This window comes from Bacillus sp. NEB1478 (genome assembly GCF_031582965.1).
In the GTDB taxonomy this organism is placed as follows: Bacteria; Bacillota; Bacilli; order Bacillales; family Fictibacillaceae; genus Fictibacillus.
The window spans coordinates 1,498,316-1,555,986 of the sequence record NZ_CP134049.1 but is presented as its reverse complement, the minus strand read 5'-3'; the positions used below and the strand labels follow the sequence as shown (position 1 = coordinate 1,555,986).

Annotated in this window: 57 protein-coding genes and 1 riboswitch (2 of these 58 running past the window's edge); of the genes, 7 read left to right on the top strand and 50 right to left on the bottom strand. The window is 37.4% G+C overall.

The window, feature by feature from the left end; all coding sequences use genetic code 11:
• Window positions 1-187, bottom strand: partial view of an HAD family hydrolase gene (locus tag RGB74_RS07515; protein ID WP_310762367.1) — the 5' end (the start) only. Its footprint begins 461 nt before the window's first position; only the first 187 of its 648 coding nucleotides appear in the window; it begins with the start codon at window positions 185-187; the stop codon falls past the left edge of the window.
• Window positions 188-685: 498 nt separating this feature from the next.
• Here RGB74_RS07515 and RGB74_RS07510 point away from each other — a divergent pair, with 498 nt between their 5' ends.
• Together RGB74_RS07510 and RGB74_RS07505 are read left to right on the top strand one after the other, a co-directional pair.
• Window positions 686-1,945, top strand: a complete 1,260-nt coding sequence (locus RGB74_RS07510) for an NCS2 family permease (protein WP_310762366.1) — start codon at window positions 686-688, stop codon at window positions 1,943-1,945.
• Between the two features lie 101 nt (window positions 1,946-2,046).
• Window positions 2,047-2,307, top strand: coding sequence for a DUF2624 family protein (locus tag RGB74_RS07505; protein ID WP_310762365.1), 261 nt, complete (start codon window positions 2,047-2,049; stop codon window positions 2,305-2,307).
• Between the two features lie 97 nt (window positions 2,308-2,404).
• Here the strand turns inward: RGB74_RS07505 and RGB74_RS07500 are convergent, their stop codons facing one another.
• On the bottom strand, window positions 2,405-3,295 hold the full coding sequence (locus tag RGB74_RS07500; protein ID WP_310762364.1) for a deoxyribonuclease IV: 891 nt from the start codon (window positions 3,293-3,295) through the stop codon (window positions 2,405-2,407).
• A gap of 25 nt (window positions 3,296-3,320) precedes the next feature.
• Window positions 3,321-4,601 (bottom strand): DEAD/DEAH box helicase, encoded by a 1,281-nt coding sequence (locus tag RGB74_RS07495; protein WP_310762363.1) that lies wholly within the window; start codon window positions 4,599-4,601, stop codon window positions 3,321-3,323.
• A 177-nt stretch (window positions 4,602-4,778) separates the two neighbouring features.
• Between RGB74_RS07495 and vrrA the strand changes: the two genes are divergently transcribed.
• On the top strand, window positions 4,779-5,402 hold the full coding sequence (vrrA, locus tag RGB74_RS07490; protein WP_310762362.1) for a VrrA/YqfQ family protein: 624 nt from the start codon (window positions 4,779-4,781) through the stop codon (window positions 5,400-5,402).
• A gap of 112 nt (window positions 5,403-5,514) precedes the next feature.
• A complete protein-coding gene (locus tag RGB74_RS07485) occupies window positions 5,515-6,459 on the top strand; it encodes a 4-hydroxy-3-methylbut-2-enyl diphosphate reductase (RefSeq protein WP_310762361.1) in 945 nt (314 codons plus the stop codon).
• Window positions 6,460-6,495: 36 nt separating this feature from the next.
• Here RGB74_RS07485 and RGB74_RS07480 read toward each other — a convergent pair whose 3' ends face one another.
• From RGB74_RS07480 to gpr, 37 genes are all read right to left on the bottom strand, one after another.
• Window positions 6,496-7,617, bottom strand: coding sequence for a Nif3-like dinuclear metal center hexameric protein (locus tag RGB74_RS07480; protein ID WP_310762360.1), 1,122 nt, complete (start codon window positions 7,615-7,617; stop codon window positions 6,496-6,498).
• On the bottom strand, window positions 7,614-8,315 hold the full coding sequence (locus RGB74_RS07475) for a tRNA (adenine(22)-N(1))-methyltransferase (RefSeq protein WP_310762359.1): 702 nt from the start codon (window positions 8,313-8,315) through the stop codon (window positions 7,614-7,616). Before RGB74_RS07475 ends, RGB74_RS07480 begins: the two co-directional genes overlap by 4 nt.
• Before the next feature lie 115 nt (window positions 8,316-8,430).
• A complete protein-coding gene (cccA, locus tag RGB74_RS07470) occupies window positions 8,431-8,775 on the bottom strand; it encodes a cytochrome c550 (protein ID WP_310762358.1) in 345 nt (114 codons plus the stop codon).
• Window positions 8,776-8,999: 224 nt separating this feature from the next.
• Entirely contained in the window at window positions 9,000-10,616 is a 1,617-nt protein-coding gene (locus RGB74_RS07465) for an AMP-binding protein (RefSeq protein ID WP_310762357.1), read from the bottom strand.
• 29 nt (window positions 10,617-10,645) lie between these two features.
• Window positions 10,646-11,785 (bottom strand): acyl-CoA dehydrogenase family protein, encoded by a 1,140-nt coding sequence (locus tag RGB74_RS07460; protein WP_310762356.1) that lies wholly within the window; start codon window positions 11,783-11,785, stop codon window positions 10,646-10,648.
• Window positions 11,786-12,043: 258 nt separating this feature from the next.
• Window positions 12,044-13,174 carry an RNA polymerase sigma factor RpoD gene (gene rpoD, locus RGB74_RS07455; RefSeq protein ID WP_310762355.1) on the bottom strand — a complete coding sequence of 377 codons (1,131 nt, stop codon included), beginning with the start codon at window positions 13,172-13,174 and terminating at the stop codon, window positions 12,044-12,046.
• Window positions 13,175-13,216: 42 nt separating this feature from the next.
• The gene (gene dnaG, locus RGB74_RS07450; protein ID WP_310762354.1) at window positions 13,217-15,025 is read right to left on the bottom strand and encodes a DNA primase; all 1,809 of its coding nucleotides are present in this window, start codon (window positions 15,023-15,025) and stop codon (window positions 13,217-13,219) included.
• A 60-nt stretch (window positions 15,026-15,085) separates the two neighbouring features.
• Window positions 15,086-15,574, bottom strand: coding sequence for a YaiI/YqxD family protein (locus RGB74_RS07445; protein ID WP_310762353.1), 489 nt, complete (start codon window positions 15,572-15,574; stop codon window positions 15,086-15,088).
• 379 nt (window positions 15,575-15,953) lie between these two features.
• Window positions 15,954-16,769: a pyruvate, water dikinase regulatory protein gene (locus tag RGB74_RS07440; protein ID WP_310762352.1), complete on the bottom strand. Its 816-nt coding sequence runs from the start codon at window positions 16,767-16,769 to the stop codon at window positions 15,954-15,956.
• A gap of 17 nt (window positions 16,770-16,786) precedes the next feature.
• Complete coding sequence (locus RGB74_RS07435; protein ID WP_396136055.1) at window positions 16,787-17,431, bottom strand: transcriptional regulator CcpN; 645 nt, start codon at window positions 17,429-17,431, stop codon at window positions 16,787-16,789.
• A 98-nt stretch (window positions 17,432-17,529) separates the two neighbouring features.
• Window positions 17,530-18,279 (bottom strand): DNA repair protein RecO, encoded by a 750-nt coding sequence (gene recO / locus RGB74_RS07430; RefSeq protein WP_310762350.1) that lies wholly within the window; start codon window positions 18,277-18,279, stop codon window positions 17,530-17,532.
• 40 nt (window positions 18,280-18,319) lie between these two features.
• On the bottom strand, window positions 18,320-18,463 hold the full coding sequence (locus RGB74_RS07425) for a YqzL family protein (protein WP_310762349.1): 144 nt from the start codon (window positions 18,461-18,463) through the stop codon (window positions 18,320-18,322).
• A gap of 98 nt (window positions 18,464-18,561) precedes the next feature.
• Window positions 18,562-19,470, bottom strand: coding sequence for a GTPase Era (gene era, locus RGB74_RS07420; RefSeq protein ID WP_310762348.1), 909 nt, complete (start codon window positions 19,468-19,470; stop codon window positions 18,562-18,564).
• The gene (locus RGB74_RS07415) at window positions 19,463-19,861 is read right to left on the bottom strand and encodes a cytidine deaminase (RefSeq protein WP_310762347.1); all 399 of its coding nucleotides are present in this window, start codon (window positions 19,859-19,861) and stop codon (window positions 19,463-19,465) included. The genes era and RGB74_RS07415 overlap by 8 nt, the downstream gene beginning before the upstream one ends.
• A 32-nt stretch (window positions 19,862-19,893) precedes the next feature.
• Window positions 19,894-20,262, bottom strand: coding sequence for a diacylglycerol kinase family protein (locus RGB74_RS07410; protein WP_396136029.1), 369 nt, complete (start codon window positions 20,260-20,262; stop codon window positions 19,894-19,896).
• Window positions 20,259-20,696, bottom strand: coding sequence for an rRNA maturation RNase YbeY (gene ybeY / locus RGB74_RS07405; RefSeq protein WP_396136054.1), 438 nt, complete (start codon window positions 20,694-20,696; stop codon window positions 20,259-20,261). The genes RGB74_RS07410 and ybeY overlap by 4 nt, the downstream gene beginning before the upstream one ends.
• Window positions 20,697-20,725: 29 nt before the next feature.
• Window positions 20,726-22,846 carry an HD family phosphohydrolase gene (locus RGB74_RS07400; RefSeq protein ID WP_310762345.1) on the bottom strand — a complete coding sequence of 707 codons (2,121 nt, stop codon included), beginning with the start codon at window positions 22,844-22,846 and terminating at the stop codon, window positions 20,726-20,728.
• Between the two features lie 104 nt (window positions 22,847-22,950).
• Window positions 22,951-23,913: a PhoH family protein gene (locus RGB74_RS07395; RefSeq protein WP_310762344.1), complete on the bottom strand. Its 963-nt coding sequence runs from the start codon at window positions 23,911-23,913 to the stop codon at window positions 22,951-22,953.
• Between the two features lie 5 nt (window positions 23,914-23,918).
• Window positions 23,919-25,112, bottom strand: a complete 1,194-nt coding sequence (gene yqfD, locus RGB74_RS07390) for a sporulation protein YqfD (protein WP_310762343.1) — start codon at window positions 25,110-25,112, stop codon at window positions 23,919-23,921.
• A gap of 27 nt (window positions 25,113-25,139) precedes the next feature.
• Window positions 25,140-25,421, bottom strand: coding sequence for a sporulation protein YqfC (yqfC, locus tag RGB74_RS07385; protein ID WP_310762342.1), 282 nt, complete (start codon window positions 25,419-25,421; stop codon window positions 25,140-25,142).
• A gap of 76 nt (window positions 25,422-25,497) precedes the next feature.
• A complete protein-coding gene (locus tag RGB74_RS07380) occupies window positions 25,498-25,917 on the bottom strand; it encodes a hypothetical protein (protein WP_310762341.1) in 420 nt (139 codons plus the stop codon).
• Between the two features lie 2 nt (window positions 25,918-25,919).
• Entirely contained in the window at window positions 25,920-26,930 is a 1,011-nt protein-coding gene (floA, locus tag RGB74_RS07375; RefSeq protein ID WP_396136028.1) for a flotillin-like protein FloA, read from the bottom strand.
• A gap of 18 nt (window positions 26,931-26,948) precedes the next feature.
• Window positions 26,949-28,274: an NfeD family protein gene (locus tag RGB74_RS07370; RefSeq protein WP_310762340.1), complete on the bottom strand. Its 1,326-nt coding sequence runs from the start codon at window positions 28,272-28,274 to the stop codon at window positions 26,949-26,951.
• A gap of 102 nt (window positions 28,275-28,376) precedes the next feature.
• Entirely contained in the window at window positions 28,377-28,820 is a 444-nt protein-coding gene (locus RGB74_RS07365) for a GatB/YqeY domain-containing protein (RefSeq protein WP_310762339.1), read from the bottom strand.
• Window positions 28,821-28,834: 14 nt separating this feature from the next.
• A complete protein-coding gene (gene rpsU, locus RGB74_RS07360; RefSeq protein WP_066237650.1) occupies window positions 28,835-29,008 on the bottom strand; it encodes a 30S ribosomal protein S21 in 174 nt (57 codons plus the stop codon).
• A 150-nt stretch (window positions 29,009-29,158) separates the two neighbouring features.
• A complete protein-coding gene (deoC, locus tag RGB74_RS07355; protein WP_310762338.1) occupies window positions 29,159-29,833 on the bottom strand; it encodes a deoxyribose-phosphate aldolase in 675 nt (224 codons plus the stop codon).
• Window positions 29,834-30,021: 188 nt separating this feature from the next.
• Window positions 30,022-31,374, bottom strand: a complete 1,353-nt coding sequence (mtaB, locus tag RGB74_RS07350; protein ID WP_310762337.1) for a tRNA (N(6)-L-threonylcarbamoyladenosine(37)-C(2))-methylthiotransferase MtaB — start codon at window positions 31,372-31,374, stop codon at window positions 30,022-30,024.
• 4 nt (window positions 31,375-31,378) lie between these two features.
• Window positions 31,379-32,131 carry a 16S rRNA (uracil(1498)-N(3))-methyltransferase gene (locus RGB74_RS07345; RefSeq protein WP_310762336.1) on the bottom strand — a complete coding sequence of 251 codons (753 nt, stop codon included), beginning with the start codon at window positions 32,129-32,131 and terminating at the stop codon, window positions 31,379-31,381.
• 23 nt (window positions 32,132-32,154) lie between these two features.
• The gene (prmA, locus tag RGB74_RS07340) at window positions 32,155-33,096 is read right to left on the bottom strand and encodes a 50S ribosomal protein L11 methyltransferase (protein ID WP_310762335.1); all 942 of its coding nucleotides are present in this window, start codon (window positions 33,094-33,096) and stop codon (window positions 32,155-32,157) included.
• Between the two features lie 37 nt (window positions 33,097-33,133).
• Entirely contained in the window at window positions 33,134-34,246 is a 1,113-nt protein-coding gene (gene dnaJ / locus RGB74_RS07335; protein ID WP_310762334.1) for a molecular chaperone DnaJ, read from the bottom strand.
• 172 nt (window positions 34,247-34,418) lie between these two features.
• The gene (gene dnaK / locus RGB74_RS07330; protein WP_310762333.1) at window positions 34,419-36,251 is read right to left on the bottom strand and encodes a molecular chaperone DnaK; all 1,833 of its coding nucleotides are present in this window, start codon (window positions 36,249-36,251) and stop codon (window positions 34,419-34,421) included.
• A 30-nt stretch (window positions 36,252-36,281) separates the two neighbouring features.
• Complete coding sequence (grpE, locus tag RGB74_RS07325) at window positions 36,282-36,845, bottom strand: nucleotide exchange factor GrpE (protein ID WP_310762332.1); 564 nt, start codon at window positions 36,843-36,845, stop codon at window positions 36,282-36,284.
• Between the two features lie 22 nt (window positions 36,846-36,867).
• Entirely contained in the window at window positions 36,868-37,893 is a 1,026-nt protein-coding gene (hrcA, locus tag RGB74_RS07320) for a heat-inducible transcriptional repressor HrcA (RefSeq protein WP_310762331.1), read from the bottom strand.
• Window positions 37,894-37,973: 80 nt separating this feature from the next.
• Window positions 37,974-39,119, bottom strand: a complete 1,146-nt coding sequence (gene hemW / locus RGB74_RS07315; protein WP_310762330.1) for a radical SAM family heme chaperone HemW — start codon at window positions 39,117-39,119, stop codon at window positions 37,974-37,976.
• Between the two features lie 70 nt (window positions 39,120-39,189).
• On the bottom strand, window positions 39,190-41,019 hold the full coding sequence (gene lepA / locus RGB74_RS07310) for a translation elongation factor 4 (RefSeq protein ID WP_310762329.1): 1,830 nt from the start codon (window positions 41,017-41,019) through the stop codon (window positions 39,190-39,192).
• 118 nt (window positions 41,020-41,137) lie between these two features.
• On the bottom strand, window positions 41,138-41,488 hold the full coding sequence (locus RGB74_RS07305; protein WP_310762328.1) for a DUF3679 domain-containing protein: 351 nt from the start codon (window positions 41,486-41,488) through the stop codon (window positions 41,138-41,140).
• A gap of 76 nt (window positions 41,489-41,564) precedes the next feature.
• On the bottom strand, window positions 41,565-42,674 hold the full coding sequence (gene gpr / locus RGB74_RS07300; protein ID WP_310762327.1) for a GPR endopeptidase: 1,110 nt from the start codon (window positions 42,672-42,674) through the stop codon (window positions 41,565-41,567).
• A 157-nt stretch (window positions 42,675-42,831) separates the two neighbouring features.
• Between gpr and rpsT the strand changes: the two genes are divergently transcribed.
• A complete protein-coding gene (rpsT, locus tag RGB74_RS07295) occupies window positions 42,832-43,098 on the top strand; it encodes a 30S ribosomal protein S20 (protein ID WP_310258097.1) in 267 nt (88 codons plus the stop codon).
• A 544-nt stretch (window positions 43,099-43,642) separates the two neighbouring features.
• On the opposite strand, the gene holA is transcribed toward rpsT, so the two are convergent.
• Window positions 43,643-44,686, bottom strand: coding sequence for a DNA polymerase III subunit delta (gene holA / locus RGB74_RS07290; RefSeq protein ID WP_310762326.1), 1,044 nt, complete (start codon window positions 44,684-44,686; stop codon window positions 43,643-43,645).
• Between the two features lie 285 nt (window positions 44,687-44,971).
• Here holA and RGB74_RS07285 point away from each other — a divergent pair, with 285 nt between their 5' ends.
• Entirely contained in the window at window positions 44,972-45,103 is a 132-nt protein-coding gene (locus RGB74_RS07285) for a YqzM family protein (protein ID WP_310258100.1), read from the top strand.
• Between the two features lie 44 nt (window positions 45,104-45,147).
• Here the strand turns inward: RGB74_RS07285 and RGB74_RS07280 are convergent, their stop codons facing one another.
• From RGB74_RS07280 to RGB74_RS07270, 3 genes are all read right to left on the bottom strand, one after another.
• Window positions 45,148-47,433, bottom strand: a complete 2,286-nt coding sequence (locus RGB74_RS07280; protein ID WP_310762325.1) for a DNA internalization-related competence protein ComEC/Rec2 — start codon at window positions 47,431-47,433, stop codon at window positions 45,148-45,150.
• Complete coding sequence (locus RGB74_RS07275) at window positions 47,430-47,891, bottom strand: ComE operon protein 2 (protein WP_310762814.1); 462 nt, start codon at window positions 47,889-47,891, stop codon at window positions 47,430-47,432. The genes RGB74_RS07280 and RGB74_RS07275 overlap by 4 nt, the downstream gene beginning before the upstream one ends.
• Window positions 47,892-47,958: 67 nt before the next feature.
• Window positions 47,959-48,570 carry a helix-hairpin-helix domain-containing protein gene (locus RGB74_RS07270; RefSeq protein WP_310762324.1) on the bottom strand — a complete coding sequence of 204 codons (612 nt, stop codon included), beginning with the start codon at window positions 48,568-48,570 and terminating at the stop codon, window positions 47,959-47,961.
• Window positions 48,571-48,664: 94 nt separating this feature from the next.
• Between RGB74_RS07270 and comER the strand changes: the two genes are divergently transcribed.
• On the top strand, window positions 48,665-49,501 hold the full coding sequence (gene comER, locus RGB74_RS07265) for a late competence protein ComER (RefSeq protein WP_310762323.1): 837 nt from the start codon (window positions 48,665-48,667) through the stop codon (window positions 49,499-49,501).
• A gap of 58 nt (window positions 49,502-49,559) precedes the next feature.
• Here the strand turns inward: comER and RGB74_RS07260 are convergent, their stop codons facing one another.
• From RGB74_RS07260 to RGB74_RS07235, 6 genes are all read right to left on the bottom strand, one after another.
• On the bottom strand, window positions 49,560-50,612 hold the full coding sequence (locus tag RGB74_RS07260; RefSeq protein ID WP_310762322.1) for a ribonucleotide-diphosphate reductase subunit beta: 1,053 nt from the start codon (window positions 50,610-50,612) through the stop codon (window positions 49,560-49,562).
• A complete protein-coding gene (locus tag RGB74_RS07255; protein WP_310762321.1) occupies window positions 50,602-52,830 on the bottom strand; it encodes a ribonucleoside-diphosphate reductase subunit alpha in 2,229 nt (742 codons plus the stop codon). The genes RGB74_RS07260 and RGB74_RS07255 overlap by 11 nt, the downstream gene beginning before the upstream one ends.
• A 301-nt stretch (window positions 52,831-53,131) precedes the next feature.
• Window positions 53,132-53,336: riboswitch (cobalamin riboswitch) on the bottom strand.
• 67 nt (window positions 53,337-53,403) lie between these two features.
• Window positions 53,404-54,195 (bottom strand): 3-hydroxybutyrate dehydrogenase, encoded by a 792-nt coding sequence (locus RGB74_RS07250; protein WP_310762320.1) that lies wholly within the window; start codon window positions 54,193-54,195, stop codon window positions 53,404-53,406.
• A gap of 22 nt (window positions 54,196-54,217) precedes the next feature.
• Window positions 54,218-55,612 carry a GntP family permease gene (locus tag RGB74_RS07245; RefSeq protein WP_310762319.1) on the bottom strand — a complete coding sequence of 465 codons (1,395 nt, stop codon included), beginning with the start codon at window positions 55,610-55,612 and terminating at the stop codon, window positions 54,218-54,220.
• Window positions 55,613-55,945: 333 nt separating this feature from the next.
• A complete protein-coding gene (locus tag RGB74_RS07240) occupies window positions 55,946-57,313 on the bottom strand; it encodes a sigma-54 interaction domain-containing protein (RefSeq protein ID WP_310762318.1) in 1,368 nt (455 codons plus the stop codon).
• Between the two features lie 300 nt (window positions 57,314-57,613).
• Window positions 57,614-57,671, bottom strand: the end of a protein-coding gene (locus RGB74_RS07235; RefSeq protein ID WP_310762317.1) for a class I SAM-dependent DNA methyltransferase. Its footprint extends 686 nt past the window's final position; the window shows 58 of its 744 coding nt (coding positions 687-744); its start codon lies off the right edge, out of view; its stop codon occupies window positions 57,614-57,616.

Below are 57,671 nucleotides of genomic sequence, written 5' to 3'. Positions count from 1 at the left end.
TTACTTCAAAAGTATCAAAAATATCTTGAATCGTTTGTTTTCCAGGCATTCCTTCTCTCAGATAAAACTCTATTTCTTCATGATGGAATCCTTTTTCTTTAAATGAATGGAGCCATGCTTCTACATGATGAGGCATTGTATCGACTAGAACTCCATCCATATCAAAGCATACTGCTTTAATTTTCATTTCTATTACCTTCCTTTATTGACATGGGTTTTCTTTTCAAATAAGTCTGTTTGCGTAACCATTACTGCTGTTATAAGTGGTTGATTTCCGCTCTAGGATGCCCACTTTCCGCTGCCCGGGCGGTGAGCCACGGTAGATGAAGATCCATATTGAGGAAGCATGTGTGCACCTGCGTCTGCAAGCAAATCAACATCGAAAGGCTCCTCGTCGCATGCCTTGCCAGAAGGATCCTCAGGGGAAAAGGCACGCTGTTCCTAGTCTGAGCCTCGTACTTTACGCTCCAATCATCTTGACAATGAAGTCTATTAGAAAATAATTTAAAAGCAACAATTTTTAGAAAAAAAGCTTAATATATAAAGTAAAAAAACAAATCACTTTAATTGCTTTATTTGTTTATAAAAACATTTCCTAGCCTTGTTGCCTCTTTTCATATATAATCATTTCTGGCAGGTTTCTGCTGGGTGGGAGAGGGTTTTTTTAGATTTTAGAGAGGAACACATGAAACAAAATTTCGTTTCGATCAAAAAAGAAGTACTTGCAGGTTTAACATCGTTCTTTACAATCGCTTATATTATTATCGTTAATCCATTAATATTAGCAGATGCTGGCATGCCGTATGAAGGTGTTGTAATTGCAACGATTTTAACTTCTGTTGTTGGATGTTTAATAATGGGACTTTATGCAAATGCTCCTATCATTTTAACACCAGGTATGGGAGTTAATGCATTTTTTACCTATACGATTGTTCAAGGAATGAATTTAAGCTGGCAGGAAGCTCTTGCTGCAGTAGTCATTTCAGGAATATTATTTATGATCACTGCTTCAACACCGCTGAAAGATATACTATCAAGAAGCATACCTCAGTCTTTGAAGCATAGTATTACTGTCGGTATCGGATTGTTTTTAACATTTATCGGACTTCAGAAAGGCGGTATTATTGAAGCAAGTTCTGCGACCTTTGTTAAGTTAGGGCATCTCAATAATCCAGATGCAATTTTAACAATTGTCGGGCTTGTTTTGACACTGACTTTGTTTGCAAGAAATGTTAAGGGCAGTTTTCTTATTGGTATTGCTGTAACAACAATTGTTGGATTCTTGATGGGTCACAAACAGCAAGTAACAGGAATGTCTGACGGGTTTTCATTAAAACCTTTTGGTGAGCTTCTGTTTGCTTTCGATTTATCAGGAATTACTGAACTTTCATTCTGGATTGCAACTTTTTCACTTACAATGATTATTACCTTTGAAAATATGGGTTTATTGTATGGTTTGCTTCCCGATCAAGAAAAATTTCCAAAAGCATTTCAAGCAAATGCTGCATCATCAATCGTATCTGGATTATTTGGAACAAGTCCAACAATCTCGACGGTCGAGAGTGCATCGGGAATAACTGAAGGCGGAAGAACAGGTATCACGAGTATCACCGTTGCTATTTTATTCCTTGGAACGCTGTTTGCAGCACCGTATATTGCTTATATTCCTGATGGAGCCATCGCGCCTGTATTAATAATCATCGGCGGATTGATGGTTCAGCAAATTCAGCACATTCCTTTAGCTGATTTTACTGAAATGTTTCCATCATTTCTCATAATCGCATTAATACCGTTAACATACAGTATTGTTGATGGACTTGCGTTCGGGTTTATTGCTTATCCATTGATAAAGTGGGTAACAGGACAAAAGAAACAAGTCCCAGTTACGATGTATGTAATAGCTTTCTTGTTTTTTATGAACTTTGTACTTCATACAATTGTATAAAAAGAATTAAAAGACTTTGGATTATTCCAAAGTCTTTATTTTTTTAGCACTTTCTCTTCTCTTGACTCATAGAATGAAAAAGTCAGGAGGGGATTTTTCCTATGAATCCAATTATCGCCCATTTCGTAAATCAAAAATTGAATTCAATAAGCCCGAAGGAATTGATTTCACTTGCTGCACAATACCAGCTTCCGATTACTCAAAGAGAAGCAGAACAGATTGTAGCTATCCTACGAAGGCAGACAATTGACATTAACAATCAAACTCAGCGCAAACAAATAATCGCAACAATCGCAAAAGAAGTTAGTCCTGAAAAAGCGAATTATATTCAATACTTAATCCAAACGTATATTGACAGATAGGTTCTATTAAAAAAACCGCACAAGAGTGCGGTTTTTTTAATAGAAATTGTGGGTTTTTATGCGTGAAACTAACCGTCGATTATACATTGATCTTTAATTAAGACAACAATTTGTTTTGAAGTTCTGCATCAAATTCTTTTCGTTTAATCATTTCAATTTCTAATTGATATGGAGCTTTTTTATTATTCTTGTCCGTTCCAACATAAGGAGTTTCTAAAATTTTGGGTATGTCTTTGAACTGCTTATGATGAACAATATAATTTAAAGCGTCAAAACCGATATGGCCAAAACCAATATTTTCATGTCTATCTTTTGATGCTCCGCAAATATTTTTACTGTCATTAATATGAAAAACCTTGATTCTGTCAATACCGATCGTTTTATCGAATTGATTTAATACCCCATCAAAATCGTTAACAATATCATACCCTGCATCATGAGTATGACAAGTATCAAAACATACAGACAGTTTTTCATTAAGAGTTACACCCTCGATGATCTGTGCTAATTCTTCGAAAGATCTCCCGCACTCCGAACCTTTACCTGCCATAGTTTCCAATGCAATTTGAACGTCTTGTTCTTTCGTAAGAACTTCATTTAAACCTTCAATAATTTTTTTAATTCCTGCTTCACTGCCTTCGCCAACATGTGCACCAGGATGAAGAACAATTTGCTTAGCCCCTAAAGCACCAGTACGTTCAATTTCACTTCTTAAAAAATCTACACCCAGCTGAAAAGTCTCAGGCTTAACGGCATTACCAATATTAATAATATAAGGAGCATGAACAATGATATCGGTTATACCGTTTTCGAGCATATGCTTAGTGCCCGCTTCAATATTCAGGTCCTCTATTTTCTTACGTCTAGTGTTTTGAGGTGCACCTGTATAGATCATAAAAGTATTCGCACCATATGAAACAGCTTCTTCACTCGCAGCCAAAAGCATTTTTTTGCCGCTCATTGAAACATGTGAACCAATTTTAACCATACTTATCCCTCTCCCCAGTGAAACTTTATTTCTGATTTCTTCTACTCTTCTTCATTAATTTTTTCTTTTGTTCGTCAATTTTCTTTTTATATCCCGGTTTCACCTTTCTTGGCTTAGGAACATAAACACTGTCTTGTGGTTTGGTACTTGTCTTTTCTCTCTGCTTAACAGCAACCCACTCACCGTTTTTATATTGTTCAAACTGAAAGCTAATCTTTTTTTCTTTTAGCTTTTGAACAGCATGCTGGTCTGTTGGTTCAAATAAAGATGCGCATATTCCCGACATTCCAGCCCGGCCTGTTCTTCCTGCACGATGGATATAGAAGTCGAGGTCTTTCGGGAATTCGTAATTAATAATATGGCTAACACCTTTTATGTCGATACCTCTAGCTGCAAGATCAGTAGCAACTAGAAATTGAAATTCTGCTTTTTGAACACGTTTCATAATGTTTTTTCTTGTTCGAGGCGGAATATCTCCATGCAAACGTTCTACGCTCAGCCCTTCACCAGCCATAGCGTCAGCGATTTCATCGACTGTTTTTTTCGTATTCGCAAAAATGATAGCAAAAAACGGATTAAAATCTTTTGCTGTTTTAATCAGCATCGTTAATTTATCTTTGTGCTTCGTTTCAAGTAGAACATGCTTAATATCTTTAGCTGTAACATGTTGGGGCTCAACATGAACATGTTTAGGATTCTTCATATATTTTTTCAAGAAAGGCTGCAGCTTTTCAGGAACAGTTGCTGAAAATACCATCATTTGCAGTTCGTTCGCCATTCTGGATGCAATATGGTCTACATCTTCAATAAAGCCCATATCGAGCATTTGATCTGCTTCATCAACAACAAGCATATTAGCAGTGTAAACAACTAGTTCTTGTGCTTTTACAAGATCATTAATCCGTCCAGGAGTACCAATAACAAGCTGAGGTACTGATTTAAGTTTTTCAGCCATTCTCTTTCTATCCGTACCGCCTACGATTGCTTTAGCACGGATTTGTGCTTCTTCAGGCATCTGTTCTGAAATCTTCAAAAACTCATTATAGATTTGTTGAGCCAATTCTCTAGTTGGAGCTGTGATCACTGCTTGTACTTCATCTTTGTTGTTATCAATTCTATGCATAAGAGGAAGTAAGAAAGCAAACGTCTTTCCTGAACCAGTTTGAGATTGCCCGATCATATCCTGTCCATTAATAATTCCAGGAATTACACGTTCCTGAATATCTGTTGGTTTTTTAAATCCTATTTTCATTAGAGCATCTTGCAATGATTCATTTATTTTTAACCGTTCGAACGGAGTTTTCATAAGTTCACCTTTTCTTTAAGATCAAATTCTGTTCACTTTTAGTATTATAGATTAACTTTTGCTTTTCCGCCAATGTTCCTTAGATAAAACAATGAAAACCGGGATAAATATCACACAAGTTTGACAGAATTTCATATTCTGTATATGAGCGTATTATTATGGAAAGGAGGAGGAATTATGCAGCCTTATTACAGATATCCAACTCAGCCGCAACATCCTATGCAGCCCTTTCAAGTCAATCCGCACATGTACGGCATGAATAGAATGCCCGGGATGACTGCAATGCCGCCTCATCCCGGATCTGTCGACCGATTCCTAGGTAGTATTGGCAGTGGCGGGATGACAGGCGGCACGAATGTATTTACGATGTTAACAAACGTGCAGAAAGTCTTAAAAGTTGCTGAAACGATGGGACCAATGATAAAACAATATGGTCCTGCAATGAGAAATCTTCCATCTTTAATGTCTGCTTTTAAGGACTTCCAATCTGGGGGATCTAGTAAAACGGACGATGATTCTGCAAGTCCAGAAACCTCCAAAAAAGCTGAGATAAAAGAGAAAAATCAAGATAAAAAAGAACATACTGAACTCAATAAACAAAGTAAAGAAAAAAAGGAAACCAAAGAAAAAAAGGAAACCAAAGAGAAAAAAGAGAATAGCGCTGCTTCAGAGCCCGAATCTGAAAAGAAACATTCAAGACAATCACAAAAAAGGTCACCATCTACAAAAACAGTACCCTCGTATCCACAATCTAAGAAGCCTAAAGGGTATCATCTTTCAGGACCAAAATTGTATGTGTAAGTATTGTGTTTGAGTTCTTTTGCTCTCTCCTTTATAATTGAATTACAGAAATAAAATCTCCCGAGACAGCGCATTCTGTGCTGTCTTTTATATGGTAAAGGAGAGGTATACCATGGAAATTATAAAAATTTCACCAAGAGGGTATTGTTACGGAGTTGTAGATGCTATGGTGATGGCTCGCCAAGCTGCTAAGGATCCTACCCTTCCAAGACCGATATATATATTAGGTATGATTGTTCATAACAAACATGTAACTGATGCTTTTGAAGAAGAAGGTATCATTACACTTGATGGGAATAACCGATTAGATATCATTCGAAAAATTGAATCTGGCACAGTTATCTATACTGCTCACGGAGTTTCACCAGAAGTAAGAAGAATTGCTTTAGAAAAAGGATTATATGAAATTGATGCAACTTGTCCAGACGTTACGAAAACACATGACTTGATTCGCGAAAAAGAAAAAGAAGGATATGAGATAGTTTATATCGGAAAAAAAGGACACCCTGAACCAGAAGGGGCAATTGGCATAGCACCGCACATCGTCCATCTTGTAGAAAATGTTGGCGATCTGGATCAGCTTCAAGTAAATAGTGAAAAGTTGCTGATTACAAATCAAACGACAATGAGCCAATGGGACGTTGCTGAACTTATAAAACGTTTATTAATGAAGTACCCACATGCAGAAGTTCATAAAGAAATTTGTCTCGCTACACAAGTTCGCCAAGAAGCCGTAGCTGGTCAAGCGGGTGAATGTGACTTAGTTCTTGTCGTCGGCGACCCAAGAAGCAATAATTCAAATAGACTTGCCCAGGTTTCAGAAGAAATTGCAGGTACGCCAGCATACAGAATCTCAGATGTTTCTGAAATAGATCTTGATTGGCTAAAAGGTGTTAAAAAAGTAGGAATCACATCTGGTGCTTCTACTCCAACACCAATTACTAAAGAAGTAATAGACTTCCTTCAAAAGTACGATGAAAATAACCAAGAGACATGGGAAAAAGAACGTAAAGTAACATTAAATCGCATATTACCAAAAGTAAAAGAAAAAAAATAAAAAATCTGGTCTGCCTTGACGGACCAGATTTTTTATTTACATAAAAGTAAATGGTTCTGTAACGATTTTAGATTCGAGTACAGCTGTTACATATTTTCGTTCAGCCAGTTCATGTTCCAGAACTCGTTTCAGCTCCGATTTCATGATCCTTTCAATGTGGTGTCCTGCATCAACTATCGTTAGACCTTCAGCCTGTGCATCATGTGCATTATGATAATAAATATCTCCGGTGACTAATACATCTGCCCCTTTTCTTGCTGCTGGATAAATATATTTATTTCCGTCGCCCCCTACTACTGCTACCTTTTTTATAGAATGGTTATGACCTTTTACCACTCTGATATTTTTAATTCCAAAGGCTTTCTTAACATGTTCGGCAAATTGTTCGATATTCATTTCATTTTGGAGTAAACCAATCTTTCCAATTCCAAGCTCATTGCCCTTATTTATTAAAGGATATAAATCGTAAGCCACTTCTTCATAAGGATGTGCTTTTTTCATTGCTGAAATGATTTGGTTTTGAAATTTCAAAGGAAGTATAGTCTCAATTTTTATTTCTTCTGTTTTTTCAAGCTTTCCCTTTTCTCCTATGTATGGGTTGGTACCCTCTAACGGCGTAAATGTTCCAAATCCATTAGATGAAAAAGTACAATGGCTGTAATTTCCTATGTGGCCTGCACCTGCATTTCCGATTGCCTGTCTCACAGCCTCACTATGTGATGAGGGTACAAACACACTCAGTTTCACTAACTGTTCTTCATAGGTTGGAGAAAGAACTTCTGTCTGTTGGAGCTGTAAAGCGCTTGACAGCCAATCATTCACGCCTGACGCCGTAACATCTAAATTCGTATGAGCTGCATAAACAGTAATTTCATTTTTAATGAGTTTCTCAATTATTCTTCCTTGTGATGATTCCGTATCAATTTTTTTTAATGGGCGATACAGTAAAGGGTGATGAGCAATAATTAAATCAATCTCTTCTTGAATAGCCTCATCTACAACACTTTCCAATACATCAAGTGCGATCATTACTTTATGAACAGGTTTATTTAATGAACCAATTTGCAATCCAATCGGATCGCCTTCAATAGCTAATTTTTTTGGCGCAAAACTTTCAAGCAGTGAAATGATAAACTGCCCGTTAGCCGTTTTCGTCATTCCATCCACTCCTTTACATATTTTATATTGTTTATTAATTCTTCTTTTTTGCTATCAGATGTTACATTTTTAGCATTCTCCATTTGAGTTAAAATAGCATTCCATAGCTTAACTTCCCCTGACCATTTTTCCTTAAATGCTTTGTTTTGATTTCTTATTAAATAAGGACCCAGCAGCAATTCTGCTTCTTTTTTATTTGTGTATGGCTGTTTTCCTTCACGGTCAGCAATAAGTATTTCATATATTTTACCGTCCTCAGACAAAATTTCTTCAGCAATAAGCACCCAGTTTTCTTTTAAAAGCCATTTTCTAACCGTTTTCGCCCCTACATTCGGCTGTAAGATTAGCCTTTTAGTTTTACCCAGTTTTAATTTACCATTTTCAAGAATAGAGGTAATAAGTGCTCCTCCCATACCGCATATGGTAATGACTTCAGCTTCGTCTTCTTGAAGAACTGATAATCCGTCTCCTTTTCTAACTTCAATAACCTTATTTAGCTCGTTTTGTTTTACTTGTTGTTTTGCTGACAAAAATGGTCCATCTGTAATCTCTCCAGCAATCCCTTTTTTTATCGTATTTTTCAATCCTAAATAACAAGGTAAGTAGGCATGGTCAGACCCGATATCTGCTAATACAATTCCTTCAGGTACATATGATGCTACTCTTTCAAGTCTATTGGACAATTTTTCAGAATTCACTATAATCACCACTTCTTTATATTCATTTGTTCTACTATTTTAATCATTATCTATTCTTTACTGCAACACATAAAAAAAGCTTCTTGTTATAAAGAAACAAGAAGCTTTTTTTATTTTATTTTTTTTCTGAAAGCCACTTCACAACTATTTTTGCTTCTTCACCTTTGATTACACCTGCTGGCATTCCGCCGCTTTTACCGTTTTTAACGATTTCAGCAATTTCTTTTTCAGAATATTTGCCGCCAATGTTGGCTAGTTTAGGACCTACTCCACCTTCAAGATTCTGTCCGTGACAAGAAGAACAGTTTTGTTTGAAGATAGCTTGTGGATCCATAGCAGCCTTATCTTTATTTTCGCTTGCTTGGTGTATATTATTTACACCATATCCGCCCATTGTAAGCATGAGAATAATTCCAATAACTCCAATAATTGCAAAAGGAATGAGTGGATTACGCTTCATTCAAATTCCTCCTTCGTCTGTATCACACATTTGTTGTTTTCAAAACTCTTATTATGTATTAATAATCCATTTTCTATTGTACTTTAAAAGCGTTTACTTGGGAAGGGCAAACTATATATTTCCCTGTTTTGTCACAAGATATAACAATTTTATATTTTTTGTATGAATACTGGACATTTTAAAAAAAATGAGCCAAAGCTTTTTTTGCTTTTGGCTCATCTTTTTCATGAAAAACTCACTGTTAAAGCCTCTAACGCTTGTTCTCTCAGCTTATATTTTTGTATTTTTCCAGAAGCTGTCATAGGATATTCATCTAGAAACAAGTAGTATTCCGGAATCTTAAAATTAGAGATTTTTCCGCTGCAATACGTTTTTAATTCTTCTGCTGAAACTTTATATCCTTTTTTCAACTGAATACACGCTGCTACTTTTTCTCCAAATTTTTTATCCGGTACGCCAATTACCTGGACATCCAAGATAGCTGGATGAGCATATAAAAACTCTTCAACTTCTCTCGGATAAACATTTTCCCCGCCGCGTATAATCATATCTTTCAATCTGCCTGTAATTCTGAAATATCCTTCCTCATCTACAGTTGCTAGATCACCAGTATGAAGCCATCCTTCTGAATCAATTGCTTCTGCAGTAGCTTCCGGCATTTTGTAATAACCCTTCATCACGTGGTACCCTCTTGTACAAAGCTCACCTTGTTCACCTATTTTTACTTCTTTATTCGTAACAGGATCGACTACGATCGCTTCAACTTGAGTATGTTTTTTACCGACAGTCTCCACCTTTCTCTCAATTGAATCATCCGTTCTGGTTTGCGTGATGACTGGGGAAGATTCAGTTTGACCATAGGCAATCGTAATTTCTGACATGCCCATTTTTTCGATAACTTTTTTCATAACTTCTATTGGACAAGGTGAACCTGCCATTATTCCAGTTCTGAGTGAACGTAAATCATACTTTTCAAATTCAGGAAGATTTAACTCTGCAATAAACATTGTTGGTACACCATGCAGTCCTGTGCATTTTTCTTTTTGAACTGTTTCTAATACTTCCTTAGGATCAAACTGAACAACTGGAACCATTGTTGCTCCTATAGAAACAGCTGCCATCACGCCAAGTACACATCCGAAACAATGAAAGAAAGGCACTGGGATGCATAATCTGTCATTGTATGATAGATTCATACTCTCAGCAATCTGTCTTGCATTATTTACTATATTATAATGTGTCAGCATAACACCTTTCGGAAATCCTGTTGTGCCAGAAGTATATTGCATGTTAATAACATCATTATAATGAAGAGAACCTTCTCTGTTTTGCAGTTCTTCATCGCTGATCGATTCACCCATAGCAAGAATGTCATCAAAGCATTTATAATTGGCATCATCTTTCCTGTCAAGATGAATGAAATGTTTGAGCAAAGGAAACTCATCCATTCTATTCTTAACGCTATCGACCATTTTCCGATAAGATGTTGAACGAAATTCTTCAATAAAAAACAACGCTTTTGTGTCAGATTGTTTTAGCAAATAATCCAATTCTGCCTCTTGATAGTTGGTATTTACTGTTACTAATACTGCTCCAGCTCGTGCTGAACCAAATTGCAATAGAAGCCACTCTGGAACATTCGTTGCCCATATTGCAATATGATCCCCCTTTTCAATTCCCATTGCCATTAAACCTTTTGCAACTTTTGATGTTAACTCATAAAACTCCTGATAGGTGTATCGAATTCCAAGTTTACTGTAAACAATCGCTTCATGTGCCATGTTTTTTTCAGCTTGTTTTTTTAAACAATCTCCAACAGTTACCTGCAACAACTCAGCCATTAGTTACCCCCATCATCTGTTTTAGGATATTAGCAGCCAATCTCTCTTGCAATGACGATTCTCTGAATTTCAGATGTTCCTTCTCCAATTTCAAGCAGCTTGGCATCTCTAAAATAACGCTCAACATGGTAATCTCTCATATATCCATTACCGCCATGTATTTGTACAGATTCTGAACAAATTTGCATACATGCTTCGGATGCATACAATTTGGCCATGGAAGCTTCTTTTGAAAACTTCTTTCCTTGGTCTTTTAACCAAGCTGCTTTATATACCATCATTCTTGCAAGTTCTATTTTCATGGCCATATCAGCAAGTTTAAATTGAATCGCTTGGAATTTTGAAATAGATCTTCCAAACTGTTTACGTTCTTTTGCGTAAGATAAGGCTTTATCATAAGCTGCCTGTGCGATTCCAACTGCCATGGCACCAATACCTATTCTTCCTCCGTCTAATGTGACTAAGAACTGTTTAAACCCGTCTCCGCGCTTGCCTAATAAATTTTCTTCAGGTACTCTTACATCTTCCATAAATAATTCAGTTGTATTTGAAGAATGCAGCCCCATTTTTTCATAATTATCAATTACACGAAATCCTGCAGCATCTGTTGGAACAATAATAGCGGAAATTTCCTTATTATCTCCATTTCTATTGGTAACCGCAGTCAAAGCTAAATGCTTTGCATAACTTGCATTCGTGATATAGCACTTACTCCCGTTAATTGACCACTCACCATTATTCAGTACAGCTGTCGTTTCTGTTCCTCCAGCGTCTGAACCGGCATTTGGCTCAGTCAATCCGAATGCACCAAAGGATTCCCCAGAACAGATAGGAGTAAGATATTTCTCTTTTTGTTCATGTGTACCAAATAAATTTAAAGGTGCACCGCCTAAAGAAACGTGAGCTGAATATGTAATACCTGTTGAACCGCAAGCCCTGCTTAACTCTTCAACAGCAATAGCAAAACTGATCGTGTCTGCACCCCCGCCTCCATATTCTTCTGGAAACGGTAATCCCATCATGCCTAATTTAGAAAGTTTTTGAAAAATTTCTAAAGGAAATTCTTTATTCTTATCTCTTGCTTCTGCTCCTGGAGCAACAACTTCATCGGCAAATTCTCTCATCATTTTTTGAATCATTAGCTGCTCTTCTGTTAAAGTAAAATTCATTGTTGTTTCCCACCCTTTAATTATTTACGCCCATCCTGTATGCGCTTACAATTTAATTATAGATATAAATGCTGAATTTTTACAAGATTTAAACGATTTTAAAATTTAATTTAAACAGTCTCCTTAGCGAAATTCTATCTATTGAGAGGTATTTAGGATGGAAATCTGATTTTGGTGATTTGCAATGAGGTGGAATAAAAAGTAAAATAAATGAAACGGCAGAGAAAAATAAAAAAGCCTGCCATATAGGCAAGCTCTTTATTCTAGAAAATCCTTAAGTCTTTTGCTTCTGCTAGGATGGCGCAGTTTGCGAAGTGCCTTTGCTTCAATCTGACGGATACGCTCTCGAGTTACACCAAAAACTTTTCCTACTTCTTCTAGGGTACGAGTTCGGCCATCATCAAGTCCAAAACGTAATCGTAGGACGTTTTCTTCACGATCAGTCAGTGTGTCCAGTACATCTTCAAGTTGTTCTTTTAATAGCTCATACGCCGCTGCTTCAGAAGGAGCAAGTGCATCCTGATCTTCAATAAAGTCACCAAGATGGGAATCATCTTCTTCACCAATAGGCGTTTCCAGTGATACAGGCTCTTGAGCAATTTTTAATATTTCACGAACCTTTTCAGGAGTTAATTCCATTTCTGCCCCGATTTCCTCAGGTGAAGGTTCACGGCCCAAATCTTGAAGAAGCTGACGCTGTACGCGGATTAATTTGTTGATCGTTTCAACCATATGGACAGGAATACGAATCGTACGAGCTTGGTCAGCAATTGCACGGGTAATCGCTTGACGAATCCACCAAGTAGCATACGTACTAAATTTAAAACCTTTATCATAGTCAAACTTTTCAACAGCTTTAATTAATCCCATGTTACCTTCTTGAATGAGATCGAGAAACAGCATACCGCGACCTACATATCGTTTTGCAATACTTACAACGAGTCGCAAGTTTGCTTCTGCAAGCCGGCGTTTTGCTTCTTCGTCCCCGTCTTCAATTCTTTTCGCCAATTCGATTTCCTCATCGGCAGAAAGAAGGTCAACACGGCCAATTTCTTTCAAATACATACGTACAGGGTCATTTATTTTCACTCCAGGAGGAACACTTAAATCATTAAGATCGAATTCTTCCTCGTCTTTCTCCATTTCGAACTTTGGATCTTCATCATCATCACTTTCATCTGAAGCTTCAGCTACTTCTATACCTTGTTCTTCAAGATAATGATAGAATTCATCCATTTGATCAGAATCTTGTTCAAATGGTGCTAGTTTCCCTGTAATTTCTGTATATGTTAGCTGACCTCGCTTTTTACCTGCTTCAACTAACTGCTCTTTTACTTGATCGATGGTCAATTCGCCTTCCGTCCCTTGACGGTTTGGTTTTTCAGCCATTCGATCCCCTCCTTCCAAAACTTCAACCATCCTATATCCCGATTATTTAAGAGATCGTTTCATTCTCATAATTTCTTGGGCAATTTGGGCTGCCAGTTTTATTTCGTTCCTTTGCATTGCGCTTTGCTGCTGTCTCTCTTTTTCTTGTATTTCACGCAATAAAGGATAGCTTGAAATAATTCGAATATAATCAGCAAGCTCGTGTTCATTAAGTTCATCACTGATCGTGAGCATTGCTAATTCTGATGCAAGTTTTCTTAATTTGTCGTCATCAATCCGCTGCATGACTAACCCTACATTGGGTTTATTTCCTTCTTCATAAAAGGCGTACAAATATGCAGCGATTGCATTATGTTCTTCCACATTAAAGCCATTTCCCAGCTTTTCTTGAATTAGAAATGCTGATTCTTCACTTTTAAGCATGTGTGCAAGAACAATTCGTTCTGCATTCAAATTTCTCGGCAATAAAGACTTCTGCAAAAGTGTTTGTATTCTAAAATTATTATCCCGCTTTTTTGGGCTGTTATCCTTTGACCTTTGCTGTTGCTTGAAAGTCTGTGTTTGCTGCTGCTTTAATGCATCTAACGACAAATTAAATTCTGAAGCAATTTGCCGGAGATAGTGATCTCTTTCAACTGCTTTTGGAAGACGGGCAATCTCATTGATAATCTCTTCGATGTAGATCATTCGTTCTCCTTCATCTCGAAGATTTTTACCACGTCTATAATATTGTATTTTAAACGCCATTACTGTTAGACTAGCCCCTATTATATCTTTTAGAAACGATTCGTCCCCATACTTATTGATATAGTCATCAGGATCCATCCCATCTGGCATTTGAGATATTTTCACCGTGCAGCCTTGCTTTACCAATATTTCAGATGCTCGAAAAGCTGCTTCTACACCTGCTCTGTCAGAATCGTAGCAGATTGTGACAGATTGAACATTTCTCCTCAAAATGGCAGCGTGATCTTCTGTTAAAGATGTACCTAAAGTTGCTACTCCATTCGTTACGCCAGCTCTGAATGCAGAAATAGTGTCAACATAGCCTTCGAATATAACAGCATGCTGCTTCTGCCTCATTTCGGACCGTGAAAGATTCAATCCATAAAGTGTCTTACCTTTATGGAAAATCTTTGATTCTGGACTGTTCAAATACTTTGGTTCATCATTGGCATCTAAAACCCTGCCACCAAAAGCAACTACAGTCCCCGTACGATCCCAGATTGGAAACATGATCCTATTTCGAAATCGATCATATGGTTTTCCGTCTGATTGACGTTTACCAATCAGACCTGCTTTTTCAGCAGATGAAATATCTAACTCTCGTTTTTCGATAAAGCGTGATGCTGTTTCCCAGGAATCGGGTGCAAATCCTATCTGAAATCGTTCAATGGATTCTCGTGTGAATCCTCGTTTTTCAAGATAATCTAATGCTGGTCTTCCCTGTTTGGTGTGGAGTAAACAATGATGGTACAATTTAGCCAATAATTCATGAATCTCGGCCATTGTTCTTTTTTCATCAGTACCTTTAACGGAGTAATTTTGCTGATTGATTTGAGGCAGTTCAATAGCGCTTTTCTTTCCTAAATGAGATATAGCCTCAATAAAGGAATATCCTTCAATGTTCATTAAAAAAGAATAAACATTTCCTCCAGCTCCGCAACCGAAACAGTGATAGATCTGTTTGTCGGGTGAGACAGAAAATGATGGTGATTTCTCCCCATGAAATGGACATAATCCAAAATAATTTCTGCCTTGTTTCTTAAGAGGAACATAATCACTTATCACGTCCACAATATCATTGGCAGACCTGATCTTTTCTATTAAATCTTCTGGAATCCGTTCCATTTTACCACCACAAAATCTATTGTTTCATATTGATACTAGATATATATTCGTGTCAGAATGTTATTTTCCTTCAACATTCGACAGGATTTCGCAAAAAACTGTAGAGAATCTTTCCGCATCCTCCTTCGTGAATTTTGCAGGACCTTTCGAATGGACACCTGAACGTCTCGCTTTAGCTGAAAGATAACGTTCATGAAGCACTCGCTCCATTTCATCCTCTTGAAAGTGTTTCCCTCTAGGAGTAACAACATAAACCCCTTTTGGCAAAAGTAAACTTGCCAAAGCATGATCTTGTGTAACCACAATATCATTTTTCTTTGAATGATTATGTATGTACATATCCACTTCTTCTGGTCTTGCATCAACCAGTATCCATTTGCCTGGTTGATCAGAATGACTCGCATGAGCAAAAGAAGTAACAAAGATGGGTTCAAAATGGAATTCTTTTGAACAATTATGAATCACATCTTTTATTAACACGGGGCAAGCATCTGCATCAATGTAAACATTAAATTTTTTCATAATCATATGTTCTACTTTTCCTGTCATTCTCCTGCATTTCATTGTATTTGTCGAAAAATAGCATAGTAAATGTATCACTATTTTGGTCAAACTTATTAATTTTAATCACAATTTATAATTATAATAAAAACCTTATGATATTACCAGTAAAAAGATTATAATTATTTGCTGAATACGATGTGATTTCCCGCTTAACATTAATTAGTTTCTTCATTTAGAAGCAAGAAGGTCGAGGAAGTGAAATTTTCGAGGCGCGGATTGTAGTTAATCCTATATGAGCACTGAGAAAGTGATGCAACTGCGATTATCGGTGCAACTCGCAGTTTTCGTGCAAGTTTTGCTCGTTACTGACAAAGAAATTCACCGCTTATCAATGAACAAACAAAAAAGCGCAGATTACTGCGCCCTATTTATAAGATTTACCTTGAAAAAGATTATAGATTACGTTTGCTGATTCCTCAACGGCTTTATTAGATACTTCAACTACTCTGCAGCCGATTCGATCTACTATTTTATTAAAATAAACCAATTCCTGCTTAATTCTTTCCATGTTGGCGTAATTGGCTTCAGAGTCTAAACCAAGTGCTTTTAACCGTTCTCGCCTTATATCGTTCAATTTTTCCGGACTGATTCTTAAGCCGAAACATTTCTTTGGTGAGACTTTAAACAATTCTTCTGGCGGCTCAACCTCGGGAACGATCGGTACATTAGCTACTTTTAGACGTTTATGTGCTAAATATTGAGAAAGCGGCGTTTTGGACGTTCTTGAAACTCCAATAAGAACAACATCTGCCTTTAAAATGCCACGAGGATCTCTGCCATCATCATATTTTACTGCAAATTCAATAGCCTCTACTTTTCTAAAATATTCATCATCCAGCTTATGAACAACACCAGGCTCATATCGAGGTACTTGATTTAGCCATGATTGCAGCTGATTCATCATTGGTCCCATTATATCGACCGTTGGAATTCCGTAACGGGCAGCTTGCTGAGCCACGTATTTGCTCACTTCTGGAATAACAAGTGTGTATGCAATTATCCCATTATGATCTTTTGCCAAAGAGATTACTTCATCGATTGTTTCTTTATCTTCAACGTAGGGAACCCTCTTAATTTCAATACCGTTTGAATTAAACTGACTTGCCGCTGCTTTAACAACTAATTCAGCCGTTTCTCCAACTGAATCTGATATGATATATACGATTGGACGTCCTGTCATTTCGGCCTCCCCATTTATTAAAGTATTTCATCATGAGCAAGCTCAACTAGAGCTTTTGTAATATTCGTCTTAGTGATTCTTCCTACAACTTCAAGTCCGCTGCCTGTTTGTGAATGTTTCACCACTGGCAGTCCATCAATCTGCTTATCAATTAATATGTGAGCAATATCCAGTAGAAAGTCGTCTTTATAACAATACGTGATGTTTGGCATTCTTGTCATTATAATATTAATTGGTATGTTGTTAATTTCCTGTTTCCCCATACTTGCACGCAATAAATCTTTTCGAGAAACAACACCAACAAGATGTCCGTTTTTATTGATAATATACAGAGCACCTACATCTTCTAAAAACATCGTACATATGGCTTCGTACACAGTAGATGATTCTTGAACAAGCACAGGCATTGATGTAAATTCAGCTACTTTAATTTTTTTAATCTTTTCTGTTAGCAGCTGTGAGCCTGTCTTTCCTGTGTAAAAATAGCCTACTCTTGGCCTTGCATCTAGATAACCAGCCATTGTCAAAATTGCTAAATCTGGTCGTAAAGTAGCTCTGGTCAAATCAAGCTGGTCTGCGATATGTTCCCCGGTAATCGGGCCATGATCTTTAACGATTTCAACTATCTTTTGTTGTCTCTTATTAAGTTCGATCTTGTACACCACCCTTGCCGCATCCAATGTGTCATACTTATTTTTATTATTATAACTTATTTGATACTTAAATAGCACTAAAAAAACTGTAAAGATAACTTTACAGTTTAATCGGATAATTGATCAAGTTGTTTTAAAAATTTCTTAGATTTTAGAAAGACACCTGAATATTCATCCATATAGGCATCAAACAAAGTCCTCAATTCACGTTTTGTTTCTTTTTTTAAAGTAACATTTCCGAGTCTTGCCAGATCAAAATCATAAAACATGTGCAGCAAACGGACAGCGCTTGAAGAAATATTCATCCTGTATGGATCCTTGTATGCGCATCTTTCACAAAGAAAACCTCCTTCTCTTATCGAGAACGAAAAGTTACCTTCCATTTTACCGCAAGATACGCACTTGCTAAGTTCCGGAACGATTCCAGCTGTTTTCATCATTTTGATTTCAAATAAAAAGGTTATGACCTCTGGATCAATACCATGGTCAATATATTCCAAGGCTTGCTTTATCCAGCCAAATAGATCTGGTTTCAAGTCATTTTCTGTTGTTAACCGGTCAAGCAGTTCAGATAAATAGGCAGCATATGCTGTTTTTACGAGGTCTTCACGTATCCTTCTAAAAGACGAGAGAGCTTCTCCTTGCTGCAGTGTACCTAAACCTTTATTCGTTCTTTGAAAAACAAATATACCATATGTAAATAATTGCGTAATGGAAGTGAAGCGGCTTTTTGGTTTTTTCGCCCCTCTTGCCATTACGCCTATTTTTCCCAATTCTTTTGTGTACAGTGTAATAATCGTATTTGATTCACCATACGGAATGGTTTTTATGACTATTCCTTCTACTTTATAAAGCATAGTATTTCACCATCCTGAAAGTAAGATGGCAACCCGTTATTTAATGAAAAGGAGGATCCTCAAGAGGCTCTTCAGAAAGAATAACTGCAGATCTTGCTGTTATTTCATGGTCTAGCTCTTTGTATAACAAATAGGTATCAATATTGCCTGTTTCACAGAAAACTTTCCATGTAAACTCTTTCATAATTATTGACACACCTTTCTATTTGTTTTTTCTCCTGATATAACTAGGTTGACCTTGGGAGTTAAATTTCATGTCAAGGAAATATTAACAGTTTTTTATCAATAATCGTCTTCGTTGAAACCGAATTCAGCAAGCTGTTTCTGGCGGTTTCTCCAATCCGTCTGAACTTTAACATAAAGTTCTAAAAATACTCTGGATCCCAGAAGTGTTTCAATATCAGCTCGTGCCCGTTTTCCAATTTCTTTTAGCATCTTTCCTTGTTTACCAATAATGATTCCTTTTTGAGATGAACGTTCAACAATAATCGTCGCATTTACAAAGACTACATTCTTTTCTTCGCGTACTTTCATTTCCTCAATAACGACAGCTACAGAGTGGGGAATTTCTTCACGAGTAAGATGAAGAACTTTTTCGCGAACTAATTCTGCTGTAATGAATCGTTCAGGATGGTCCGTTACTTGGTCTTCTGGATAAAATTGTGGACCTTCTTCCATGTAAGAAACAATCTGGTTCAGCAATGTATCCACATTATTTCCGTTTAACGCTGAAATTGGAACGACTTCTTGTACATCTAATTTATTCCGGTACATATCAATCAATGGCAGCAAATTGTCAGGGTGAACCTTGTCAATTTTGTTCACTACCAAAAACACTGGATTCTTTACATTTTGTAGTCTGTCAATGATGAATTGATCTCCTCGACCATAGCCTTCCTCAGCATTAATAACGAATAAAATCAAGTCTACTTCATTTAGTGTCTGCTGTGCTGTTCTAGTCATAAAATCACCGAGTTTATGCTTTGGCTTGTGAATGCCTGGTGTATCGATGAAAATAACCTGCGCTTCTTCTGTTGTATAAACGGCTTGAATTTTATTTCTCGTCGTTTGCGGTTTATCACTCATTATGGCGATCTTTTGTCCAATAACTTGATTTAACAAAGTTGACTTTCCGACATTAGGTCTCCCGATAATCGTAACAAATCCAGATTTATAGCCTTCTTTAATCATTCAAATCCTCCGGTGAAAAAGCTCCAGGCAGCAATTCTTTAACTTTAAGCTCCTGCACGTCCCCATTTAAATTAGTTAAATACACGGGCATTTCAGGAGGGCATAATTCTGAAATTACTTGACGGCATGCACCGCAAGGAGGTACAGGTCTCTTCGTATCTGCTACGACAGCAATTGCACTGAATTTAGTATCGCCTTCTGTGTATGCTTTAAATAAAGCCGTTCTTTCTGCACAGCATGTGAGACTATACGCTGCATTTTCAATATTAGCGCCGTTGTAAACATTGCCATCTTCAGAAAGTAATGCTGCACCTACTTTAAATTTAGAATAAGGTACATATGCTTTTTCTCTCGCTAATTTCGCTTGTTCTATCAATTGTTCTTTGTTCATTTTATCTTCACCTTCTCAACTTTCTATGCGTATTAACGCAGGATGCTAAATATAGGTTCTATAAATAACAGTATACCGATTATAACAGCAAAAATAGAAAAAACCAAAACCGCCCCTGCAGCAGCATCTTTCGCCTGCTTTGCCAAAGGATGAACATTTTGAGTGACTAGATCTACCGTCTTTTCAACAGCAGTATTGACTAATTCCAGGGCTAGTACCATGCCTATAATGATCAACAGAATAATCATTCTAAGATTAGAAAAATCAAGTGCAATCGCTGTTAAAATAACGACTACACTTATAATGGTGTGAATTTTAAAATTTTGTTCGTTCTTAAATACAGCTACTATTCCTTCAAATGCGTATTTAAAGCTCGAAATTAACTTTTTCCACTCAATCATCTTCTCAGTCCATATTGCTCCAATATCTCTTCTTGGCGGCTAAACATTCTTTTTTCATCTTCATCATTCATATGGTCATAACCAAGTAAATGAAGCAAACCATGTACAGCAAGGAATCCCATTTCTCTATCCATGGAATGCCCAAAATCAGATGCTTGTTCTTCAGCAACTTCAACACAAATGATGATATCTCCTAAGAAGCGAGTCTCTTCTCCACCAATAATTTCGATTTCGTCTTCTCCCATTTCTTCCATTGCAAATGAGATAACATCAGTAACACTGTCTTTATCTCTATACTCTTTATTAATTTCTTGGATTCTTTCTTTTGTAACTAAAGTTACCGAGATTTCAGAAGTGCCTGTCCCTTCCATCTCTGCAGCTTTTTGAAGAACGTTCGAAATCAATTCGGCATATTCCTGACTATTTTCATCCATTTCATTTAAATATTCCACATGTAATTTTGTCATTGTTTCTCCACCTTTTTTGTTTCTTCTGGATACTCGATTCTGGAATGGAAAATTCCCTGAAGAGTTTCACTTAAAGTCTTTGCAACAGTATCGAGTTCCTTTAGAGTAAGATCACATTCATCAAACTGTCCATCTTCAAGTCTATCATTAATAATTTTTCGAATAATTTGATCTATCTTTACTGGTGTTGGTTTTGAAAGAGACCTTACTGCAGCTTCTACAGCATCCGAAATACCGATGATTGCCACCTCTTTTGTTTGAGCTTTAGGACCAGGGTAGCGAAAATCTGATTCTGACACTTCTTTTTCCGATAGCTGTGAGGCTTTATGATAGAAATATTTAAGCAGTGTCGTCCCATGGTGCTGTTCTGCAATGTCGATAATTTCTTTAGGTATTTTATTCGCTTTCAGCATGTCGGCCCCATCATATGGATGAGCGGTAATAATTGTTTTACTAAGCTGAGGAGCAATTTTATCGTGCGGATTCTCCATATTCATTTGATTTTCAATGAAGAAATGTGGCCGTTTTGTTTTTCCTACATCATGATAATAAGAACCTACCCGAGCCAATAGTCCATTGGCTCCAACTGATTCACACGCGGCTTCTGAAAGGTTGGCAACCATAATACTATGGTGATACGTCCCTGGAGCTTCCATTAGGACTTTCCGCAAAATAGGGTGATTGGGGTTGGAAAGCTCAATAAGCTTAGTGACTGATAAAATATTAAAAGATGATTCAATAACAGGCAGCAGACCCAGAGTAAGCACAGCAGAAATAAATCCTGATAGAGCTGCACAGCCAAGATCTAACCCAATCTGCCATGATGTAAACTTCCCGTTTAAAAGCAATAGTACACTAGCTACTGTTAGGATGGCTATAAAAGAAACAAAAAAACCTGCTTGAAGAATTTTTGAACGCTGCTGCGCTCTCCCTAAAAAAACAATTCCGGCTATGCCATTAAAAAGGACGTATAAACTCATAATAAAATTAAAGTTCCCTGTTGTTTGTTCATTAAAAATCAAAGCAGCACTGAGAGCAAATATAACAGTAGAAACAACTGCCAATTCTTCGTTAAACAGCATCTTAATCATCATCGCACCTGCAGCAACAGGGACAAGGTACATTAGACTTGATAACCCTGCTTCAGCACTTAAACTTACTAGTTTCATGACAACAAGTGTCAAGGTGAATAATAAAGCATATATGGTTACGTACTTTTTGAAATGCTCTTTCGCTCTTTCTTCTTTCATGAAGTAGTAAAGTGATGCCATCAAAATGAGAACAAAAATGAAGAGACCGTAATAAGGGTATGTTTTCATTTCTTGATCAAGAAGCCCAACGATTTTCAATCTTTGATAGATTTCCGGTGTAATAACCGCCCCGCTTTTTGCGAGAACTTCACCTTCTCTTATAACCACTTCTTCTACCTTGTCGCTTGCTTCTTTTCGTTTTTGCCGTGTTTTTTCCGTGTCCAATGTTTTATTTGCAATAATAAAACTTTGAGTTATCTCTTCCGCTGCGATTCTTAACCCATAGGATAAATTTCTATTATCGCGGATTAAACCAACCGCTTTATCTCTTGCATTCTCAACTTCTTCTACCTTTATCGGCTCTTTTAAGACAATATTGACCACCGAAACTGTGATTCGCTTCATGTTGCTTAATTCGCTTTCAGTTGCCTGAAACATTGCTGTTAATGTGTCTTCAGAGATATCTGAAGTATCTATGTATTGCTTTAATTGATCAACTTTCTGTTCGTAAGTTAACTGCGGTTCCTCTTTCTTCTTTTTACTTTCCGTTTCGTTGATTGTCTTTATTAAATCGATTAAATCACCTAATTGCTGAGATTGTTCATAAGCAACATCTTTATTAAAGCTATACTCATTGTTTACACTTTCTGCAGCAAGCCTTTTTTTGGCTTCTGTCTGATCTTCTAATGGAATCGTAATTGGAGATTGAATATCCCTCGGAGCTCTTTCATAGACACGTACGTCTACAACATTCGGAATAACGTTACTGACTAATATAATATATAAAATGATTCCCATAATAATAAAAGATACAGATGCTACACTTAATCTAAAATATTTCGACAGCAAGCGTCCCAGGTTGGTCAAACTTTACCACTCCTTATACTGTGAATCCTATACTAATCTTAGCAAAAGTTGGACAAATATGGTACTTCTTATAAAGTAAAAAAAAGTCTCCCATTAAAGGAGACCTATTCTTCAGACGCTTCATATGCTTCAATGATCCTTTGGACAAGAGGATGCCTAACCACATCTAACTGTTTTAAATAAATAAAATCAATGCCATTTACTTTTTCTAATCTTTGTTTTGTAACCTTTAATCCAGATTCTTTTCCACGTGGCAAATCGATTTGTGTGATATCACCTGTAATTACCATTTTTGATCCAAAACCGAGACGAGTTAAAAACATTTTCATCTGTTCCGGAGTTGTATTTTGTGCTTCATCAAGTATAACAAAGCTTTCGTCCAGTGTACGCCCTCTCATATACGCTAAAGGGGCAATTTCAATCGTACCGCGCTCAATGAGTCTTTCTGTATGCTCAGCACCTAAAAGGTCATGAAGAGCATCGTATAGAGGCCGCAGGTATGGATCTACTTTCTCCTTGAGGTCACCGGGTAAAAAGCCTAAACTTTCCCCAGCCTCTACAGCCGGTCGTGTAAGTACGATTTTCTTTATTCTGCCATCTTTAAGTGCGTTGACTGCCATAACAACAGCTAAGTATGTTTTACCTGTGCCTGCTGGTCCAATGCCAAACACAAGATCATTTTTTCTCATTGATTGTACATAATGGCGCTGCCCGAGTGTTTTTACACGAATTGGCTTTCCTTTAGCGGTAACTGCAATTTCTTCTTCATAAAGTTCGCTTAATTCATCTAGCATGTTCTTCTCGGCAAGCTGAACTGCATAGACAATATCCCGTTCTGATATTTTAATTCCTTTTCGAACTAATTTGAGCAGAACAAACAAAATCTCTTCGACCATCTGCGCTTTTTCAAGCTCCCCAGAAACTAAAATATCTTCTCCGCGGGTAACTATGTTCACATGAAGCTTGTCTTCAATCACTTTTAAGAAGGCATCGTTCGGCCCGAACAATGAAGACGCTTCCGAAGTATTTTCCAGTTGTAATGAATTAAGTCTTTTTGTTTCTGACAAACTACTCATTCTCCTTGTTGGATCGGTATAGGTTGTTCAGATGCTATATTTTCTATAACTTGGTAGAGCATCGTTAATGCTACTTTACCATTCGACTCGTTTTGTAGCAAAACTTTTTCGCCATTAATTGTTGCATCAGCAGGAATTTTTTTTAGCAATTCTTTCATTGCCATCTTTTTCCCAACCGCTATAGCTTCTTTCTTAGTATAAGACCTTTTTACCCCGTCTGTTTCCCGAATTTCCTTTTTCAAATATGAAAAAGGTGTTTTCCATTTCGCCAAGTATAGAGGAGTCTCATTTATTGTTTCTGTCTTTGCTTTGAATTCTCCATCAGAAAACCCGAAGACAGGTACATTTAGACCGAATAATGAAACGTAATGCCTGTTCTTATATTTCCCTGTATATGTCTGAAAAGATGTATTTAAAGGTACTGAAACTTTTGTTTCATACCAAACCTCACCATATACTTTCCCTTTGGCACTTACAAGTTTCGGTTTCTTCTCTTTTCCGATTAATCCTGAAACCAGCAAAGACCCTTTTTGTACATAATCATTAACTGCAATAACAGGTTGTCCTTTTTCAACAAACATGGAATGAATCAAGGCTTTTTTTGTTGCCACCAGATGACTCGGCCCTGTAACGTGTTTCTCTTTTGGGATTTCTTTTTGAACAACTTCAAATCGATATGTTGTCCCGTGCCGAGTTACACCAATCCAAGTTACGTTTTCCATCTTCTCTGTCAGCTGTCTTTGTATTTCTCTTACATTCGGAAGCAGGAATATAAGTTTTCCTTTAGTAATTCCCAATTCCACAGCTGCTTTCTTTAGCTGGTATTCAGTCTTAGGATTTGCGCCGGTCACATTTATATTCCAAATCATGTTAGATAACAAAAAAAGGAGCACGATAAATGAAATCATCCCGATCAAGAAACCATTTCTCTTCCAAATTTTTCTTAACAAAAAAGGTGTGCCGTTTTTTTCTCTAATCCTAATTTTAAGTTTCTTTTCCTTTAAGAGTCTTTTCACTTTTTTAAAATCATCAACAGGAAGCGATGCGAGAACTCGTCCATTATCAAGAGGCTGGATATCCCAAATTTGTATTCCTGAAGTAAGGCATGAGTTAATAAACGAGCTTGATTCTTGTCCTATAATTTCAACACGTATATTCCCTTTTAAATTATGATTCCATTTATTATTCAAACTTGCCCCTCCTCATTATCAAAAATACTAATCATTTTCAAAATAAACGGAAGATACAGTTCCTTCTAAAAGGATTTCTTCCGGCAAAATTGTTTTTATTACAAAGTCGCTGCCTTTTATCAAAAGTGTCCCTTGCTTTAACTTAAGTGCAAGCTGTTCATTGGAGAAGGCTTTAACTCCACGATGATTTTCTATATAAATGTGTATTTGACCGATCATTGTAATCCGGGGCAAATCCATTATTACATCTGCTGGTAAATCCAGGTTTTGCATCAACCATTTGTTTACTTGCTGCCGCAATTTTCCCATATAAAAAAACCCCCTCTCTCCATTTTTATGAGAGACGGGGTCAAACTATCACACTATTTCAATGTTTTGCTTTTAGTTACGATCGCTTTTGCAACGCTTTAGGTTTCGAGAGGATTTCTGACCAGATCACAGCTTTTTTCAATTCTGATTGATCTACAGATAAGGAACTTAAAATATCTCTCTCTTTATCATGATAGCGGTTCCTGCTGATGTTTTCTTGTTTTTCATTATACCGGCTGTATATATTGTTCTTTTTTTCGTTCGTTTCCTTTTGGTTGGTTATGGGTTCAGGTGAGTGACGATCCAATCCAGCCTGTGATCCAAAGGGGGATACCGTTTGTTTTGGTTTTTCCATCATTTTTTGAGTAGTCTGTGTTCTGTGGGTTGCTTTTGATTCATTCATCCTTTTAATAAAACTAAAGATGCCTCCAGCTACTATGATTACAAAAGCGATATTACTGAGTAATAGATCAATAACCGCTTCTAAGATTTTCATCTTTACAACTTCTTCCCTTTGCCATTATTGTTATCTTGATCAGGATTAGATGACTTACTTATGGACTCTCGCATCGTAGTGTCAGCCATTATGTTTTTCATGTTCATATAATCCATAAAACCCATATTACCCGAACGGAGAGCTTCAGCTAATGCCATTGGTACTTCCGCTTCTGCTTCAACAACTTTGGCATGCATCTCTTGAACTTTGGCTTTCATTTCTTGTTCATTCGCAACTGCCATCGCACGTCTTTCTTCCGCTTTCGCCTGGGCAATATTTTTATCAGCCATCGCCTGATCTGTCTGCAATTCTGCACCAATATTTTTACCGATATCTATATCCGCAATATCAATTGATAGTATTTCAAAAGCGGTTCCAGAATCTAATCCCTTAGAAAGAACCGTTTGCGAAATTAAATCTGGGTTTTCAAGAACTTTTTTATGGCTTTCAGAAGAACCTATCGTACTTACGATCCCTTCACCGACACGTGCGATAACTGTTTCTTCACCTGCGCCCCCTACAAGACGGTCAATGTTCGCTCTAACCGTAATTCTAGCCTTCGCTTTCACTTCAATACCGTTTAAAGCTACCCCAGCAATGAAAGGAGTCTCAATTACTTTAGGATTAACACTCATTTGCACAGCCTCTAATACGTCTCGGCCAGCAAGATCAATGGCTGCTGCACGTTCAAAGCTAAGGTCAATGTTAGCCCTGTGTGCGGCAATTAGCGCGTTAACAACCCGGTCTACATTCCCTCCTGCTAAATAATGGCTTTCCAGCTGATTTGTACTTAAATCCAACCCAGCTTTTACAGCTTTTATTAATGGATTGATGACACGGTTTGGAATAACTCTTCTTAATCTCATCCCCACAAGGGTAAAGATCCCGACTCGAACACCTGCAGCTAGTGCAGAGATCCATAACATAACTGGAACAAACGTTAATAAAATAGCGAATACAATTACGACCAGACCTATAACAACGATACTTGCAATTGAACCTAATCCCAGCATTTCAACACACTCCTCGATTTAATTTTCCTCAAAAAGCCTGACGACCACCCGGCCGCCACTTACTTTAATAATTTTGATGTCAACATCATTCTTTATATAAGATCCCTCCGTTACAGCGTCAATCAATTCATCATCGATTTTTATCGTTCCAGATGGACGGAGAGGAGTTATTGTTCTTCCGGTTTTGCCAATTAAGTCCATCCTCTCCTGATGAGATAGGTACCCTTTTTCAGAGCTTGTAGAATCAAAAAGAACAAGCCGTTTTAAAGGGCCATTATAGCCAAATGAGCGAATAAAGAAATAAGACCCGATAATGGTTACGATGATAGCTATAGAAATAGCCATTAAAATACCTGACAAAGATCCACCAGCAAGTATTAAACCTGTCAGCACGGAAACCACCCCAATTATCCCTATTATTCCTCCGGGTAAAAATATTTCTAAAAATATTAATACTAAGCCAATCACGAACAATAATACGGATTCCCAGCCTGCCAAACCTGCCAATGTATGACCATAGAAGAATAAAAATAAAGAAAGTAATCCGACTGAACCCGCTATCCCAAAACCGGGTGTGTAAAGTTCAAGCACTAGTCCCAGACTTCCTAAAGATAGCAGTATTGGCACCACAACTGGATTTGTAACAAATCGGGCAATTTTATCAGCAAAAGTAGGTTTGGCATCAATAATTTTAGCATCTTCAAGTCCCAAATAAGCTAAAAGTTCTTCACGATCGTCGGCGATTTTTTCTGCATAGCCAACTTGAATGGCTTCACTGGCAGTTAATGTAAGTAATTCTCCTTTTTTAAGATGAAGCTCTGGAATCTCAGTATTGGGACTTACCATAGCTTCAGCATATAACGGATCTCTATTATTAAGTTCAGCAGCCGCCAGCATCTCAGCTTTCCAAGCGGATTCTGCTTTTTTTCCTGCAGTATTCCCCTGGTTGTCAATGACCGCAGCTGACCCAATCGTAGTAGAGGGCTTCATTACGATCTGATCCGCGTTCAATGCGATGTATGCTCCTGCGGAAAATGCGTTTTTGACAACGTACGCAGTGATGGGGATGTCTGTTTCTCTCATTAATTTAGCGATATGTATTGCAGCGTCTACACGTCCACCAGGGGTATATATTTCAAACACGATGTGATCCGTTCCATTCTTTTCAGCCTCTTTAATATTTCTTTTTAAGAAAGCCTCAAGACCTCTCTCCACTTCATCTTCAACCGGAATAAACGTGACTGTCTTTCCCTTGCCTGCCGAAAACACTTGATGAGTGGAAATTAATCCATAGACTCCCCAAATCACACATAACATGTATATCAATAAACGTCCCTTTTTCACAGCGATCCCCCCTTCTTGTCTAGTTTACGTATTAAGATGGTAAAAGTTTCAAAAAAATAAGAAAACGCCCTGTAAAAATTACAGAGCGTTTGTCAATTTCAATTATGATAATTGTTGCTGAACAATACGATTAACGAGTCCGCCATCGGCTTTCCCCTTAACTTTCGGCATTAGAGCACCCATAACTTTACCCATTTCTGCTTTAGAAGAAGCACCAGTCTCTGAAATAGTTTGTGCAACAATTTCAATAAGTTCTTCTTCAGAAAGCTGTTTAGGCAAGTATGGAGTAAGAACAGCAATTTCTTCGTTCAGGCCAGCGACCAAATCGTCACGGCCAGCTTTTTCGAATTCTTGGAGGGAGTCTTTTCTTTGTTTCATTTCGCGTACAAGTACGGTCAGCTCTTCTTCCTCGTTTAATTCGCGTCCCAGCTTGATGGCTTCGTTTTGAATAGATGCCTTTAGCATACGAATTACTGAAAGCTTTAGCTTGTCTTTGTCCTTCATCGCTTGTTTCATATCTTGATTTAATGTATCAAGAAGACTCATACTTTACACCTCGCTTAGAACTTACGCTTTCTTGCTGCCTCAGCCTTCTTCTTACGCTTTACGCTTGGCTTTTCATAATGCTTGCGTTTTTTAACTTCAGCCAATGTTCCATCTTTGGAAACGGATCTTTTAAAACGACGAAGAGCATCATCAATGGATTCATTCTTGCGAATACGTGTTTCTGCCATTTGTATTTCCCTCCCTCCAGACCACCCTTACATAAAGAGTAAAGATGCGTCACATATCTTTTGCCATTATAATATATCCTTGTAATACGGTCAACTTAATTTAAACAAGTTGATTGGAGAGAAATCGCAACGATTTTAAAACAACAAGAATTAATAATCAGAAGTAGATGTTCCACCTTCAACAATTGCAATACCAGCACTTGCTCCAATGCGTGTTGCACCAGCTTCAATCATCGCTAAAGCAGTTTCACGGTCTCTGACAGCACCAGAAGCTTTAACTCCGATATTAGGTCCTACTGTTTCACGCATTAATCTAATATCTTCTACAGTCGCTCCGCCAGTTGAGAAACCTGTTGACGTCTTAACAAAATCAATGCCGGCTTTTACTGAAATTTCACATGCTTTAACTTTTTCTTCGTCCGTTAATAATGAAGCTTCAATAATTACTTTTGTAAGTGCCTTACCTTTTGCAGCTTCAACAACAGCTCTTACATCTTTTTCTACTAGGTCATAATTGCCTTCTTTTAAAGCACCGATATTAATTACCATATCAACTTCAGTTGCACCATTTTCAATAGCATTCTTTGTTTCGAATGCCTTTACTTCTGGAGTATTAGCTCCTAAAGGAAAACCAATAACTGTACAAACTGCTACATCAGAACCTTTTAACTGTTCAAATGCTGTATATACCCATGTAGGATTTACGCACACGGAAAAGAAATTATATTTTTTCGCTTCTTCACAAAGTGTTAGAATTTCTTTTTTAGTAGTGTCAGCTTTTAAAGCTGTGTGATCAATCATTCTTGCAACATTTAAATTGCTCATAAAAAACAATCCTTTCTGAACTAAAAATCTTCATTACTGTAGTATAATACCAAAATTTTAAACAAAAATCGAGATAATACGAAAATTTGTCTGACGACTGACCTTTAAATAATATTTATTTTGAAAAATAGTCCTATCAACAACAAATCTAAACCATATAAAAAACACCCTGGAGAGCCCCCAGGATATTAATTATTTACAGCCTGTTTAAGATTTTCTGATGATTCTTGTTTAACAAAAATACCTTTATTATAAGGATACCCTGCTTCTGTAATTTTTACTTTAATAAGTTTTCCAATCATGTTTTCATTACCTTCAAAGACAACTTTTAAATAGTTAGTCGTATATCCGACGAATAAATTCTTGCCTGGCTCGTCCTTAAACTCTTCTTCTGGTATAACTTCAACAACACAATCTTCATAATTTGAAGCATATTCTTTTGCTAATTGATCTGATAATGAAATAAGTTTGTGCACGCGTTCGTTTTTCACATCTTCTGGAACTTGGTCTTCCATTTTAGCAGCGGGTGTGCCTGTACGTTTAGAATAAGGGAAAACGTGCAGTTCCATAAATTTATGATTCTCAATAAACTGATAAGTCTCCATAAATTCTTCCTCTGTTTCTCCAGGAAAACCAACGATTACATCAGAGGTTATCGCAAGTCCGGGCAGAGCCTCTTTCAGGCGATCGAGTCGTTCACCAAACATCTCCATCGTATATTTTCTTCGCATTCTTTGAAGAACTGTATTAGAACCTGATTGGAGTGGAATATGAAGGTGTGGAACGACCTTGTTTGATTTTCCAATCACTTCGATAACTTCGTCAGTGATCTGGCTCGCTTCAATTGACGAAATCCGGATCCGTTTCAACCCAACAACTTTTTCATCCATGTCAGAAAGCAGTCTGGCAAATGAATAGTCTTTCATATCCTCGCCATATCCAGCAGTATGAATGCCCGTTAATACAATTTCCTTGTACCCTGCATCAACTAACTGCTGAGCTTGAGCAAGAACATCCTCAGGCTTTCTAGAGCGCAGCAATCCTCTAGCCCATGGTATGATACAAAATGTGCAAAAATTATTGCAACCTTCTTGTATTTTTAATGAAGCTCTCGTTCGATCTGTAAAAGCTGGCACATCTAGTTCTTCATAAACACGAGCTTTCATAATGTTCGAAACACCATTAATAGGCATACGTTCTTCTTTATATTGTTCAATATAGGTCAGCATATTAGAGCGGTCTTGAGTACCGACTACAACATCAACGCCTGGTATCGCCATGATTTCCGCAGGAGAAGTTTGGGCATAACAGCCAGTAACACAAATAACAGCATTAGGATTTTTACGAATTGCTCGTCTGATTACCTGTCTGCTCTTTTTATCTCCCGTGTTGGTTACAGTACATGTGTTTATAACATAAACATCTGCTGTCCCTTCGAACTCAGTTCTATCGTAACCTTCTGATTTAAACAGCTGCCAGATAGCTTCTGTTTCATAATGATTTACTTTACAGCCTAATGTATGAAAAGCAACGGATGGCATAATCTCACCCCTTTAATTCAATGTGATAGGAAATCGCAGATAATATATATAACGGCGCAGTCTCGGTGCGAAGAATGCGTGGACCAAGTCCGCATAATTCAAATCCATGTTCAGCAAGTATCTTCGCTTCCTTTTCACTGATACCGCCTTCAGGACCAATCACACATAAAATAGAATCTCCATTTTCCAATGCACTCAAAGCAGAGGCAAAACGGCTGGTTTCCTGCAGCTTTGCTTCTTCTTCATATGCAGCGATTTTTATCTTATAACTTTCCGCCATTTTTAGCAAATCAGAAAAAGTGCCCGTATCCAACACTTCAGGAACTCTGCTTCTGTGTGATTGCTCGGCAGCTTCTTTTGCTATCTTTTCTAAACGCTCTTTCTTTTTTACAGCTTTCTTTTCATCCCATTTCACAATAGAGCGGTCTGCAGAAAAAGGAAAGAAATCACTTGCCCCAAGTTCTGTACCTTTTTGAATGATATATTCAAGTTTATCTGCTTTAGGCAATCCTTGTGCGATGGTAACATGAACTGGCAATTCAGATACCGTTTCTATTTCATTCACGATACATGCCTCAACTTTGTCACCATTCAAATCAATGATTTCACATGTTGCGGATCGGTCATTATTATCACAGCAAATAATGACGTCACCTGCTTTCATCCTCATGACCTTAGAGATATGTTTGGCGTCTTCACCTGCCACAAAAACACGGTCTTGAGTCCAATTATCTGATGGGACAAAGTATCTTTGCATGTAAAGCACTTCCTATTCTTAGGTTATTCCTTATTTTGAGCAACAATCGCTACCCAATCTTCCATTTCTAAAATTTCAACGATCGAAAATCCTTTTTGTTCTAACTTAGATTTAACATCGCGTTTTTTACCTTGTATAATTCCAGACGTTATAAAGTAACCTCCGGGCTTTAATACTTTAGAAGCGTCGTCAACGAACAACAAGATTATTTCCGCCAAAAGATTACCTACAATTAAATCGACAGGTCCATTGATGCCTTTTAATAAATCATTTTGGTCCACTTGAATTATTTCATTCACTTTATTCAATTTGACATTTAATCTAGCGCTGTTTACAGCTACTTCATCAAGATCATAAGCATCGACCTTCTTTGCACCTAACATTGCTGATGCAATACTTAAAACACCCGATCCTGTTCCTACATCAATGACAGAGTCACCTACATGTATATACTTCTCAATGGCTTGCAAACTCATCACTGTTGTTGGATGAGTTCCCGTACCAAAAGCCATGCCAGGATCGAGCTCGATGATCAACTCATCTGAATGAACAGGCTGATAATCTTCCCAGGTAGGAGTAATCGTTATTCTCTTAGAAATTTTCACTGGTTTATAGTACTTTTTCCATGCTGTCGCCCACTCTTCTTCGTTCACTTCTGAAATGGATATCGTGTTCGCACCAATATCAATATCGTATTTCACAAGGTTTGTAATCGCTTGTTTGATTTCTTCTACAGTCTCCCCTAAGAAACTGTTAACTGGAAGATACGCTTTTAAAATAACACCTTCAGAAGGATAATCAGACGGATTTAGTTGATAGATTTCGCCAAAAACTGACTGACGTTCTTTTGAGAGGTCATCCACATCTTCAATCACAACTCCGCTCGCTCCTGCTTCATGTAAAATATTCGATACTGGTTCAACCGCTTCCTGAGTAGTGTGGATGCTAATTTCTGACCATTTCATCATATCAACTCCGTTTCAAGATTAAGAAGGTACAAGATTACTCACCTTTGAAGGCACGTTTTACTTTGTCAAAAAAACCATCTTGCTGTTCATCAGGCAGCGTTCCGCTTATTTCAGAAAAATCGCGGAGCAATTGCTTTTGCTTTTCAGTTAAGTTTTTAGGCGTAACAACCTTAACTTGAATATGCTGATCTCCCTGACCTCGGCCATGAACATTCTTCACGCCCTTACCCCGAAGCCGGAAGTGAGTTCCAGTCTGGGTTCCAGCAGGAATCTTCAATTTTACTTTTCCGTATAAAGTAGGAACTTCAATTTCATCACCTAATGCCACTTGTATAAATGTTAATGGCATCTCGCAAAAAATATCATCTCCATCACGTTCAAAAAACTCATGCTCTGCAACTTGGAAAACGACGTAAAGATCTCCAGCCGGTCCGCCATTAGCACCTGGTTCTCCATGACCTGCCATACGAATCTGTTGTCCATTATCTACACCGGCAGGAACCTTAACAGAAAGCTTTTTATTTTTACGGACTTTCCCTGCCCCATGACAAGTACCGCATTTTTCGTTAATAATCTTCCCTTTTCCACTGCAATGGTTACAAACTCTACGGTTAACGATACGTCCAAACGGTGTGTTTTGTTCCACGTTTAATTGACCGCTTCCGTTACAATGAGAACATGTTTCCGGTTTTGTACCAGGTTTTGCCCCTGATCCGTAACAAGTTCCACATGTTTCTTCAGTAGGAATTGAAATCTCCGTTTCTTTTCCGAATACAGCTTCTTCAAAAGATAGACGAAGTCCATATTGAAGGTCATTTCCCTGTCGAGGAGCATTCGGATTACGTCTTCCGCCGCCGCCTCCGAAAAACATATCAAAAATATCACCAAATCCGCCAAAATCAGCTCCGGCACCCCCAAAACCTTGGTTTGGATCTGTATGGCCAAATTGGTCATAATGAGCTTTTTTCTGAGGATCACTTAGTGTTTCGTATGCATCTTTTACTTCTTTAAATTTCGTTTCCGCATCTGCCTCTTTGTTAACATCTGGATGATATTGTCTGGCAAGCTTACGGTATGCTTTTTTTACTTCATCACTTGAGGCATTTTTATTTAATCCAAGTACTTCGTAATAATCTCGTTTACTCATATTAAGACACTCCCGAATTCTCACATAAAAGTTATCTTACCATTGAATACCACCTGACTCAAGACGAAACTGCAAACCTTAAGTTTTGTCAAAAATCTGTCATATCCTGTTACTTTTTTCAGAAAAAAAGTCAAAGTCAAGATAGCCTGACTTTGACTTTTTGGTGCTAAAATTATTTCTTATCGTCGTTTACTTCTTCATAATCCGCATCAACGATGTTGTCATCGTTTTTGCTGGATTGTCCTTCTGCATTTCCTTGATCAGCTTGAGCTTGTTGAGCAGCTTGCTCATATAGCTTAACTGATAGCTGTTGAACGATTTCACTTAAAGCTTCTTTTTCTTTCTTAATAGCTTCAATATCATCGCCTTCAAGTGCTTTCTTTAAGCTTTCTTTCGCTTCTTCAGCTTTCTTAACTTCGGCTTCATCTAATTTGCCTTCAAGGTCTTTTAATGTTTTATCAACAGTGAATACCAATTGATCAGCTTCGTTTCTTGTATCAATTTCTTCACGTTTCTTTTTGTCCGCTTCAGCATTTTCTTCAGCGTCTTTTACCATGCGGTCGATTTCTTCATCAGATAATCCTGTTGAAGACTTAATAGTGATTGATTGTTCTTTGTTTGTTCCAAGATCCTTAGCTCGTACATTAACAATACCATTCGCATCAATATCAAAGCTTACTTCGATTTGAGGAACTCCGCGCGGTGCTGGAGGAATCTCAGATAACTGGAATCTTCCAAGTGTTTTGTTGTGAGCAGCCATTTCACGTTCACCTTGAAGAACATGAATATCTACGGATGTTTGATTGTCAGCAGCTGTGGAGAATACTTGTGATTTTGATGTTGGAATCGTTGTATTGCGATCGATTAATCTTGTAAATACCCCACCCATTGTTTCGATACCTAAAGAAAGTGGTGTTACATCAAGAAGAACAACATCCTTTACATCACCAGCGAGAACTCCACCTTGAATCGCTGCTCCTAGAGCAACAACTTCATCAGGGTTTACACCTTTGTGCGGATCTTTACCAGTGAATTTTTTGATTGCTTCTTGAACAGCTGGAATACGAGTAGATCCCCCTACAAGAATAACTTTGTCAATATCAGATGGAGTCATTCCAGCATCAGTTAGTGCTTGGCGAGTTGGTCCCATAGTACGTTCTACTAGATCAGAAGATAAGTCTTCAAACTTAGCACGAGATAAGTTTAACTCTAAGTGTTTTGGTCCTGTTGCATCCGCTGTGATAAAAGGTAAAGAAATCTGTGTAGAATTTACACCAGAAAGATCTTTTTTCGCTTTTTCAGCAGCATCTTTTAAACGTTGAAGAGCCATTTTATCTTTAGAAAGATCAATACCGTTCTCTTTTTTGAACTCACTTACTAAATAATCAATGATTACTTGGTCAAAATCATCTCCGCCAAGCTTGTTGTCCCCTGAAGTTGACTTAACTTCGAAGAACCCATCACCTAGTTCCAGGATTGAAACGTCAAATGTACCGCCGCCAAGGTCAAAAACAAGAATCGTTTGATCTTCATCTTTTTCAAGACCGTATGCTAATGCAGCAGCAGTTGGTTCGTTAACAATTCGCTCAACTTGAAGACCAGCGATTTGTCCAGCATCTTTTGTTGCTTGACGCTGTGCATCATTGAAATAAGCCGGAACAGTGATTACAGCTTTTTCAACTTTTTCTCCAAGATATTCTTCTGCATGTGATTTAAGCTTCTGTAAAATTATCGCTGAAATTTCTTGAGGCGTATAATCTTTTCCTTCAACTGTTTCTTTATGGTCTGTACCCATATAACGCTTGATAGACATGATTGTATTCGGGTTTGTAACCGCTTGGCGTTTTGCCACTTCTCCGACAGAACGATCTCCATCTTTAAATGCGACAACTGATGGTGTTGTACGGTTACCTTCCGGGTTTGGAATAACTACCGCTTCTCCACCTTCCATTACTGCAATACAAGAGTTTGTTGTACCTAAGTCAATACCGATGATTTTACTCATGTTTTTTCCCTCCATAAACATATGTAGTTATTATGCGTTAACTTTTACCATTGCAGGACGAATTACACGGTCCTTAAGCATATACCCTTTTTGAAGTTCTTCGATCACAGTATTTGAATCAAACTCGGCATCTTCAACTTGCATAACTGCTTGATGAAGATTCGGATCAAACTTTTCGCCAACTGTTGGAACTTCAGTCAAACCTTCTTGTTTCAAAGCCTCTACTAACTGACGATGAACCATTTCCATCCCTAGAATCAAGGTTTTTGTCTGGTCGTTCGTCGCTTCTGTTTTTAAAGCACGCTCAAAGTTATCTAGAGCTGGCAATAATTGTTCAAGCAAACTTTGAGATTTATATTTAAGGCTGGCAGCTTGTTCCTCTCGGGTACGGCGTCTGAAGTTATCATAATCCGCCTGCAGCCTAAGGTTTCGTTGTGAAGCTTCTTCAAGCTTGGTCTCAAGCTCCTGAATTTTTTGCTGTTCTTCAGTTAGGGTTTCTTCAACTGTTTCTTCAGCAGTAAATTCTTCAGTTGCGGTTTCCTCAGCTGTATTCACTTCTTCTTGCATTTCTGTTTGTGTTTCCTCTTTGTTCATGCTTTTCACCTCCCTAAACTACTTAATTAGAAAAATCATTTAAACGCTTTGTCATTTCTTTTGATAATGAATCTAAAAGTGAAATCACTTTTTTATATTCCATCCTTGTTGGACCAATTAATGAAATGGTTCCAAGATGTTTGCCATACATCGTATATGACGCATTAATGACACTGCAATTTCTCATTGCTTCATGTTCATTTTCAGTTCCTATCTTTACCGTAACACCTTTTACAGTCGATGAAACAAGCTGTTCCATCAGTTCCTGCGTCTCCAGAAGATCGAGTAATGGTCTCACCTTATCTAAATCTCTGAATTCAGGCTGGGAAAGCATGTTGGTTTTACCGCCATAGAACAGATTTGCCTTTTTACTCCACAACAACAGCTGATCTAAAAAAACATCCATATTCTGATAACTTCTTAAATGTTTTTTAAATACGGCCGATAATTCTGAATGGATTCGGCTATTCAGCTCTACTAATCGAACACCGGATAGTCTTTCATTTAATATATTCACCAATTTCTCAAGATCCGATGGTTCAATATGATCAGGCAAATAAATTTGTCTGTTTTCAACGTGCCCTGTATTTGTTACAAATATGGCAACCGCCATTTGTGAAGATAAGGGAATGATCTGCAAATGACGAAGCTTCATATTCATGGCCTTTGGTCCAAGAACGACTGCCGTATAGTTCGTCAAATCTGATAGAATTTTTGCAGAGTGATCAAATAACGCTTCAGCCTCAACCGCTTTTTCCGTAAAAAGCAAGTCAGATGTGCCTGTTTCATTTTTTGCTAACGAAAGTGAAGGCAATAAATGATCGACATAAAATCTATAGCCTTTTTCAGACGGTATCCTTCCAGATGAAGTATGGGTTTTTTCTAAAAAACCTAGATCCTCTAAATCTGCAAGTTCGTTTCGGATTGTAGCAGGACTGTAAGTAATGTCTTCTCTCTTTGAGATTGTCCGGGAACCTACAGGCTCTACATGCTTAATGTAATCATCTATTAAAACACGTAATATAAATAGCTGGCGCTCCGTTAACATCTCATCACCCCATTTGTTAGCACTCCTTGAGAGCGAGTGCTAAATCTATAATATAAGTTACCAAAAGGGACTCTTTATTGTCAATCTAAAACTACACCAATAAATTCTTGAAAAACTTCATTGCCCAGTGGAATCCCATCTTTCGTTAAAGAAAGATTATCGCCTTCTGTTTTAAGCCAGCCTTTTTTGATCATTCTATCGATTGGCTCTTGGTAAATTTCAAACATCGATCTGCCATACTTTGCTCTAAAGTGTTGATCAGATACACCTTCTTGCTTTCTTAGTCCCATAAACATTTCTTCTTCTATCTTTTCTGCACGAGAAACAGGGTGCTCTTCTGTATACGGAAATCCTTTTTCACCAATTAGATTCATATAGTGCTTTAATGGTCCTGCATTTCTTCTCCGAACACCTTCTACATAACTATGCGCACCTGCCCCAATGCCAAAATACTCATTATTGTTCCAGTATTGGAGATTATGTTTACTTTCATAACCTGGAATAGCAAAATTACTAATTTCATATTGTCTGAATCCTTTTTTCTCTAAAGACTCTATCAAATAATCATACATCGCAGCTTCAAGATCATGTTCAGGAAGCACTAGCTGTCCTTTTTGAGCAAGATTATAGAAGACTGTCTTCTTTTCAATCTGCAGCGAGTATGAGGAAATATGAGGAACATCAAGTGACAATGCTTCATCTACTGACCTTTTAAACATTTCCATCGTTTGGCCGGGCAGACCAAACATTAAATCGATGGACATGTTTTGAATACCCGCTTTTTTTGCGTCACGGATCGTTCTATAAACATCTTCTCTAATATGTGACCGGCCCAGCTTTTTTAACAGTTCAGCTTCAAAAGTCTGCACGCCGATACTTAATCTATTTACGTTGTTATCTTTTAAAACGGCTATCTTTTCTTTCGTAGTTTGTTCCGGGTTCGCTTCTACTGTAAATTCATTAAGTAAATCATTAACGAATACATCATTGACATCTTGTAAAAAAGTATCCAGTTGGGTTTCGTTCAGAGAAGTAGGAGTTCCTCCACCAACAAAAATCGTTTCCATCTGATAGTCAGGAAAACGCTTTGTCGTATTTACCATCTCTTCTTTCATCGTGCTTAAATATTCATCAACAGGCTGCTGATGAATAAAAATTTTATTAAAATCACAATAATGACAAATTTGAGCACAAAATGGAATATGAAGATAAACAGCTTTAAGCAATTTCTCACCGCCTTTTATCAATACATTAGGAAAGACCGCAGTTAGCCATTGCGGTCTTTTCTAGTTTGAATTATTTGTTTGTGTCGTCCATACGAAGAACGGCCATAAATGCTTCTTGTGGAACATCGACACGACCGATTGTCTTCATTCTTTTCTTACCCTCTTTTTGTTTATCTAACAATTTACGTTTACGGGAAATGTCACCACCGTAACACTTCGCCAAAACATTTTTTCTTAACGCTTTAATGTTAGACCTTGCTACAATTTTTTGTCCCAACGCCGCTTGAATCGGAACTTCGAATTGTTGACGAGGAATAAGTTCTTTTAGTTTTTCTACAACTACTTTACCGCGCTCATAAGCAAAGTCTTTATGAACAATCACTGAAAGAGCATCGATTTTTTCATTGTTCAGTAATATCTCCATCTTAACAAGCTTAGACGGTTTATATCCGATTAACTCGTAATCGAGAGAAGCATAGCCTTTTGTGCTGGATTTCAATTGATCAAAGAAATCATAAACAATCTCAGATAAAGGTATCTCATATAGAACATTTACTCGATTGTTTTCCAAATAATCCATAGTAAGGAAGATACCGCGTTTCTTTTGACAAATCTCCATGATCGTACCTACATAATCATTTGGTGTCATGATTGATGCTTTTACATAAGGCTCTTCAACTACACTGATTCTTTGTGCCTCTGGCATATTCGCCGGGTTATCAACTACAATTTTTTCGCCATCTGTCATTGTAACATTATAAATAACACTTGGTGCCGTTGCGATAAGGTCAATATTGAATTCACGCTCAATACGCTCTTGGATAATTTCCATATGCAGCAAACCAAGAAATCCGCAGCGGAAACCGAATCCAAGCGCTTGTGAAGTTTCCGGCTCAAATTGAAGTGCTGAATCATTCAGTACTAATCTTTCTAAAGCTTCACGCAAATCATTATATTTGGCAGTATCTACGGGATAAAGCCCGCAATATACCATCGGGTTCATTTTTCTATACCCTGGAAGTGGAGTAGCTGCTCCCTTCACACTGCTAGTGATTGTATCACCAACCTGAGTATCGCCTACATTTTTAATAGATGCTGTTAAATAACCTACATCACCGACAGTTAAGAAGTCTTTTTGAACGGCTTTTGGTGTAAATACACCAAGTTCAAGTACTTCAAACTCTTTCCCAGTTGCCATCATCTTGATTTTGTCGCCGATCTTCACAGTACCTTCAGCAACTCGAATATAAGTTACAACACCTCTGTATGGATCGTATAAGGAATCAAAAATTAACGCTTGGAGCGGACCATCCGGGTCACCTGCTGGAGCAGGAACCTTTTCTACGATCTGTTCCAAAATATCAACAATCCCTATTCCTGCTTTAGCAGAAGCCAGAACTGCCTCAGATGCATCGAGTCCAATAACGTCTTCAACTTCTTGTCGAACACGTTCTGGCTCAGCACTTGGCAAATCAATCTTGTTGATGACAGGCAAAATTTCCAGGTTATTTTCTAATGCTAAATAAACGTTTGCTAATGTTTGAGCTTCGATCCCTTGAGCAGCATCTACGATAAGAAGCGCACCTTCACATGCTGCTAAACTTCTGGAAACTTCGTATGTAAAATCGACGTGTCCAGGTGTATCGATAAGATGGAACGTGTAAACTTCCCCATCTTTTGCTTTATATTGAAGCTGAACAGCGTTTAATTTTATGGTAATACCCCGTTCACGTTCAAGATCCATTGAGTCCAGTAATTGCTCTTTCATTTCACGTTTAGTTAATGCACTTGTTTCTTCTAAAATACGGTCAGCTAGTGTTGATTTTCCGTGATCAATATGTGCGATAATGGAAAAGTTCCGTATTTTCGATTGTCTTTTTAATTTATCTTCTCTATTCATTCTACGTTCACTCCTACAATTTTAGGAAAAGTCACTAGCTTTGATTATAGCAATACAAGGAATCTCTTTCAATCACAACATAAAAAGAACCTTCAAGGACATAGCCTCATAAAGGTTCTTATGGAGAAAACACACTTAACATTCCTTGTATGACGGTACCTAACACGGATATCATCACACTAAAAACCGAAGATATAGATGCTGTTAATTTCTTTCCAAGAGCCGAAAAGACATTGAACGAATCAACTTTAGCCAGAGTTTCTTGTTTTGTTTTCAAATCGTGACTTGAATACAAAGGTTTTGCATATTTCTGGTCTTCCGCATTATTTTGATTAATTGATTCAACAAAACCAATATCCGTCGATCCTTTTAATTCATTCATTTCAAAATGTGTTTTTTGAATCCCTAATAAAACACCGAACAAAAGCAAGGCAACTAGTCCAAAACACTTTAACATAAATTTCGTCAACTTATTTCCTCCTTAATGAACCGAGGATTTCCTATTCAAATTTATGCATAAGCTTGTCCATTCATGACACATTTATCTAATGGGTATAGGATGATGTATTTGATTGATCAATCTGTCCGTGTAATGCAGTATTTAATCCATTTGCGATTACGTTGGCCATATCTTCAATGAACACATCTACTTCTTTTGGAGTAACCATTAAATTATGTCCAATCGGTGCGAGTACTTCCCGAATTAATCTTAATTTTTCATCATGTTCAAGAACACCAACAATTCCTAAGAATGACTTTTTATGATCTTCTTCAGGCAAATCCTCATCTGTCAGTACTTTTTTCTCCCCGAAAGTCATTCCTGACGGGACTAGCGCTTTTGACGGTTTATCTTTTTCCTTCATTTCACGTCCAAAATGTTTCAGAATAAAGTCGATTGTATCACTGGTGATTGTTGCTGCATCAACCACAGTTGGTATACCGATTGATATAACAGGAATTCCTAACGTTTCTTTGCTCAATTCTTTTCGTTTATTCCCCACACCCGATCCTGGATGGATTCCAGTATTTGAAACTTGAATCGTCGTGTTGACTCTTTCAATAGACCTAGAAGCTAAGGCGTCGATGGCTATAACAAAATCAGGCTGTACCCTCTTTACAATACCATCGATAATATCACTCGTTTCAATCCCTGTTATCCCCATTACTCCGGGTGAAATAGCACAGACTGGCCTGAAACCTTCTTCTACATTTTCCGGAGCTAGATCAAACAAATGCTTTGTAATGGTAATATTCTCGACAACAAGCGGACCTAATGAATCTGGTGTAACGTTCCAGTTTCCCAAACCTACTATCAAACACGTATCTTCTTGTTTTACACCTTGTTCTTGTAAAAATTTATAAAATTCGTTTGCAAAAATCTTCTGTACGGTTTCCTGCAACTTAGAATCTTTTTCGCGTATTCCCTGAACCTCAAATGTAATATAAAGACCTTCTTTTTTCCCGGTGGTCTCTGCTCCTTTTTTGTCGATCTCCATTCTTACACATTTGATGCCTTCACGATTCACCTCACGTATGATAACACCTTCAAGTGAACTTCTATTGACTGTTTCATCTTCTTTAACGAGCATATCGTGCGCTTCAACCGCTAAATCCGTTCTGACAGAATATGCCTGAAGATCTAAATCTTTATCCATAAACTACCACCGTCCTTTAAAATGTATTTTTGCCTCAACTATTGCTTTTCATTCTTGTATTGCAATTAAAAGGTGGTTTTGATAGAATACTTTGTGTCCTATTTTTTGCAACGGGTACCATCTGTTGCATCATGGTTCATTTAGGGAGGTGAATGGATTGGCTAATATTAAATCAGCGATTAAACGTGTAAAAACGAATGAAAAGCGTCGTGCTCACAACGCTTCACTTAAGTCCGGCATGCGTACTGCAGTTAAAAACTTTGAAGCTCAAGTTGCTTCAAACAATGCAGAAGGTGCACAAACAGCTTATGTTACTGCTTCTAAGAAAATCGACAAAGCAGCAAACAAGGGACTTATCCATAAAAATGCAGCTTCTCGTCAAAAGTCTCGTCTTGCTAAGGCTTTAAACGGTATTAATGCATAAATTTTAGGATGAAACCGGAAAAACGGCCTTACATAAATTAGGTCGTTTTTTATTTTTGTCTAAAAAGATGAAAAACTCTCATTCAATCGAAAAGTTAATGAGAGTTTTTTTAAAAATGACTGTTTGTTACAGACTTTGTTTTATAATCCACACGTTTTCTCCAAATAATCACGAACCGTCAAAATTCGACTATCATTAAAGAGACGATTCTATTCAACATACTTGAGTACCGTAAAAACAAAACTGACGACGAGATTCGCCGCTTATCAATCCAAATAGTTGTTAATTTAAAAGCAAGAAGGTCGAGGAAGTGAAGTTTTGAGGAACGGAACGTATTCATCATACTTGAGTACCGCAAAAACAAAACTGACGACGAGATTCGCCGCTTATCACTTCAAATAGTTGTTAATTTAGAGGCAAGAAGGTCGAGGAAGTGAAGTTTTGAGGAACGGAACGTATTCATCATACTTGAGTACCGCAAAAACAAAACTGACGACGAGATTCGCCGCTTATCAATTAACAAACACAAAAAAAGATCAGTTCTTTATATTAAAGAACTAACCTGATAACCTTGTGATAATTTTATGATTTCCATTTCTAATAATAACGTTTTATCCATTTGACCTGTTTTCATTTTATAGTCTGTATCTGCGAACTCAGACAAATAGTTTCTCAAGAAAGCTTCATCGAATTGTTTTGCATGTTGTGCTGCTAATTTCACTGCATATGGGTGAAGTTTTAGCGCTGAAGCAATTTGCTTTTCTCCGTAACCCTTCTTCTGCAGCTCTTTAACCCCATTTATAATACGGAATTGTCTTGTAATTAATGCATGTATTTGGATTGGTTCCTGGTTTTGTTTCATTAGATCGTAAAAGCTGCGCAAAGCTTGTTCAGTTCGTTTATGCACCACATGATCGACTAATCCAAAAACATCATCTTCTAACGTTCTTGCGACAAGTTCATCCACAGTTTCCTTAGTAATCATACCATTCGGGCCCACATATAAAATCATTTTTTCTAATTCTTTTGCTAGTATCCCTAGTTTAGCGCCTAATCTAGACAGCAACAGTTCAACCGCATCTTTTTGAATTGAAATCCCTGCCTGTTCTGCTTCTTTTTGCAGCCATTTCTCTGCAGTTTCATTGCTTAGTTGGGAAACTTGAATAATTTCAGCTTGAGATTTCAGCTGTTTCACAATTTTCTTTCTCTCATCAAGTTTTTCATACGGTACAACGATGACGAGTATCGAATAATCTGCTGGGTTTTGAATGTATTGCTCGAACATGTTCAAATCATGCTCAATTTTCCCTTTATCTTTCGCTGCTGTCAAAAAAGATGCGTTTTTCATAATTACTATGCGCCGATCACCTAAAAAAGGCATAGTTTCTGCATCTTCCATAACTTCCTGTACTGAAATTTCATCTAAATTATGTATGCTTAAATTAAAGTCTCTCTCATCCGGAGCAAGTAATGATGAAATAGATTTAACAGCTTCTTCTGCGAGATACAACTCTGTTCCCCATATCAGATAAATGGACGATACTTTTTTGTTTTTTATATTCTTTTTTAATGCATCAATCGTAAGCACTTTTTTCACCTCTCCTTTAATCCTATGAGGAACATTGATCTTTTGCAAGCAAAAGAAGGAACAGGGCATAATGCCTGCTCCTTCATTTATGATAAACACTAACTCCAAAGACTTATGTCTTTTCGTTAGCTTTAGTTAGGATATCCTATGCGGCCGTTCATTATCGGTGACATCGTTTAGCAATATTGGTACATTTTTGATAAAATGATGAAAAAGAAAGCATTTTCAGTATGGATTTTTTAAAAGTGATAACGTATACTAAGTATGGATTAGGAGGGTTGCCACATGAACCATTTTGAAAAAGATGTGCAAAGCAAGCGTAACGACCTAATTGATTCCGGAATGGGTTTTATCGTTTCTTTTGGATTTTTTACTGTTATTTTCGCCATCGGAATCATCCTGAAAGCTATTGCATAATACATAAAAAAGAGCCGAATTTACGGTTCTTTTTTAATTTGTCGTTACTTGGCTGTAAAAACGTCTAGACCATTTTTGTTAATTGTAAATAAAATGTCTCCGTTTTGGTCTGTCCGGTATAATTTTACCTTTTTAAGTTTGAGTCTCTGCAATACCTCATCATTCGGATGACCGTATATATTATTTTCTCCTACCGAAACTACTCCATATTTTGGAGAGACTTTTTCAATAAAAGTGGCCGTGGAGGATGTTTTACTGCCGTGATGCGCTACTTTCAAAACATCAGCTTGGACAGACCCATATTTTAACAATAACTCTTTCTCTCCTTCTTTCTCTATATCCCCCGTAAACAATAGTGTTGTGCGGTAGATCTGGGTCCAAAGTATAACGGATTGATTATTAGAAGATAATTCTCTATAGCTCGGATGCATGACATAAAACTTTGTGCCATTTCTTTCCCAATGAACACCGCTATTTAAGTATTGAACTTTTATTCCTTCACGCTTTGCTTTAGCTTGTATTTGTATTTCAAGTTCATTCGGTATATTATTCGGCATTAAAACATAATCAATTGGAACCTTTCCTAACAACAACGGAGCTCCTCCTGCATGGTCCATATCTCCATGACTTAAAATTAATCCATCCAGTTTTTTTATTCCTCTCGCCTTCAAATAAGGAATGACAATTTTCTTGGTAACATCAAACTCTTCTTTTGGCTTTTCCCACTCTTCTCTTTCAAAGGAAATCGTTCCGCCCGTATCAATCAGATATACTCCTTTTCGAAACGGCAGCTCGATTAATATGCTATCTCCCTGACCCACATTAATAAACGAAACAGAAGCAGCAGGGTTTAGATACGGAAGGATAGTTTGTAAGATTAAAACGATGATAAACGGCAATGTGAATTTGATATGAAACTGCTCTTTTTCCCATTTATAAAACAAATAAATCAATGCAGCAAAATAAAGAACTACAATGTACAAAGATGGTTTCCCAAACAGCACCGATCCAAATATCCCTTGAAATAAATTCAAAAATGAAGCAGTATGTTCGAATAAGAACTCCACAGGATATGTAATTAACCCTATAGGACCAGGCAGTAAAACTACTAATAAAAAAACGAGAACTGAAACGGGAAAAAGGACAAAAGAAACAAGGGGAATATAAAGGATGTTTAGCGGAATGGACCATAATGAAAATTCGTAAAAGTTATATATGATAATTGGAAACGAAAAGAATGAACACATACATGAGGTTGTAAACAACAGGACAAGAAAAGAATTAGAAGTGAGAAATGAGATGGAAGTGATTAATATGAATGTCATTAAAAAGGATAGCTGAAATCCTAAATCAAAGGCGAGAGAAGGATCAAATAAAAGCATAACGATACAAACGAAGGATAAAATGATTGCGGGATCTAGTTTTTTACCAAATATAATAAAAAGATAAAAGAGGATCCCCATAATACCAGCACGTACGATAGAGCTTTCACCGCCGGTAATAATGACATACACCGGCAGAAGGCCAATAATCAAAAAATGGGCTGCTTCTTTTATGATCCCTATTCTCACAAAAATCAAATAAAGGAAATAAGAAACAATACCAACATTGAATCCTGAAACGGCCAGAAGATGTGTCAGCCCCAATCGTTGATAGGATTCGAGTGTCTCCGTTTCAATTCCTTTTCTATATCCAAAAATAAGAGCGTTCATAAGTCCTGCAGTATTAGGTGAAAAGGATTTTTCCAACTTTTTTATCCCATTGCTGCGCCAAGTTTTGATACTTGAAACGAAGTCGTGATTACTCCTCGTTTTGCAATTCTGTATCTTAAAAACAGATGGCTCCAGCGTCCAATATATCTTTTGCCTATGTAAATATGCTGGATAGTCCATACCGTAAAAACCGCTTTTCGGTTTTGGCTCTGTTAATGTGCCTGTCATCGTACAAATCATATTGAATTTTAAATTCTTTATAAAGGATTTTTTCTCGGATTCTGAGTTCAGTTTATAACGAACCAATGTATTTTCTCCAAGAATTTCAAAATGAAAACTCAAGATTTTACCGTCTATATCAGGAATTGATTGAATGATTCCGCGGAAGTCCGTTTGGTTGGGATTCAGTTTAGAAGTGTTCCAATTATCGTATAAATCGGAGTAGAAAAAGAAGAGAGGCAGAAACAGAATTATAGAAAATGAATTTCTTTTTAATTGTAAAATCAAAACGATAACCAGAATTACGGTCACTATAACCCCGGTTATCGACAGCTTTTTTGCTAACCATACTCCATTTAAAGCAGAAAGTGCGCAAAGGACCGCAAACCTTGCGATCATGAAGAGGCTGTTATAAAAGCAGAAGGTGGCAATTTCATTTCAACTTTTTCAATACTTACCCCTGCTTGGTTAAACTGTTCAATACTATAAGGGTGATTTTTATAATCCTCACCATAATAGATTTTCTTAATGCCACTTTGAATAATTGAGCGGCAGCAGTGTAAACATGGGAAATGTGTTACATACATTTCAGCACCCTCTGTCGGCACCCCAAACTTAGCACACTGCAGCAAAGCATTCATTTCTGCATGGATTGTTCTGACACAATGCCCATCAATTACGTAGCAGCCTTCATCAATACAATGAACTCCCCCTGAAATCGATCCATTATATCCTCCGGCGATAATTCGCTTATCCCTGACAATGGTTGCACCTACTGCTAAACGTGTACAAGTACTGCGTAAAGCAAGTAACTGACATTGCGCCATAAAATATTCATTCCAAGAAATGCGTTTCAACACGTACCGCCTCCTCTATATTTATCTTAAGTGTAGACTCACATAAAAAGCGGGTCAACCAAAACTATCATTGCAGCACAATTTTATCCTTCCATTCTTCAATCGTTTTTTCGCCGATTCCTCTTACCTCTAATAACTGGTCAATCGAAGTGAAGGGACCCTTTTCTTCCCGATATGAAATGATACTTTCAGCTTTTGAAGGTCCTACACCGCTTAATTCTTGCAGCATTGCTGCATCTGCCGTATTAATGTTGATTTTCGTTTCTTCTTTACTTTTTGTTTGAGTTTGACTGCTGTAATTTTCACCTTTCTTTGCCACATAAATAACCATCTCATCAGAAATTTTTTGTGCTTGGTTAACCGACCGTATTTCTGCGTCTGATAAAAAACCTCCTGCTTTCTGAATCGCATGGATAACACGGTCCCCTTCATGCATTTTATAAACACCCGGCTTTTCGACACTCCCTTGAACATCGATCATAATTGATTTTATACTCTCTTTTTCCTTTTTTTCTTTCGGTGTACTTTCTTCTGCAGATATAGGTTCAGGTAATTGAGCGTTTAAATACTGTTCTTCAGACTGATCTTGATTAATGAAGAATAACAAAATAATAATTGTTAAGACGATGAACATTCCTGTTGCACTAATCCATTTCAAATGTTTCGTTATCTTTTCCATGAATATTTTCTCCTTTAATGAAAATGGAATCACCACAAATCATAAACATGTTTTAAAGAGCATAGATTTTAAGGTAGAGGAAGGAGGTTGAGGTATGAAGATCGGAATTATCGGCACAGGAAACATGGGAGGAGTATTAGTTGCTTCTTTCATCGAATCTTCAGCCGTTTCACCATCGAGAATGATGGTTACTAACCGCACCCTGTCCAAAGCGGAAAGGCTGCAAAATGCCTATCCAAAGATAAAGGTAGGTAGTACAACTGAAGACGTTTTTCGATTTGCTGATATTGTGTTTATTTGTGTAAAACCTCATGAATTTTATTCTTTGCTGACTTTAAATCAAAACTATATTTCAAAGCATCAATTAATTGTGTCCATTACCAGTCCAATCTCTTGTGACCAGCTTGAAGAGTTACTAGACTGCAATATTGCAAGGGCTATTCCGAGTATCAACAACCGGGCATTAGCTGGATCATCACTAATTTCATTCGGGAAAAAGTGCCACCCTGACTACAGGGAAAAATTACTTTCATTAATGGCTCATATATCCACACCGCTTATTATTGATGAAAATATTACGCGAATTTCTTCTGATATCGCCAGCTGCGGACCTGCTTTTATGGGTTATGTGCTGCAATGCTTCATTGATAGTGCAGTAGAACAAACTGATATCACTAAAGCACAAGCTACTCAGCTTGCTAGTGAAATGATTATTGGAATGGGGAAACTTCTGGAGAAAGAAGTTTATACTTTACCATCATTGATACAAAAAGTTTGTGTAAAAGGTGGTATTACCGGAGAAGGCATTAAGATTTTAAGTGATGAAATCGGTGAAGTATTTGATCACGTAATTCAAAGAACACACGAAAAATATCATGAAGAGTGCGAAAAGGTTAATCAGCAATTTGAGATGAAAGAAGAATTAAAATAATCCATAGGTCTATTATAATAAACCACGAAAAAAAAGCCGGAGAGTAATTCCCGGCTTTTTATAGTTCATCAAACCCATTTTCATCAGATACTTTAGTATATTGTCTCGATTTCTGCTCAAAGAAATCGCTTTTTCCTGAATTCACATCAGAATATGCCTTTATCCATGGAAGAGGATTTATTGTATTTTCTGGATAGATTTTTTCAAATCCGAGTTCGTTCAGCCTTTTGTTAGCCATGAACTTAATATATGATTCCAAATCCGTTTCATTTATTCCTTCAAATGAATCCCCGATAATATATCTGCTCCATTTCATCTCTAATTCTGCTGCTTTTTGAAAAGTTTCTTTAGCAAATTTTAAGAGATCTTTATTATTAAGGTGTGGAAACTCTTCTAATACGGCTTTGAAAATTTGGCAAAACAGATAAACATGCAGCTGTTCATCCCTATTAATATAGTTAATCATCGTTGAAGTAGATACCATTTTTTGATTTCTCGCCAAATTATAAAAGAAGCTAAATCCTGAGTAAAAATTTAAGCCTTCTAAAATAACATCATAGATGATCGATTTCAAAAATGTTTCTGGAGTTGGATTTTGAACAAATGTTTCATACCCATCTGCTATAAAATCATTTCGTTCACGCAGCACTGGATCTGTTTTCCAATACTCAAAAATCTCATCCTGCAGTCTTTTCGGAACTAATGAAGACAGGACATACGAATATGACTGATTATGAACGACTTCTTGAAAGGAAAGAGTTGACATAAGTGCTGAAAGACTTGAATCTGTTAAATACGCTGCCACCCTGCTGGAATAATCCGTTTGGACACTGTCTAAAAAAGCAAGCAAACCTATTATTTTATTAAACGTATCTTTTTCTTTATCTGATAGAAGATTATACTGCTTGCTGTCACTGGACATATTGATTTCAAAAGGTGTCCAAAAGTTGGCGAGCATGTTTTTATATAGCGGGTATGCCCATGTATGCCGAACATCATCCCAATTTAAAATGTTTGAGCTTCTCCCATTAATAACCCCAGTGGAAGCATTTGGTGCATCTACATCATATATCTTTCTTTCTTGCAGCCTTTCTTGCTCTTTAACTTTCACAACTTTCACATCCTTCTAGTTCTATTGAAGTCGATCTCGTGTAATACGTTGTTTTAAGCCCTTTTTGAAAACTGAGCATGTGCAGTTCGAGCAGTTCTTTCGCTTTAATATGATTGTGTACATAAAGATTAAATGAAATCGATTGATCTACATGCCTCTGTCTGGCTGCATTTTGTAAAATACTCCACTTTTGATCCACTTGAAATGCAGATTTGTAGTACCATGTTGTTTCTGCGTTTAAATCAGGAGCTGTTACTGGAATCTTGTAATTCTTTTTTTCTTCAGAATAAAATTTCTTAAAGATCGGATCTATACTCGGTGTTGAATTGGCAATAATTGAAGTAGATGAATTTGGCGCAACCGCAATAAGATAGCCATTTCTTATTCCGTTTTTTCTTACCTGCTCATTCAATTGATTCCATTTTTTAGATTGATATCCCCGCTTTAAGAAATAATCTCCAGACTCCCAGTCAGATTCTGAGAACACAGGGTATTTTCCTTTTTCTACAGCAAGCTCGTTACTCGCACTAATTACATAATAATTAATTTGCTCATATAGCTCATCTGCAAATTCTACCGCTTCCTCACTTTCCCATTTGATTCCTTTGTTGGCCAGGAGATGATGCCACCCGAATGTCCCAACGCCTATTGCTCTGTACTTTTTATTGGTTACAACCGCTTGGGGAACGTCAATACGATTTAAATCTATGACGTTATCTAACATTCTAATTTGAATATCAATCACTTTTTTCAGCACATTATCTGTTACGACTTTCGAAAGTGAAAGGGAAGATAAGTTACAGACGACAAAGTCACCCGGAGTCTTTCTTATGATTATTTCACCATCAACCGTTTCCTCAGATTGCACGATGGTTGGAGACATATTTTGCATGATTTCTGTGCACAAATTTGATGCATAGATCATCCCTGCATGAGGATTTGGATTTAGGCGATTTACAGTATCCCGATAGAACATGAATGGTGTACCTGTTTCCAGTTGAGATTTCATGACTCTCTTCATGATTTCAATCGCTGGTACCGTTTTTTTGGAAATTCTTTCATCCTTAACACATTCAAAATATTTCTTTCTGAACTTTCCTTCTCCCTTTTCATCATCGTAGAAGTCTTCTAACGAATATCCTTTGATCTTCCTAACCTCATGGGGATCAAAAAGATACCAATCTAATCTTTTCTCAACATGCTCCATAAAAAGATCCGGTACACAAATCCCCGTAAAAAGGTCATGTGTTCTCATTCTTTCATCACCGTTGTTTAATTTTGCATCTAAAAACTCAAAGATATCTTGATGCCAAACATCAAGATAAACTGCAATTGCACCTTGTCTCTGACCGAGCTGATCAACAGAAACTGCAGTATTGTTTAGTTGTTTCATCCAGGGAATAACTCCTGAAGAATTGCCTTTAAAACCTCTTATATCAGAACCTCTAGAGCGGATTTTACCGAGGTAAATCCCAAGTCCCCCTCCGCCTTTAGATACTGTAGCCGCATCTGTATTTGAATCAAAGATCCCTCTTAAACTATCGTCAATGGTATCTATAAAACACGAGCTAAGCTGTCCATAGCTTTTTCCAGCATTCGCTAGTGTTGGAGTTGCGACCGTCATATAAAGATTGGATAACGCCCAATAGGCTTCTTTTACTCGTTCCATCCTAAAATGAGTATCTTCATCCTTCATCAAAAAAAGAGAGATAACCATCCACCGTTCTTGCGGGAGTTCATAAAGTTCATGGTTAAACCCTTTTGCTAAGTAACGATCGGATAGCGTTTTTAACCCAATATATGTAAACAAGTTGTCTCTTTCAGGCTCGATCCATTTTTCTGCTTCTTCAATTTCTGAAATTGAATAAGAGTTTAAAAGAGATTTATCATAAATTTGGAGATTCACTAATTGTTGCAGGAGACCATAAAGATTTGAATATGGGCTCTCAACAATATTTCCGTTTCTATTCTTTTTGGCTTCATTATACAGCTGTTTCAAATATAAACGAGATGCTACAAACGTCCAATCTGGCTCCTGAGCATTTAACTGGCTTAGAGCCTCCATTATCAAAATATTATTTAGTGATTGATCATCATTATTCTTTTTTTCAAACTCTTCAGCTCTTTTTAAAAAGTCATCTCCATTCAGTTCTGTAAATTCTCCTATACAATTTCTCAACCATTCCCCGTGTGTAGATCTTTTAATAACTGTTTCCATTGTTACCACTCCTTATTAAAAATAAGATCTGTTAATTGAAAGTGTTGATAATCCTTGGAAATCAGAAAAACCACTCTCTTTCCGCGGACGAACCGCCAAGCCTCCTCGGTGTACCTCCTGCGGGGTCTCGGCAGCCCGTTTTTCCGCACGAGTTTCGCTGATTCTCTTTGCCTTTTCAACAACGATGTTTAACAGAACCTAAAAATAAAAAACCCTCTTCTTCAGGAAGAGGGTTAAGAACGTTTAATAAACAACAATAACCAATACTGTTGTGCCGTTCTTTCTCCCAATCCCCGAGGAAAAGAAAATAGAAGAATCAGGCAGGTCTACTGGCTCTTGCTTCTTCCTACTCTGGGCCTTCCCATACAGCAGCCATTAGTTATAGCCATTCTGTACAGTGGCAAATCCATTTCGTCCACAATCACAGTTGCGGGGACAGCTTCGGTTTTAAACCGAATTCCCTTTTAAGCCGGAAAAATACCGGCACCTGAATTCTCTATATATAGTTTTATATTAATAAATTTGACACTAAATATAGTGTTTGTCAATGAAAACATGTCTGAATTTGATTATTTATTGAGCTACATATCCGCCGTCAATTACAATCGCTTGCCCCGTAACACCTTTTGCTTTGTCACTAGATAAAAAGATGGTATAATCCGCAATCTCTTGAACATCCAATAAACGTTTTTGGGGGACGAGTGGATAGATCACTTCTTCTAGCACTTTTTCAAGTTCAACATTACGAGTTTTTGCTAAGTCTTCTAATTGTCCCCTAACAAGCGGAGTGTCAACATAACCTGGGCAGACAGCATTTACAGTAATGCCATGCTCTGCACCTTCCAATGCAGCAACCTTAGTTAAGCCAATAACGCCATGCTTCGCGCTGTTATAAGCAGATTTTCCAGCAAATCCGACCAATCCATTAATCGAAGCCATGTTGATTATGCGGCCAAAACCTTGCTTTTTCATGATGGGAAATACGTGTTTAGTAGCAATAAATGGCGCTGTCAGCATCACGCTTATCAGCTGCTGAAACTTTTCAGTAGGAAACTCTTCTAAAGGGGAAACATATTGTAATCCCGCATTATTTATTAGCACATCGATACGATTAAATGTTTTCAGCGTCTCATCCAATGCTGCTTTCAACTCATCTTCATTCGTAACGTTGCATCCCAAACCGAGTACTGTACTTCCGGTTTTTTGCAATGAATTTGCTGCTTCCTCTGCTTTATCCCGATTAAGATCACTGATGACAACTTTTGCCCCATTTTTGGCATACTCTCTTGCAAGCTCGAGGCCAATCCCACTCGCTGCACCTGTTATGAAAACAACTTTATCTTGAACAAAAGACTTCACGCTCATCCACTCCAATTCTAATCCAGTTTTATACGATTCCCGTCATATAATACAGAGCGATAATGACGAAAACAGCAAGTGTCTTAATGAGTGTCATCGCAAAAATATCGATATAGGATTGTTTATGTGTCAGTCCTGTAACAGCTAAAAGCGTAATAACTGCTCCATTATGCGGAAGTGTATCCATCCCGCCGCTGGCCATAGATGCAACTCTGTGAAGCACTTCAGGGCTGATTCCAAGCTTATCTGCCTGTGCTATATATTGTTCGCTCATTGTAGCTAATGCAATACTCATACCGCCTGATGCAGAACCTGTAATACCTGCTAAAGTCGTTGTTGTAATCGCTTCGTTTACAAGCGGATTTTTGATTGTATGGGACATAGCACCATTTACAGCTGTAAAACCTGGTAGAGCAGCAATTACTCCGCCAAAACCATATTCTGAAGCCGTATTTAAAGTGGCAAGCAATGCTCCGCCAATCGATAAGTTAATCCCTTTGTTAAAGTTTTTGCGGATTCTTCCAAATGAGAATAATAGAACCGTTACAATACCGATAAGCAATGCACCTTCTACAGCCCATACTGCAGCAAGTGCAGGTATTTGAATGGGAGGTACAGTTTTCATGCCGATTGCAGAAAAATCAAACGTAGTTCCATAATATTTTGGAATAAGAACTGTAAACCATTTATTGAAAACACCTACTAAGATCAGGGGCAAGATTGCAACAAATGCATTTGGAAGTTTTTCTGATTCGATTTTTTCAGGTTCATTGATATGATCTGTTCCATATCCTTCACCTTTTGCTTTAGCCGTTCTTCGTCTCCACTCTAAATAAACCATTCCGATAATAAAGACGAATAGTCCGCCAATAAAACCAAGCCATGGCGCAGCCCAAGTTGTCGTGCCGAAGAAAGATGTTGGAATGATATTTTGAATTTGAGGACTTCCCGGAAAAGCGTCCATTGTAAAAGTAAAGGCACCCAACGCGATAGTTCCTGGAATAAGTCTTTTTGGAATATCAGCTAATCTGAACAATTCTGCCGCAAACGGATAAAGTGCGAACGCAACAACAAATAGTGAAACTCCTCCATAAGTAAGAATTGCTCCTACTAGAACAATTGCAAGCATCGCTCTGCTTGGGCCGATCAATTTGATTACAAATTGAGTAATAGACTTAGCAAAACCTGACATCTCGATTACCTTACCAAAAATTGCACCAAGTAAGAAAACCGGGAAATATAGTTTAATAAATCCGACCATTTTCTCCATGAATACTCCTGAGAAAAACGGAAGCACATGACCGGGCTCTGTTAACAACACTGCAAAAAGTGCTGCGATTGGTGCGAACAGTATGACACTAAATCCGCGATAAGCAACAAACATTAAGAAAAACAATGCTAATAAAATAATAATAATGTCCAATTTTATTCCCCCTACTTTTTATTTACTGCAGTCACGACTATTAAAATTGTGCACCTCTTTTGGAAATCACACCTCACTATTTAAAGCGCTTACAATTTTAATAATGTACCTCCTTTCGAAAATAACCATTCAACTAAATAGTTTGCAAGATTCATGCCAAGTTTAAATATGCATCATAAATACAAATAAAAATATTAGTTTTCCGAAAAATCGGAATAATAAACTTAATAAAGTTAAATATGTGACTTTATGCATTCTTAAGAGTTTATCTATACATGAAATAAATAATTCCGAAAAAACGGAATCGTATTCCGTTTTTTCGGAAAACCATATTCAGTTCTTTATGTTATATTTTTTTATCTTATCATACAAATTGGTTTTCCCTATGCCAAGCACATCCGCAACTGCCATTACGTCTCCATTTAACTTTTTTAGTTGACTCAAGATTACTTTTCTTTCTGTTTCTTGTACATATTCCTTTAATGTCTTTGAAGAGTCATCAACTTGAAGCTTTTCTGATAAAAAGTCAGGAAAAGCATTTAATGAAATTTGATCACTAAGGGTCAATTGCAGTGCCGCCTCCACAAAATTTTTCAATTCCCTGACATTCCCCGGCCAATCATAGGTCAAAAATGCATCTTTAACATCTTGATCGACTCTTATTATCCGCTTGCCTGTTTCCGCACATATTGATTCGATAAACCTCTCTGCCAACGGCCAGATGTCTTCTTTCCGCTCCCGTATTGGCGGAACATGAATTTGCAGAACATTGATGCGGTAAAATAAGTCTTCCCGGAACCGATTTTCCTTAATGAGCTCCTCTAACGGCCGGTTAGTAGCAGCGATTACCCTTACGTTTATTTTCTTTGAATGAATCGCACCAACCGGTTCTATTTCTTTTTCTTGCAAAACACGGAGAAGTTTAATCTGCATATTTTGCGGCAAATCACCAATCTCATCTAAAAACAATGTACCACCATCGGCTAATTGGAACTTTCCAGGCTTCCCTCCTTTTTTCGCACCTGTAAAAGCTCCCTCCGAGTAACCAAATAACTCAGATTCAAAAAGATGTTCTGGAACGGCTCCACAATTTATTTTTATAAATGGTTTAGCACTTCTTTCACTTAGCTGATGGATGCTATGCGCTAATAATTCTTTGCCGGTCCCGCTTTCTCCTCTAATCAAGACAGTCAAATCACCGCTTGCAATGTTTTTTACCCGATCTTTAATTCGTAAAACTTCATCAGAATTTCCTGCAAAATCATTTAATGTGTAAGTAGCACCATTAACAACATGCCATTCTTTTTTATAGAAGTTCAACTCATGAAGCAATGCTTTAATATGTGAATTCATTTTCTTCCATTGTTCTGTGTCTCGAAAAATAACCGTTCCAACTGCGCCTATAACATTGCCCTCAAACATAATAGGAATTCTGTTTGCAATCATATAATTACCACGGATAAACTGCAGATCAGCAATCTCAACTTTTCCTTGCAGCACTGCTTTATGCATTCTCGTATTTTCAATTACATTTGTGACGTGTTTTCCAATAACTTTTGCAGGATCTTCGCCTAAAAACTCACAATAAGTTTTATTCATATATTGTACATAACCTTCATGATCTACGACTACAATCCATTCGTAAGCGCTGTCAATAATGGTTTCTAAGATTTGATGTTTAAGTAACGGGTCTTTTAGCATTTTCTCACGCCCTTTTTCATATAAAGTCCATCTATTGAAAGATTATTAATACTATTGTAACGTACACTTCTTCTTTCTTCATAGGAATAAAAAAGCAGTCAAATAATAGGGCTGTCATCGTAACCATTACGTTCTTAGAAGTGGTTGATTTCCGCTCACACGTACTCGCTTTCCCCGAGGGTTAACTCACACCTTTCCGCCAATCAACTTATCAATGAAGTCTCATTGCGAAAATGAACTAAAAACAACAATCTTCTAGAAAAGAGCCATAAAAAAGAAGCATAGGCAGATGCCTTATGCTTACTTCATTTTTTGGGCAGCAAATAAAATTCTCTCAGCATCGTTTGCCAGAGCTTCA

Bases quoted from the DNA above. Each gene is read 5' to 3' on its own strand.
- RGB74_RS07485 (WP_310762361.1), top strand. From the start codon at position 5,515: ATGGAAATTATAAAAATTTCACCAAGAGGGTATTGTTACGGAGTTGTA.
- RGB74_RS07495 (WP_310762363.1), bottom strand. From the start codon at position 4,601: ATGAAAACTCCGTTCGAACGGTTAAAAATAAATGAATCATTGCAAGAT.
- gpr (WP_310762327.1), bottom strand. From the start codon at position 42,674: ATGGATAAAGATTTAGATCTTCAGGCATATTCTGTCAGAACGGATTTA.
- RGB74_RS07500 (WP_310762364.1), bottom strand. From the start codon at position 3,295: ATGGTTAAAATTGGTTCACATGTTTCAATGAGCGGCAAAAAAATGCTT.
- deoC (WP_310762338.1), bottom strand. From the start codon at position 29,833: ATGAGCAATTTAAATGTTGCAAGAATGATTGATCACACAGCTTTAAAA.
- rpsU (WP_066237650.1), bottom strand. From the start codon at position 29,008: ATGGCAGAAACACGTATTCGCAAGAATGAATCCATTGATGATGCTCTT.
- RGB74_RS07465 (WP_310762357.1), bottom strand. From the start codon at position 10,616: ATGGCTGAGTTGTTGCAGGTAACTGTTGGAGATTGTTTAAAAAAACAA.
- cccA (WP_310762358.1), bottom strand. From the start codon at position 8,775: ATGAAGCGTAATCCACTCATTCCTTTTGCAATTATTGGAGTTATTGGA.
- dnaJ (WP_310762334.1), bottom strand. From the start codon at position 34,246: ATGAGTAAACGAGATTATTACGAAGTACTTGGATTAAATAAAAATGCC.
- dnaK (WP_310762333.1), bottom strand. From the start codon at position 36,251: ATGAGTAAAATCATCGGTATTGACTTAGGTACAACAAACTCTTGTATT.
- grpE (WP_310762332.1), bottom strand. From the start codon at position 36,845: ATGAACAAAGAGGAAACACAAACAGAAATGCAAGAAGAAGTGAATACA.
- RGB74_RS07440 (WP_310762352.1), bottom strand. From the start codon at position 16,769: ATGACAGGACGTCCAATCGTATATATCATATCAGATTCAGTTGGAGAA.
- rpoD (WP_310762355.1), bottom strand. From the start codon at position 13,174: ATGGCTGAAAAACCAAACCGTCAAGGGACGGAAGGCGAATTGACCATC.
- vrrA (WP_310762362.1), top strand. From the start codon at position 4,779: ATGCAGCCTTATTACAGATATCCAACTCAGCCGCAACATCCTATGCAG.
- RGB74_RS07345 (WP_310762336.1), bottom strand. From the start codon at position 32,131: ATGCAAAGATACTTTGTCCCATCAGATAATTGGACTCAAGACCGTGTT.
- RGB74_RS07505 (WP_310762365.1), top strand. From the start codon at position 2,047: ATGAATCCAATTATCGCCCATTTCGTAAATCAAAAATTGAATTCAATA.
- RGB74_RS07280 (WP_310762325.1), bottom strand. From the start codon at position 47,433: ATGATCGCAAGGTTTGCGGTCCTTTGCGCACTTTCTGCTTTAAATGGA.
- RGB74_RS07415 (WP_310762347.1), bottom strand. From the start codon at position 19,861: ATGAACAAAGAACAATTGATAGAACAAGCGAAATTAGCGAGAGAAAAA.
- RGB74_RS07510 (WP_310762366.1), top strand. From the start codon at position 686: ATGAAACAAAATTTCGTTTCGATCAAAAAAGAAGTACTTGCAGGTTTA.
- RGB74_RS07285 (WP_310258100.1), top strand. From the start codon at position 44,972: ATGAACCATTTTGAAAAAGATGTGCAAAGCAAGCGTAACGACCTAATT.
- hrcA (WP_310762331.1), bottom strand. From the start codon at position 37,893: ATGTTAACGGAGCGCCAGCTATTTATATTACGTGTTTTAATAGATGAT.
- RGB74_RS07410 (WP_396136029.1), bottom strand. From the start codon at position 20,262: ATGATTGAGTGGAAAAAGTTAATTTCGAGCTTTAAATACGCATTTGAA.
- RGB74_RS07480 (WP_310762360.1), bottom strand. From the start codon at position 7,617: ATGACGAAAACGGCTAACGGGCAGTTTATCATTTCACTGCTTGAAAGT.
- RGB74_RS07445 (WP_310762353.1), bottom strand. From the start codon at position 15,574: ATGACAGGAAAAGTAGAACATATGATTATGAAAAAATTTAATGTTTAC.
- prmA (WP_310762335.1), bottom strand. From the start codon at position 33,096: ATGAAATGGTCAGAAATTAGCATCCACACTACTCAGGAAGCGGTTGAA.
- era (WP_310762348.1), bottom strand. From the start codon at position 19,470: ATGATTAAAGAAGGCTATAAATCTGGATTTGTTACGATTATCGGGAGA.
- comER (WP_310762323.1), top strand. From the start codon at position 48,665: ATGAAGATCGGAATTATCGGCACAGGAAACATGGGAGGAGTATTAGTT.
- dnaG (WP_310762354.1), bottom strand. From the start codon at position 15,025: ATGGAACGGATTCCAGAAGATTTAATAGAAAAGATCAGGTCTGCCAAT.
- recO (WP_310762350.1), bottom strand. From the start codon at position 18,279: ATGCTTTATAAAGTAGAAGGAATAGTCATAAAAACCATTCCGTATGGT.
- RGB74_RS07255 (WP_310762321.1), bottom strand. From the start codon at position 52,830: ATGGAAACAGTTATTAAAAGATCTACACACGGGGAATGGTTGAGAAAT.
- RGB74_RS07250 (WP_310762320.1), bottom strand. From the start codon at position 54,195: ATGAGCGTGAAGTCTTTTGTTCAAGATAAAGTTGTTTTCATAACAGGT.
- lepA (WP_310762329.1), bottom strand. From the start codon at position 41,019: ATGAATAGAGAAGATAAATTAAAAAGACAATCGAAAATACGGAACTTT.
- yqfC (WP_310762342.1), bottom strand. From the start codon at position 25,421: ATGGGAAAATTGCGGCAGCAAGTAAACAAATGGTTGATGCAAAACCTG.
- mtaB (WP_310762337.1), bottom strand. From the start codon at position 31,374: ATGCCATCCGTTGCTTTTCATACATTAGGCTGTAAAGTAAATCATTAT.
- RGB74_RS07270 (WP_310762324.1), bottom strand. From the start codon at position 48,570: ATGGAAAAGATAACGAAACATTTGAAATGGATTAGTGCAACAGGAATG.
- RGB74_RS07380 (WP_310762341.1), bottom strand. From the start codon at position 25,917: ATGAAAATCTTAGAAGCGGTTATTGATCTATTACTCAGTAATATCGCT.
- floA (WP_396136028.1), bottom strand. From the start codon at position 26,930: ATGCTGGGATTAGGTTCAATTGCAAGTATCGTTGTTATAGGTCTGGTC.
- RGB74_RS07365 (WP_310762339.1), bottom strand. From the start codon at position 28,820: ATGAGTCTTCTTGATACATTAAATCAAGATATGAAACAAGCGATGAAG.
- RGB74_RS07240 (WP_310762318.1), bottom strand. From the start codon at position 57,313: ATGCTAAAAGACCCGTTACTTAAACATCAAATCTTAGAAACCATTATT.
- RGB74_RS07460 (WP_310762356.1), bottom strand. From the start codon at position 11,785: ATGAATTTTACTTTAACAGAAGAGCAGCTAATGATTCAAAAAATGATG.
- RGB74_RS07425 (WP_310762349.1), bottom strand. From the start codon at position 18,463: ATGAAAGAGTTTACATGGAAAGTTTTCTGTGAAACAGGCAATATTGAT.
- ybeY (WP_396136054.1), bottom strand. From the start codon at position 20,696: ATGGATGAAAATAGTCAGGAATATGCCGAATTGATTTCGAACGTTCTT.